The organism is Pseudomonas sp. GW821-FHT01C01 (assembly GCF_059422645.1).
Genome location: NZ_JBWKXF010000053.1, coordinates 1 through 42,606, shown reverse-complemented (window position 1 = coordinate 42,606; position 42,606 = coordinate 1). Strand labels below are relative to the sequence as shown.

At 60.3% G+C, this 42,606-nt stretch carries 37 protein-coding genes; 32 read left to right on the top strand and 5 right to left on the bottom strand.

All coding sequences use genetic code 11. The features are described from left to right. Nucleotides 1–453 precede the first annotated feature (453 nt). From pmrG to AC07XF_RS24170, 12 genes are all read left to right on the top strand, one after another. The gene (gene pmrG, locus AC07XF_RS24225) at nt 454–1,110 is read left to right on the top strand and encodes a lipopolysaccharide core heptose(II)-phosphate phosphatase PmrG (RefSeq protein WP_495028488.1); all 657 of its coding nucleotides are present in this window, start codon (nt 454–456) and stop codon (nt 1,108–1,110) included. 176 nt (nt 1,111–1,286) lie between these two features. Next, entirely contained in the window at nt 1,287–3,008 is a 1,722-nt protein-coding gene (arnT, locus tag AC07XF_RS24220; protein ID WP_495028487.1) for a lipid IV(A) 4-amino-4-deoxy-L-arabinosyltransferase, read from the top strand. A gap of 165 nt (nt 3,009–3,173) precedes the next feature. Continuing rightward, nucleotides 3,174–4,418: an MFS transporter gene (locus tag AC07XF_RS24215; protein WP_495028486.1), complete on the top strand. Its 1,245-nt coding sequence runs from the start codon at nt 3,174–3,176 to the stop codon at nt 4,416–4,418. A gap of 78 nt (nt 4,419–4,496) precedes the next feature. Beyond that, nucleotides 4,497–5,012, top strand: coding sequence for a sigma-70 family RNA polymerase sigma factor (locus AC07XF_RS24210; RefSeq protein ID WP_495028485.1), 516 nt, complete (start codon nt 4,497–4,499; stop codon nt 5,010–5,012). Then, nucleotides 5,013–5,990 carry a FecR domain-containing protein gene (locus AC07XF_RS24205; protein ID WP_495028484.1) on the top strand — a complete coding sequence of 326 codons (978 nt, stop codon included), beginning with the start codon at nt 5,013–5,015 and terminating at the stop codon, nt 5,988–5,990. A gap of 101 nt (nt 5,991–6,091) precedes the next feature. Then, nucleotides 6,092–8,524 carry a TonB-dependent siderophore receptor gene (locus AC07XF_RS24200; RefSeq protein ID WP_495028483.1) on the top strand — a complete coding sequence of 811 codons (2,433 nt, stop codon included), beginning with the start codon at nt 6,092–6,094 and terminating at the stop codon, nt 8,522–8,524. 65 nt (nt 8,525–8,589) lie between these two features. Next, the gene (locus AC07XF_RS24195) at nt 8,590–9,771 is read left to right on the top strand and encodes an ABC transporter substrate-binding protein (RefSeq protein WP_495028482.1); all 1,182 of its coding nucleotides are present in this window, start codon (nt 8,590–8,592) and stop codon (nt 9,769–9,771) included. Beyond that, nucleotides 9,768–10,829: a FecCD family ABC transporter permease gene (locus AC07XF_RS24190; RefSeq protein ID WP_495028481.1), complete on the top strand. Its 1,062-nt coding sequence runs from the start codon at nt 9,768–9,770 to the stop codon at nt 10,827–10,829. Before AC07XF_RS24195 ends, AC07XF_RS24190 begins: the two co-directional genes overlap by 4 nt. After that, nucleotides 10,823–11,578, top strand: coding sequence for an ABC transporter ATP-binding protein (locus tag AC07XF_RS24185; RefSeq protein ID WP_495028480.1), 756 nt, complete (start codon nt 10,823–10,825; stop codon nt 11,576–11,578). The genes AC07XF_RS24190 and AC07XF_RS24185 overlap by 7 nt, the downstream gene beginning before the upstream one ends. 198 nt (nt 11,579–11,776) lie before the next feature. Continuing rightward, on the top strand, nt 11,777–12,790 hold the full coding sequence (locus AC07XF_RS24180; protein WP_495028479.1) for an iron ABC transporter substrate-binding protein: 1,014 nt from the start codon (nt 11,777–11,779) through the stop codon (nt 12,788–12,790). Between the two features lie 3 nt (nt 12,791–12,793). Then, complete coding sequence (locus AC07XF_RS24175; RefSeq protein ID WP_495028490.1) at nt 12,794–14,392, top strand: ABC transporter permease; 1,599 nt, start codon at nt 12,794–12,796, stop codon at nt 14,390–14,392. Continuing rightward, complete coding sequence (locus AC07XF_RS24170) at nt 14,389–15,459, top strand: ABC transporter ATP-binding protein (RefSeq protein ID WP_495028478.1); 1,071 nt, start codon at nt 14,389–14,391, stop codon at nt 15,457–15,459. Before AC07XF_RS24175 ends, AC07XF_RS24170 begins: the two co-directional genes overlap by 4 nt. Before the next feature lie 4 nt (nt 15,460–15,463). On the opposite strand, the gene AC07XF_RS24165 is transcribed toward AC07XF_RS24170, so the two are convergent. Beyond that, the gene (locus AC07XF_RS24165; protein WP_495028477.1) at nt 15,464–16,402 is read right to left on the bottom strand and encodes a site-specific integrase; all 939 of its coding nucleotides are present in this window, start codon (nt 16,400–16,402) and stop codon (nt 15,464–15,466) included. A 390-nt stretch (nt 16,403–16,792) separates the two neighbouring features. On the opposite strand from AC07XF_RS24165, the gene arnB reads away from it, so the two are divergent. The 13 genes from arnB to AC07XF_RS24100 all read left to right on the top strand — a co-directional run bounded on the left by arnB (nt 16,793) and on the right by AC07XF_RS24100 (nt 31,414). Further along, nucleotides 16,793–17,941: a UDP-4-amino-4-deoxy-L-arabinose aminotransferase gene (gene arnB, locus AC07XF_RS24160; protein WP_495028476.1), complete on the top strand. Its 1,149-nt coding sequence runs from the start codon at nt 16,793–16,795 to the stop codon at nt 17,939–17,941. Then, nucleotides 17,938–18,957, top strand: coding sequence for an undecaprenyl-phosphate 4-deoxy-4-formamido-L-arabinose transferase (gene arnC, locus AC07XF_RS24155; protein ID WP_495028475.1), 1,020 nt, complete (start codon nt 17,938–17,940; stop codon nt 18,955–18,957). Before arnB ends, arnC begins: the two co-directional genes overlap by 4 nt. Continuing rightward, nucleotides 18,954–20,945: a bifunctional UDP-4-amino-4-deoxy-L-arabinose formyltransferase/UDP-glucuronic acid oxidase ArnA gene (gene arnA, locus AC07XF_RS24150; RefSeq protein ID WP_495028474.1), complete on the top strand. Its 1,992-nt coding sequence runs from the start codon at nt 18,954–18,956 to the stop codon at nt 20,943–20,945. Before arnC ends, arnA begins: the two co-directional genes overlap by 4 nt. Continuing rightward, nucleotides 20,945–21,829 carry a 4-deoxy-4-formamido-L-arabinose-phosphoundecaprenol deformylase gene (gene arnD, locus AC07XF_RS24145; RefSeq protein WP_495028473.1) on the top strand — a complete coding sequence of 295 codons (885 nt, stop codon included), beginning with the start codon at nt 20,945–20,947 and terminating at the stop codon, nt 21,827–21,829. The genes arnA and arnD overlap by 1 nt, the downstream gene beginning before the upstream one ends. After that, a complete protein-coding gene (arnT, locus tag AC07XF_RS24140) occupies nt 21,826–23,475 on the top strand; it encodes a lipid IV(A) 4-amino-4-deoxy-L-arabinosyltransferase (RefSeq protein ID WP_495028472.1) in 1,650 nt (549 codons plus the stop codon). The genes arnD and arnT (AC07XF_RS24140) overlap by 4 nt, the downstream gene beginning before the upstream one ends. Then, a complete protein-coding gene (arnE, locus tag AC07XF_RS24135) occupies nt 23,472–23,816 on the top strand; it encodes a 4-amino-4-deoxy-L-arabinose-phosphoundecaprenol flippase subunit ArnE (RefSeq protein ID WP_111287300.1) in 345 nt (114 codons plus the stop codon). Before arnT (AC07XF_RS24140) ends, arnE begins: the two co-directional genes overlap by 4 nt. Then, nucleotides 23,813–24,214: a 4-amino-4-deoxy-L-arabinose-phosphoundecaprenol flippase subunit ArnF gene (gene arnF / locus AC07XF_RS24130; RefSeq protein ID WP_008000370.1), complete on the top strand. Its 402-nt coding sequence runs from the start codon at nt 23,813–23,815 to the stop codon at nt 24,212–24,214. Before arnE ends, arnF begins: the two co-directional genes overlap by 4 nt. Next, nucleotides 24,211–25,590 (top strand): UDP-glucose dehydrogenase family protein, encoded by a 1,380-nt coding sequence (locus AC07XF_RS24125; protein ID WP_495028471.1) that lies wholly within the window; start codon nt 24,211–24,213, stop codon nt 25,588–25,590. The genes arnF and AC07XF_RS24125 overlap by 4 nt, the downstream gene beginning before the upstream one ends. A gap of 5 nt (nt 25,591–25,595) precedes the next feature. Beyond that, nucleotides 25,596–27,179: an ArnT family glycosyltransferase gene (locus tag AC07XF_RS24120; protein ID WP_495028470.1), complete on the top strand. Its 1,584-nt coding sequence runs from the start codon at nt 25,596–25,598 to the stop codon at nt 27,177–27,179. Between the two features lie 89 nt (nt 27,180–27,268). Next, nucleotides 27,269–28,447, top strand: a complete 1,179-nt coding sequence (locus tag AC07XF_RS24115; RefSeq protein WP_008000364.1) for an MFS transporter — start codon at nt 27,269–27,271, stop codon at nt 28,445–28,447. A gap of 160 nt (nt 28,448–28,607) precedes the next feature. After that, nucleotides 28,608–29,315 (top strand): HPP family protein, encoded by a 708-nt coding sequence (locus AC07XF_RS24110; protein WP_495028469.1) that lies wholly within the window; start codon nt 28,608–28,610, stop codon nt 29,313–29,315. A 97-nt stretch (nt 29,316–29,412) separates the two neighbouring features. Further along, on the top strand, nt 29,413–30,885 hold the full coding sequence (locus AC07XF_RS24105; protein ID WP_108229506.1) for a nucleobase:cation symporter-2 family protein: 1,473 nt from the start codon (nt 29,413–29,415) through the stop codon (nt 30,883–30,885). A gap of 58 nt (nt 30,886–30,943) precedes the next feature. Beyond that, nucleotides 30,944–31,414 (top strand): LEA/WHy family protein, encoded by a 471-nt coding sequence (locus AC07XF_RS24100; protein ID WP_442099712.1) that lies wholly within the window; start codon nt 30,944–30,946, stop codon nt 31,412–31,414. Nucleotides 31,415–31,517: 103 nt separating this feature from the next. On the opposite strand, the gene AC07XF_RS24095 is transcribed toward AC07XF_RS24100, so the two are convergent. Continuing rightward, the gene (locus AC07XF_RS24095) at nt 31,518–32,534 is read right to left on the bottom strand and encodes an AraC family transcriptional regulator (protein ID WP_495028489.1); all 1,017 of its coding nucleotides are present in this window, start codon (nt 32,532–32,534) and stop codon (nt 31,518–31,520) included. A gap of 290 nt (nt 32,535–32,824) precedes the next feature. On the opposite strand from AC07XF_RS24095, the gene efeU reads away from it, so the two are divergent. From efeU to efeO (AC07XF_RS24075), 4 genes are read left to right on the top strand one after another with little or no spacing between them, the layout of a single operon-like run. Further along, nucleotides 32,825–33,664 (top strand): iron uptake transporter permease EfeU, encoded by an 840-nt coding sequence (gene efeU / locus AC07XF_RS24090; RefSeq protein ID WP_495028468.1) that lies wholly within the window; start codon nt 32,825–32,827, stop codon nt 33,662–33,664. An 8-nt stretch (nt 33,665–33,672) separates the two neighbouring features. Continuing rightward, nucleotides 33,673–34,893, top strand: a complete 1,221-nt coding sequence (gene efeO, locus AC07XF_RS24085) for an iron uptake system protein EfeO (RefSeq protein ID WP_495028467.1) — start codon at nt 33,673–33,675, stop codon at nt 34,891–34,893. Further along, the gene (efeB, locus tag AC07XF_RS24080; RefSeq protein ID WP_495028466.1) at nt 34,890–36,188 is read left to right on the top strand and encodes an iron uptake transporter deferrochelatase/peroxidase subunit; all 1,299 of its coding nucleotides are present in this window, start codon (nt 34,890–34,892) and stop codon (nt 36,186–36,188) included. Before efeO (AC07XF_RS24085) ends, efeB begins: the two co-directional genes overlap by 4 nt. Nucleotides 36,189–36,217: 29 nt before the next feature. Next, nucleotides 36,218–37,042 (top strand): iron uptake system protein EfeO, encoded by an 825-nt coding sequence (efeO, locus tag AC07XF_RS24075; RefSeq protein WP_495028465.1) that lies wholly within the window; start codon nt 36,218–36,220, stop codon nt 37,040–37,042. Nucleotides 37,043–37,144: 102 nt separating this feature from the next. On the opposite strand, the gene pssA is transcribed toward efeO (AC07XF_RS24075), so the two are convergent. Then, nucleotides 37,145–38,488, bottom strand: a complete 1,344-nt coding sequence (gene pssA, locus AC07XF_RS24070; protein ID WP_495028464.1) for a CDP-diacylglycerol--serine O-phosphatidyltransferase — start codon at nt 38,486–38,488, stop codon at nt 37,145–37,147. Nucleotides 38,489–38,705: 217 nt separating this feature from the next. Between pssA and AC07XF_RS24065 the strand changes: the two genes are divergently transcribed. The 3 genes from AC07XF_RS24065 (at nt 38,706) to AC07XF_RS24055 (ending at nt 40,765) form a co-directional block, all read left to right on the top strand. After that, complete coding sequence (locus AC07XF_RS24065; RefSeq protein WP_495028463.1) at nt 38,706–39,269, top strand: TetR/AcrR family transcriptional regulator; 564 nt, start codon at nt 38,706–38,708, stop codon at nt 39,267–39,269. Between the two features lie 56 nt (nt 39,270–39,325). Then, the gene (locus tag AC07XF_RS24060) at nt 39,326–39,802 is read left to right on the top strand and encodes a nuclear transport factor 2 family protein (protein ID WP_007983885.1); all 477 of its coding nucleotides are present in this window, start codon (nt 39,326–39,328) and stop codon (nt 39,800–39,802) included. 183 nt (nt 39,803–39,985) lie between these two features. Continuing rightward, entirely contained in the window at nt 39,986–40,765 is a 780-nt protein-coding gene (locus AC07XF_RS24055) for a TSUP family transporter (protein ID WP_495028462.1), read from the top strand. Here the strand turns inward: AC07XF_RS24055 and nudC are convergent. Together nudC and AC07XF_RS24045 are read right to left on the bottom strand one after the other, a co-directional pair. Then, the gene (gene nudC / locus AC07XF_RS24050) at nt 40,733–41,563 is read right to left on the bottom strand and encodes an NAD(+) diphosphatase (protein ID WP_495028461.1); all 831 of its coding nucleotides are present in this window, start codon (nt 41,561–41,563) and stop codon (nt 40,733–40,735) included. The genes AC07XF_RS24055 and nudC overlap by 33 nt on opposite strands. Nucleotides 41,564–41,569: 6 nt before the next feature. Then, on the bottom strand, nt 41,570–42,382 hold the full coding sequence (locus AC07XF_RS24045; RefSeq protein WP_495028460.1) for a crotonase/enoyl-CoA hydratase family protein: 813 nt from the start codon (nt 42,380–42,382) through the stop codon (nt 41,570–41,572). Between the last annotated feature and the right edge of the window lie 224 nt (nt 42,383–42,606).

Sequence of the window (42,606 nt, the reverse complement as noted above, 5' to 3'; positions counted from 1 at the left end):
TTCAGCCGCGACACCCTTTGTAGCAGCTGCCGAGCCCGCGAGGCTGCGTTCGGCTGCGAAGCAGTCGTAAAATCAGTAATCGCGGTACATCAGGCAGGCCGCATCAGCTGGACTAACGGCTGCTATGCAGCCGAACGCAGCCTCGCAGGCTCGGCAGCTGCTACAGATCGCATTACCGCTTCTCGGTTTCTCCCCTTGAATCAACGGCGACAGCATTAGTTTGCCGCTGTCATCCCACGCAGGAGCGAAAGAAAATAATTCCCACTAACCAGCTGATTACCCGCCCGCCCCCTCACTGCAAATTTTTCACATTCCTTTCACTACTACGACACCTGCGCAGATTTACTTTGTGCGGCAGTTAATTCGCTGAACTTAGTCTCGGCGGAAATTTTTTGTGCTGTTTCAGACTTTTTTTAACAGCACTTTCCCTGGCGCTCCAAATGGTGGACAAACTTGGTCAACTCCGTCTCGCGTAAACCGTCTTCGCGCCTCTTCAAATCGGTAGTGGCGGTGGGTGCCCTGACCGTCGCCGCAGTGGTCACCGGTTTTTTCCTGTGGCCGAGATCCCCGGCCAACCTGGCCCATGAAGGGGCGCAAGCCCGGGCACAACTGCTGCAACAATGGAGTGCTGGCGAGATCGCGGTACTGGTTCGCCATGCCGAACGTTGCGACCGTTCCAGCAATCCTTGCCTGGGCCCGGCCGACGGCATCACCCGTGTCGGCAGTGAAGCGGCGGCCGGCGTCGGGCAAGGCCTGGCACGCCTGGGTCTGACGCAAACCGACATCCTCACCAGCCCGGTGACGCGCACCGTGCAGACTGCCCATTACATGTTCAACAGCGACCCACGGACCCAGGAGTGGCTGGCTACCTGTGGCACGACCTTGCGTAACGATGTCGTGGCGCACAAGGTTGCCCATCGCAACCTTGTACTGGTGACCCACAGCGGTTGCATCGCGGACTTTGAAAAGCAGAGCGGCTTGAGGCATTCAGCGAAGGACGCCGAGTACGCCAGCTCGTTGTTTGTCCACATCGATGGTAATGGGCAACTGCAAGTGCTCGGTATTGTGAATGCCGAAGACTGGAACACTCTGTTACAAGAAAAGAACTGAAATTTTTACGACTCGAAAACTTTGCTACTAAGTTATTTCAAGTCGGACTGAATGAAGCCTGAACAAAACGGCGAGAAGTGTGATTGAACTTCTCGCTGTTCAATATCATTCCGACTTTCTCTCTTACATGTTGCACATCACTCTTCAACCAGCCACCTCAGCGCCAAGGTCGAGACATGACGTCAAATCAGCCATTGCCAGATTCTGCTGGCCTTTCTTCCCGCCTGCACGCCCCAACAGCGCCTGTCAACGAGCGCTGGATGTTATTCGCCTTGGTATTGGCGTTCTTCGCGTTCTACCTGCTACCGCTGATGAGCCACGGTCTGTGGATTCCCGATGAAACCCGTTATGCCCAGATCAGCCAGGAAATGCTGCAGAGCGGGAACTGGATCTCGCCGCACTTCATGGGCCTTCGTTATTTCGAGAAGCCGATTGCCGGGTACTGGATGATTGCCATCGGCCAGGCGCTGTTTGGCGATAACTTGTTCGGGGTGCGCATCGCGTCGGCGCTGAGCACCGGGCTGAGCGTTTGGCTGACCTATCTGATTGCCCGCCGGTTCTGGGGCGATCCGCGCAAAAGTTTTGCCTGCGCGCTGCTTTACATGAGCTTCGGGCTGATTGCCGGCCAGGCCGGGTACGCCAACCTCGACCCGCAATTCACCCTCTGGGTCAACCTGAGCCTGGTTTCCCTGTGGTTTGCCATCGACAGCCGTACCACGCGTGCCCGCCTGGGTGCCTGGGTGGTCCTGGGCATCGCCTGCGGCATGGGCTTCATGACCAAGGGATTCCTGGCCTGGCTGCTGCCGGCGGTGATCGCCCTGCCCTATTTGGTCTGGCAGCGTCGCTTTGGCGAACTGTTGCGTTACGGGCCACTGGCTGTTGTGGTCGCCGCGGCTGTCTGCTTGCCCTGGGCGCTGGCCATTCATCACCAAGAACCGGATTTCTGGAATTTCTTTTTCTGGAACGAGCACGTACGCCGCTTCGCCGCCGACAACGCGCAACACGCGCGCCCGTGGTGGTTCTACCTGCCGATGCTGGTGGTTTCTGTCCTGCCCTGGACCGCGTTGTTGCCAACGACATTCATCCAGGCCTGGAACAACAAGCGTCAGCCCGTCAGCGCTTTTCTCCTGCTCTGGTTGTTGTTGCCATTGGCGATTTTCAGCATAAGCAGCGGCAAGCTGCCGACCTACATCATGCCGTGCCTTTTGCCGCTGGCACTGCTGATGGGCGATGCATTGACCAGCCTGCTGCAACAGGCACGGATACGGGCGATTCGCATCAACGGATGGCTCAATGTCGTCATTGCCACGGTGGCCCTGATTGCCTTGCTGTACCTGCAATTGCGCAAAGAGATTTTCGAGAACACCGAGATGTTCAGCCTGTCTCTGGCGTTTATCGTGCTGTTGGGCTGGATCATCGCCAACGCCCTGCAAATCCTGCGGCCATTGACGTTATGGGCGACACCGGCCCTTGGCATCTGGCTGCTGGTGGCGCTGCTACCCGCCGCCATGCCGAGCCAGATTGTCGACAGCAAGATGCCCGACCGCTTTATCGCCGAACACCTGGACAGTCTGAACCAGACCACCTCGCTACTGAGCAACGACCTGGGTGCTGCCTCGGCCTTGTCCTGGCTGACCAAGCGACCGGAGGTAGCGCTCTATAACGTCATCGGCGAATTGAAATACGGCCTCTCGGATCCCGCCGCGGCCTCGCGCAAAGTGACCCAGCAGGAGGTCGGAGACTGGATGACCGAGGCACGTAAAAAAGGCTCGGTCGGGGTAGTGATGCGGGTCAACAGTGTCGATGAAATTCAGGAAGTCGAGGCGCTGCCCACCGACGGAAAACGCTATCAGCGCGGCAACCTGCAGATCCTGATCTTCCCGCAAACCCGGCCCTGATAGCCAGGACGTAAAAAACCCGAGAAGTCGAACCGGCCTCTCGGGTTTTTTCGTTTCTGCCAAGTGCTATCAAGCCGATCTTTACTGATGGGGTGTTCAGCACAGCGGCAAGGCCGGTACTCTTCGCGCCATCCGTCGACAGCGTTTAACCACCGAGAGCCGTCAATGCCCCTTGCAGGTACGTTCCAGGGATCGAGCGTCAGAATCCTGATTTATCTTTTGTTCACGATCCAGCTTGTCTCCATGGGTGCAATGGAAATGAGTGGTCCGTTCTGGCCGATGTACCTGCGTGGGCTGACAGACTCCGAAGCGCTGTTCAGCTTCGCCAGCATTGCCGTCTACATCGGTCCCATGCTGGGCATCATGCTGACCAGCGCGTTCTGGGGTCGCATCGGTGACTGTCATGGACACAAGCTGATGATGATCCGCGCCTTGGCCGGTTTGTCCTTGACGCAGCTTGGCCTGGCCCTGTGCAGCGATATCTGGGTCATCCTGCTGCTGCGCTTTTTGCAAGGCGCCTTTGCTGGCTACATTGCCCCGGCCCAGGCCTACGGCGTGAGCATCGAAGCGCCGACGCGACGGGCGCGATTGTTCGCCATTCTGCAGATTTCGACCAATGTCGGCTCCTTGCTCGGTGCGGTTGTCGGCGGTCTGATTCTCGATTACGCGACGTTTTTCTGGATCAATATCATTGCCTCGGCGCTGTGCGCGGTGTGCACGGTGGTGGCGGCGCTGACCCTGCCGAATGTGCCACCTGCAGCAAAAACGCCCGTTGCGGGGGCAGCGCCGCCGGCCAAACGCTCAGGTAGTCTCTGGCAAAGTTCACCGTTGCTGCCGCTATTGGGCGTCATGGGGGTTCTGCTGCTGGCGCGAATGCTCCCGCAAACCTCGTTCTCGCTGTATGTCAGCTCGGTTTTCCAGGTCAGCCATTCGGTGGTGGGCCTGTGTTACGGTTTGCTGGCGCTGGGCTTCATCCTGTCGGCAAGCCCATGGGCGCAGTATTTCGAAGGCAGGAACCGGCAGCAGACACTGCACCGCCTCACTTACATCATCATCGGCTGCGCGGGCCTGAGCGCCATTGCCGCCATCACCCGCCAACCGATCGTGTTTGTCGGCGCCTATTTCATCTGGGGCGTGTTGCTGGGCGCGACGACCCCGGTGCTGATGGCGCAGATTTCAAAAGCCGCTGGCAACGCTCAGCAAGGCTATGTGATGGGTGTTGCGCAAAGCGCCTTGCAACTGGCGTCCATCGCCGGCATCTCGGTCGGCGGGCTGCTCAGCCAGGTGTACGGCTTGCAGTACACCTACCTGTTCGTTTGCGCGGCCTATCTGCTGGCCTTGATTCCCATCTTCGCCCTGCGCGTTTGCGGCACGCCCGTGCAATCGGGCGAGGCCGCAGCGGGCGACTGACCGGGCAGGATCGCGCTTGCGTCGAAGGCAGGCTGTCCATTAGGATTGGGAATACTTCTCAATTACAAAAAAAAATCCATGAGCGACGCCCTCACCGTACCCCACAACAATCACCTGGCCGTGATCGAAGCACTCTATAGTGGTCATCACGGCTGGTTGTACGCCACATTGCGCAAAAAACTGGGCAACGCCATGGATGCGGCGGATCTGACGCAGGACACCTTCACCCGCATTCTGGCTTCGCGGGTAGCGGTCATCGAACAACCTCGGGCCTACCTGAGTTGCGTGGCCAAGGGCATCCTCGTCAATTGGTATCAGCGCAAGGCACTGGAACGCGCCTACCTGGATGCCCTGGCGTTGCTGCCCGCCCCCGAAGTGCCGTCACCCGAGTTGCGCTTCATCGTGCTGGAAACCCTGCATGAAATCGACGCAATGCTCGATGCCTTGCCACCGCTGGTCAAACGGGCATTCCTGCTTTCGCAAATCAGCGGCTTGAAATACGACGATATTGCCGAGCAACTGGGTGTTTCACTGATCACCGTGAAACGCTACATGAAGCAAGCCTTCGTGCAGTGCCTGATGCTGGTGGAATGAATGTCGACTTTGCGCAGTGATATCCAACTCGATCGACAGGCCCTCGAAGAAGCCGCTGATTGGCTGATCCGCTTGGGCGAAGGCGAACTCGACGAAACCGAACGGGCGGAATGGGAATGCTGGCAGGTCAGCACGCCTGAGCGCCATCAAGCCTGGGCCCGCGCCCAGATGCTGCAAACCAAACTTGACGGGCTGCCGCCGTCGCTGGCGATGTCGGTGCTGGACCGCCCGAACAGTCCGGCGCGCCGGGTTGCCATGGGCAAGCTGGCGATGATTCTGGCGGCGTTGCCCATGGGTTGGGGCAGCTGGAAGCTGGTGGAGTCGCAACAGTGGTCCGCCGATTACCGCACAGCCGTCGGCCAGCTACGCGAGCTGACGCTGGCCGACGGGTCACGGATCACCCTGAACACAGACACCGCCATCGATGTACTGTTTGATGGCAATCAACGCTTGATCAGGTTGCGTGAAGGCGAAATCCTCGTGCAGACAGCGACCGACAGCCTGCCCCGGGCTCGGCCGTTTCTGGTCAGCACCCGTCAGGGACTGATGCAGGCCTTGGGCACCCGCTTCACCGTACGAGAACTGTCGACCCGCACCCAACTCGCAGTCCTTGAAGGCACGGTCAGTGTCCGGTTGTCGGATGCCAGTCGTGCGGCCCCCCTGATCGTCAATGCCGGAGAACGTACCGATTTTTCCTCGCGCAACTTTGGAGCGTCGAGTCCGGTAGACCGCTCCGTCAGTGCCTGGACCCAAGGCATGTTGATGGCCGACAACCTGCGCCTGGCGGATTTCGTTGTCGAACTGGCGCGTTATCGCAGCGGCATCGTGCGCTGCCACCCGGCGATTGCCGATCTGCGGATCTCCGGTGCCTTTCCTATCCGTGAAACCCAACGCACCCTGAACATGCTGGTGCAGACCTACCCGGTCATCGCGACCGGCCATTTAAGCGGTTATTGGGTGACACTCTCTCCCGCCTGACCCCCATGCAAAAAATATTGCTGCGCGGGTGATACTTTTTTTGATCTCGGCTGGCAAGGAAAGGAAGAACTTCTCAACCTCGTCGAAAGGGTCATCACTTCATGTTCGTTGCACGACCTCTGCGTTCGGATCGCTCACTCAAACTGGCGATCCGCAGCGCACTGCTAAGCCTTGCCCTGACCGCTTCCACCAGCCCCATTGCCCTGGCCGCCGTGCCGGCACAACTGGATGCCACGGCCACCCACACCTACAACATTGCCCCCGGCCCACTCGGTACGACCCTGTCGAAATTTGCCGTGGAAGCCGGCATTGCGTTGTCGTTCCAGCCTTCGCTGACCGATGGATTGACCAGCCCGGGCCTGTCCGGCACCTATTCGACCCAGGAAGCCGTCAGCAAACTGCTGGCTGGCAGCGATCTGGAAATCGTTGCACGCAACGACGGCAGCTATACCCTGGCGCGACGCCCGGCCGACAGCACGGGCACGCTGACACTGGGCGCCACCACGGTCAGCGGCACCGATGGACGCACCGACGGCTTGCCGCCGGTGTACCCGGGTGGTCAGGTCGCCCGTGGTGGCCGGCTCGGCCTGTTGGGTAACACAGATGTGATGGACGCCCCCTTCAGCGTCAGCAACTACACCTCAGCCCTGATGAAGGATCAGCAAGCCGTGACCGTGGCCGACGTACTGGAGCGCGATTCTTCCGTGCGCTCAACGGGCCAGACCGGCGGCGTGGTGGACTCGTTCTTCATCCGTGGCTTTCCGGTGGGTGAAGGTAACCTCGGCGAACTGGCCTTCGACGGTGTGTATGGTGTAGCGCCCAACTATCGGGTGTTCACTGAATACGCCGAGCGCATTGAAGTGATCAAGGGCCCTGGCGCGCTGCTTTACGGCATGTCGCCCAACAGCGGCGTCGGCGGCGTTATCAATGTGGTGCCGAAGCGTTCGCTGGATGAGGATCTGACCCGCTTTACCGCAAGCTACGCCATGAATTCGCAGGTCGGCGGGCATATCGACGTCAGCCGGCGCTTCGGTGAAGGCCGCGAATTCGGCGTGCGCATCAACGGCAGCACTGCAACCGGCGACACCGCCATCGACGACCAATCCCGGGATGTCGACATCGGCGCCATCTCCCTGGATTACCAGGGCGAACGCCTGCGCACTTCCCTGGACCTGATCAGCCAGAAAGAAGAGTTCGATGCCCCTTCGCGGCCCTTCCTGATTGCCAAGGGCGTCGACATCCCTTCCGCCGCCAACGGCCGCACCAACGTCACACAGGAATGGGGCTGGGCCGAAACCCGCGACAAGTCAGCCCTGCTCAGCGGCGAGTACGACCTTAACGACGCGCTGACCGTGTTTGCCCATGCCGGCGGCGGCAAATCCGATGTATCGCGGATGTCCGACCAGACCCCGACCATCCTCAACAGCGCCGGCGACACGTCCTCGATTCCCGGTTACTACAAGTTTGAAGTCGAGCGCTATACCGTCGATGCCGGCGCCCGGCTGCGCTTCGACACCGGCCCGATCAGTCACAGCACCACCCTGCAAGTCACCCGTTACCGTGACGAATTGTCCCGTGGCATCATTTCCGGGCCACCCGTACTGTCCAACATCTACCACCCGATCGATCGCCCAAAGCCGAACATCGCAACGCCTGCCACACCAAAAGTGTCAGAAACCGAGCTGTCCGGCGTGGCACTGGCCGACACCCTTTCGGTGCTGGACGAGCGAGTGCAGGTCACCCTGGGTCTACGCAAACAGAACATCAAGTCGGACAACTTCAACCCGGCCGGTTTCGTCACCACGTCCTACGACGAAAGCGAAACCACGCCAATGTTCGGGGTGGTGGTCAAACCCTGGGACCATGTTTCGTTCTACTACAACTACATCGAAGGCTTGAGCAAAGGCGATATCGCGCCGGCCACCGCATCGAACTCGGGCGAGATCTTCGCGCCTTACATCTCCCGGCAACAGGAGGTCGGGGTCAAAGTCGATTACGGCACCTTCACGTCAACCCTCAGCCTGTTCCAGATCAAGAAACCGAGCGGCGAACTGGCCAACGGCGTGTTCTCGGTGCAAGGCGAACAACGCAACCGCGGTGTGGAGCTGAATGTGTTTGGCGAAATCGCCCAGGGCACTCGCTTGCTCGGTGGCGTCACGCTGCTGGACGCCGAGCTGACCAAGTCCGGCACGCCCGCCAACCGCGGCAACAAACCGGTAGGTGTGCCCGACGTCCAGGCCAACCTCTGGGCTGAATGGGACACGCCCTGGGTCGATGGCCTGACGCTCACCAGTGGCGCGATCTACACCGATAGCCAGTACGTCAACCAGGCCAACACCCAGGAACTTGACGCGTGGACCCGTTTCGATGCCGGCGCCCGCTACACCACGCGTATCGCCGAGCACCCGACCACGTTCCGGGCAACGGTGCAGAACGTGTTCGACCGCGAATACTGGTCCGGCGTTGCCTCTTACGGTGCGTTCTCCCAAGGCGCGCCGCGCACGCTACTCATGTCGGCCACCGTCGATTTCTGAAACGCCCGGTGCCGGACAGCGGCCTGAGCCGTTGTCCGGGCCGGCCTTTGGCAAAGGTTTCAACCATGGCATCTGTACATCGACGCAGCCTCGCTGCGTTATTGCTTGTCGGGCTTCTCGGCATGGCGGCGCTGGCACTGGTGCCGCGACCTGCCAGCGCGGCGGAACAGGACCCGGCTGCCGCAACCGTTACTGACCTGTTGGGTCGCAAGGTCAAGGTTCACGTGCCTGTCCGGCGAGTCATACTCGGCGAAGGCCGGCAGTTGTATCTGGTTGCGGCGCTGGATACGCAAAACCCGATCCAGCGCATCGTTGGCTGGCGCAAGGACTTGATCCAGTCAGATCCGGATACGTACGGCGCTTACCTGCGAAAATTCCCGGACATCGCAAAAATTCCAACCTTCGGCGGCTTTGAAGACGGCACGTTCGACATCGAGCAGGCCATCTCCCAGCAACCCGATGTGATCATCCTCAACATCGAAGCGCAGCACGCCACCGAAGACGCCCGTTACATCGAGAAACTCGATGCGCTGGGAATCCCCGTGGTCTATGTCGACTTTCGCAATAACCCGATGAAAAACACCGAGCCGACCATGCGCCTGTTCGGCCAGCTGTTTGGCAAGGAGGATCGCGCCGAGGCGTTCATCGATTTTCGCAACCAGCAGATTCGCCGGGTCACATCGCTTATCGAGGCCCGCCAGCCAACGCGGCCGAACATCTTCATCGAGCGTATCGGCGGTTACACCGACGATTGCTGCCTGAGTTTCGGCGACGAAAACTTCGGACGTTTCGTCGAAATGGCCGGAGGCAACAACATCGCCAAAGGCATCATCCCCACGACCTTTGGCCAGTTGAACGCCGAGCAGGTGGTGGTGGCCAACCCGGATCAGGTGGTGGTCACCAGCGCCAACTGGCAGGCCTTTGCGCCGGGTGGACACTGGGTCGGTGTCGGGCCTGGCGCCGATCTGCAGCAGGCACGCAGCAAACTGGCGTGGTACACCCGGCGCCCGGCTTATGCCGGGATCAAGGCGCAGAACGATCAGGCGTTTCACGCCATCTGGCATCAGTTCTACAACAGTCCCTACCAGTTCGTGGCCATCCAACAATTGGCCAAATGGTTTCATCCGCAGCTGTTTGCCGACCTCGACCCCGATGCTTCGTTTCGCGAACTGCATGAGCGCTTCCTGCCGGTCCCTTACGAGCCGGGCTATTTCGTCAGCCTGAAAAACCCGGAGGTCGCACCATGAGTTCTTTCGGCGAAGCCCCTGTAGTGCAGCGCGACGTCTATCGGCATCTGGTGTTGCGCAAGCGCTTGATCCTCGTGGCGCTGGCCGCCTTGCTGTTGTTCAGCGTGCTGCTGGACCTGGCGCTGGGACCGGCCAGTTACAGCGTGAGTGAAGTACTGGGTGCGCTGTTTGCGCCGGACAGCGCACCGGCACAAGTGCGCGTGGTGATGTGGGACATTCGCCTGCCGGTGGCATTGATGGCGGTGGCGGTCGGTGCCGCGTTGTCCCTGGCCGGAGCGCAAATGCAGACCATCCTCAACAACCCGCTCGCCAGCCCCTTTACCCTGGGCATTTCCGCTGCGGCCAGTTTTGGCGCGGCCATGGGCCTGGCCTTCGGTGTGGCGCTGTTTCCCTTGGCGGCGCAATACATGGTGCCAGTCAATGCGTTCATCATGGCGATGCTCTCGGCGCTGCTGATCCACTTCCTGAGCATGCGCCGCGGCGTCACAGCCGAAACCATCGTATTGCTGGGGATTGCGCTGGTATTCACCTTCAACGCATTGCTGGCGCTGGTGCAGTTTTTTGCCACGGAGCAGGCCGTTGCGGCCGTGGTGTTCTGGACCATGGGCAGCCTGACCAAAGCCACCTGGCCAAAACTCGGCATCATTTGCCTGGTGATCCTGATCACCCTGCCGATCTTCGCCAGACGGGCCTGGGCGCTGACCGCCCTGCTTCTGGGCGATGACAAGGCCGCGAGTTTCGGCATCAACGTGCGCAGCCTGCGCTTTCAGACGCTGATCATGGTCAGCCTGCTGGCTTCGTTTCCGGTGGCGTTTGTCGGCACCATCGGCTTCATCGGGCTGGTTGGCCCGCACATCGCACGGATGCTGATAGGTGAAGACCAGCGCTTCTTCCTGCCCGCATCACTTTTGACCGGTGCACTGATTCTGTCCGCCAGTTCGGTGGTCAGTAAAACCCTGATACCGGGGGCGATATTTCCGATCGGGGTGGTCACCTCGCTGATCGGCGTGCCGTTCTTCATTTCTCTGATACTGGGCGGGAAGAAAAACTCATGGTGAAGATACAACTTGAGAACCTCGGCGCCCGCTACGGTCAGCGCGAGATCATTGCGGGGATCACCACGTCGACGTTTACCGGCGGCCAGGTGGTCGCCGTGGTCGGGCCGAATGCCGCCGGCAAATCCACCCTGTTCAAGCGCATGGCCGGGTTGATTGATGGTCCCGGCCGGGTCAACCTGCAAAACTCGAAAAAGGGCCAGCAAGGCATCAGTTATATGCCTCAGGGCCTGAATGCCAGCGCCCGCCTGACGGTCTACGAATCGGTGCTGCTGGCGCGCAAGCAACTGACGCCCGGCTGGACCGTTGATGACGACGAGTTGAAACGGGTGGACCAGATCCTCGGCGCACTGGCGATCACCGAGCTATCTTTTCGCAACCTCGGTGAACTCAGCGGAGGCCAGCAGCAACTGGTCTCGATTGCGCAAACCCTGGTGCGCGAACCCGAAGTGCTGCTGATGGACGAGCCCACCAGCGCCCTGGACATGCACCGTCAGGTGCAGGTGCTGAACTTCATGCGCGAATTGGCGCAACAGCGTCAAGTCATCGTGTTTATCGCCATCCATGACCTGAATCAGGCGCTACGCTTTGCCGATCAGGTATTGGTGATCGCCGAGGGCACGACAAAAGGCAGCGGCCCCAGCGAAGAAGTGATCACCGGGCAGATGTTGCGGGACGTCTACAAAGTCGACGCCAGGATCGAAAAATGCAGCCGGGGGCAGCGTCATATTCTGATCGACGACATCGTTTGATCGACGAGTCGAACCACAGTGGGCACACTGCTGCTAATCTGAATGAAAATTACATGTATTAACGGTTTTTTTGACGTTATTTTCTCATTTGGATCTCTACATTCCCTGCCATTCAAAACATGCAAATGATTCGCATTGGTTAATTGGCGCTCAATGCGTATGATTTGCATAAAAAATGCACCTGGAGCAGCCCGCAGAATGATTCCCAAAACCCCTTCGTTCTTGAAAAAAGCCCTGCTGGCCACCGCTTTGCTGAGCGCTGGTCAGGTCTATGCAGCTGACTCCGTCGGCATCGTGGTGTACAACGCGCAACACGAAGGCCTGACCAAGGCCTGGGTCGAGGGCTTTACCCAGGAGACGGGTATTCCGGTCACCTTGCGCAACGGTGATGACACCGAGATGGGCAACCAGATCGTGCAGGAAGGCACGGCCTCTCCGGCGGACGTATTCCTGACTGAAAACTCCCCGGCCATGGTCCTGGTCGACAACGCAGGGCTGTTTGCGCCTGTCGACAAAACCACGCTGGAACAGGTTGACTCCGCCTATCGCCCGGCCCACGGCAAATGGGTCGGGATTGCCGCGCGCTCCACAGTGTTTGTGTACAACCCGAGCAAGCTCTCGGAAGCCAATCTGCCGAAATCGATCATGGACCTGGCCGATCCGTCCTGGAAAGGCCGCTGGGCTGCGTCGCCAGGTGGGGCTGACTTCCAGGCCATCGTCGCGGCCATCCTGGAACAAAAGGGTGAAGCGGCCACGCTGGAATGGCTGAAAGCGATGAAAACCAACTACGCCAACTACCGTGGCAACAGCTCGGTACTCAAAGCGGTGAATGCCGGGCAGATCGACAGCGGCGTGATCTACCACTATTACAGCCTGGTGGATCAGTCCAAGACGGGCGAAAACAGCAAAAACACCGCCCTGCACTACTTCAAGCACAAAGACCCGGGCGCTTTTGTTAGCATCTCCGGCGGCGGCGTCCTCGCCTCCAGCAAACACAAAGAACAAGCTCAGGCTTTCCTCAAATACGTTACCGGCAAGGATGGCCAGGCCGTCCTGAAAAACGGCAAGTCGTTTGAGTACGCCGTGGGCAAAGGCGCTGAATCCAACCCTAAACTGGTGCCTCTGAATCAACTCGATGCGCCGACTGTCGATGCTTCGAAACTCGACAGTAAAAAAGCCGTGGAGCTGATGACACAGGCCGGACTGCTCTAATTGATACCTGAAACCCTGCCTGCGGGTGTCGCCGAGGCGACACCCGCAAATTTGCGTCGACGTTCCCGTGGGGTCTTTGCAGGGCGTGGTGGTGCGTGGGTAATCGGTTTGTCGGTGCTGGTTTCATTACTGGCACTGCTACCGATTGCTTACGTTATTGGCGTGTCCTTGCAGACCGGCTGGTCAACCGTTGTGGCCCTGGTTTTCCGCCCTCGGGTCGGGGAGCTGATGGTCAACACCGTGTTGCTGGTGCTGCTGACGATTCCGTTGTGCGTGGCCCTGGGCGTGACTCTGGCCTGGCTGACCGAACGCACGAATTTGCCCGGACGACGCTGGTGGTCGTTGCTGGCAACCGCGCCGCTGGCGGTGCCCGCTTTCGTTCACAGCTATGCCTGGGTCAGCCTGGTACCGCCGATTCACGGCTTGTTTGCCGGTGTCCTGGTCTCGGTCATCGCCTACTTTCCGTTCCTGTATTTGCCGGTAGCGGCCACCTTGCGCCGGCTCGACCCGGCCATTGAAGACGTCGCCGAATCCATGGGGCTCAAACCCTGGAAAGTGTTTTTCCGCGTGGTGTTGCCGCAATTGCGCCTGGCGATCTGCGGTGGCGCCTTGCTGGTCGGCCTGCACCTGCTGGCCGAATATGGCCTGTACGCCATGATCCGCTTCGACACCTTTACCACCGCGATCTTCGATCAGTTCAAATCGACCTTCAACGGCGCAGCGGCGCACATGCTGGCCAGTGTACTGGCACTGTGTTGCCTGGCGATGTTGACGGCCGAATCAGCCGCCCGCGGTTCCGCGCGCTACGCTCGCGTCGGTTCGGGAAGCGCCCGGGAGCAGCGGGTCGTCGCCTTGAAAACGACTTCAACGCTGCTGTCGCTGGTGCTGCAAATCGTGACCTGCGCCCTGGCTCTGGGCGTGCCCTTGATCACCTTGGGTAAATGGCTCATCGCCGGCGGTGTGGAAGTCTGGGATATGGCCGAATTGTTACCCGCACTGGAGCAAACCCTGCTGCTCGGTATCGCGGGCGCGGCGCTGACTACCTGCGCGGCGATCCCGATTGCCTGGCTGTCGATCCGCTACCCTGGCCGACTGCAACGGGTATTGGAAAGCTGCAACTACATCACCAGTTCCCTGCCCGGAATTATCGTTGCCCTGGCGCTGGTGACCGTCACGATCCATTTTGCCCGGCCGATTTACCAGACTACCTTCACCGTGCTGCTGGCGTACCTGTTGATGTTTCTGCCCCGCGCGCTGGTGAGCCTGCGCGCGGGTATCGCCCAGGCCCCGGTGGAACTGGAAAACATCGCCCGCAGCCTTGGCCGCTCGCCGGCACGGGCACTGTGGCTGATCACCCTGCGCCTGGCCGCGCCGGGGGCAGCCGCCGGTGCGGCGCTGGTGTTCCTGGCAATCACCAACGAACTGACCGCCACCCTGCTGCTGGCCCCGAACGGCACGCGTACGCTGGCGACCGGATTCTGGGCCATGACCAGCGAAATCGATTATGCCGCCGCTGCGCCCTACGCCTTATTGATGGTTGTGCTGTCGCTTCCGTTGACCGGACTTCTTTATCACCAATCGAAAAAAACGGCTGGCCGATGAACACTCTTGAATTGAATGCCCTCTACAAGTCCTATGGCGCCCACTGCGCTCTGGACAACGTCAGCCTGTCGGTTCCCAGCGGCAGTCGCACGGTCATCGTCGGCCCTTCCGGCTCGGGTAAAACCACCTTGCTGCGGATGATTGCCGGCTTCGAATTCCCCGATTCCGGGCGTCTTTCGCTCAATGGCCAGACCCTGGTCGACGGCACCCACGAAGTGCCGGCGCATCAACGCCTGATCGGCTACGTGCCACAGGACGGCGCACTGTTCCCGCACATGACCGTGGCGGCGAACATCGGTTTCGGCTTGTCCACCAAGGGCAATGAGAAACAACAGCGAGTCGCTGAACTGATGGACAGCGTGGCGCTGGACGCGAAGATGGCTGAGCGCTGGCCCCACGAATTGTCCGGTGGCCAGCAACAACGTGTAGCCCTGGCCCGAGCCCTGGCGCAACAGCCACGGCTGATGCTGCTGGACGAGCCGTTCTCGGCACTCGATACCGGGTTGCGCGCCGCGATGCGCAAGATGGTTGCGCGGCTGCTGGAAGATGCAGGCGTCACCACCATCCTGGTCACCCATGACCAGAGTGAAGCCCTGTCGTTCGCCGACCAGTTGGCGGTGATGCGCCATGGCCGGTTGGTCCAGTCAGGCCATCCGCTGGACCTTTACCGTTATCCCGAAGACGAACAGACCGCCCTGTTTCTGGGGGATGCCGTGGTCATGCCCGCACGCATCGAGGCCGGCTGGGCCCATTGCGACCTGGGGCGTATCCCGGTCAACAACCACCGCAACAACAAGTCGGCGCAGATCATGCTGCGCCCCGAACAGTTGCAACTGGCCAGCATCCTCCCCACTGATCTGGAAGCCAGCGGGTGCCGGGCCGTGGTCACCGACCGGGATTTCAGCGGCAACACCTGCACGCTGACGGTGGAACTCCAGTCAATGACCCGCAGCGAGCAACCGGGCCGATCCCTGCTGGTGCGCAGTTCAGGCATGTATGCACCACCCGCCGGCAGCTCGGTTCAGGTCTCGACCATCGGCCATGCCCATGTACTGAGCGAGATGTAATCGTTCACAGATCGAATCGATCCACCGCCCGACGTCGCTCGTTGTCATCGCGCACATCGTAGTTGGCCGTGGTCTGGATGTTGCTGTGGTGCGCCAGCTTCTGCGCAATCGACAAGTCATGCTCCTCGATCACCCGGGTAATGAATGAACGCCGGAAGTCGTGGGGCATGATTTTCACCCCGACCTGCGCACCCCGCTGCCGGGCGATGTAGTAAATCGCATGCTTGGTGATGCGCTCACGCGTGATGTGGCTGCCACGGCGGATGCGGTTGAACAGAAACGGGTCGTCCGACTCACCTTCCTTGAGCAACGAACGGCGCAGCTCAAGCCATGCCTCAAGTTTGGCGAACGCCCAGGCCGGGGCGTACTTGATCAATTGTTTGTTGCCCTTGGCGGTCACCCGAAGACTGCGCTCGGTGAAATCGACCTGGCTTAGCTCCAGGTTCACCGATTCGGACTTGCGCATCCCCGAGCCGTACAGAATCCCGATGATCGCTGCATCCCGCAGGCCTTGCGGCCTCGGATCAGCCGCGCAGACCGCCATCAGTTCCTGGATCAGCGTCCGCCTGAGATTGCGCCCCTGGGACAGCCGCGTACCGGCAATGCCCTTCACCGAACGCATCTTCAGCAGATGCTCCTGAGAGATCAGGCTCATGCGCCACGCTTCGTTCATCACCCCGCGCACGGCGTTGACATAGAGCGAGGACGTGTTGGGCGCGTAGCCGTCCGAACGCAATGTGGCCACCAGCGCGATCACGTCCTCGGGCTGCAGGTTGTGCCAGGGTATCTCCTCGATGTCGTGGTCTTCGAAGCCCAGGCGATCGGCGGCATCCTGCAGCACATAACGCATGGTCAGTTGGCTGGACGGCGCCAGTCGCGCCAGATATACGGTCAGCGGATTGGTGAGGGGTGTGCGTGTATCAGATACAGGTAAGTCAATCAAACGAAACGGCCTTGAATGAAAACAGTTCAATGAAACAACTAAGAAATGAAATAGCGATCATGTAAAAGTCATTACAGCTGTAGGAGTTTTCCTAAAAAAACGCCATAGACGCTGGAGTCTGAACAGCGGCTTAATAGCTTTCAGATAAACGATTCCCCGACCGTTTTTTCATGTTCCTTTCACAAAATCGGGCATAACCTTCCATAAAGTCGGCGCAGCCCGGATGGAAGCCCAAGCTGCCGGCCATGGCGAAAAAAGTCAACCGATGCAGTTTTCACCTCCATCCAGTAACTAGTTGATTTGATGCAAATTCTGATTTAGCGTCTACGCTGATTTTTGGATCCCTTTTAGCCTCAAAGGCTATTTACGTTTTCAGCCCCTGAGGTACCCATGAGTCAGGCGTTTCTCCCTTTTTCCCGCCCCAGTATCGGCGACGAAGAAATCGCTGCCGTAGAGCAAGTATTGCGCTCCGGGTGGATCACTACCGGGCCGAAGAACCAGGCACTGGAAGAACACTTCGCCAACTACGTCGGTTGCCGGCATGCCGTGGCACTGTCCTCGGCCACCGGCGGTATGCATATCGCCCTGCTGGCATTGGGTGTCGGTCCCGGCGATGAAGTCATTACACCGTCGCAGACCTGGGTTTCCACCGCCAACATGATCACCCTGCTGGGTGCCACGCCGGTATTCGTCGACGTCGACCGTGACACGCTAATGACCAACGTGGCCAGTATCGAAGCAGCGATCACGCCGCGCACCAAAGCCATCATCCCGGTGCATTACGCCGGTGCGGCATTCGATCTTGACCCGCTCTATGCGCTGGCCGACAAACACGGTATTACCGTGATCGAAGACGCCGCCCACGCGGCTGGCACTCTCTACAAAGGTCGTCACGTCGGCTCCAGGGGCACAGCGATCTTTTCGTTCCACGCGATCAAGAACATGACCTGCGCCGAGGGCGCCATGTTCGTCAGCGACGATGAAGCCCTGGCGTCCCGGGTACGCATGCTCAAGTTTCACGGGCTGGGGGTTGATGCCTACGACCGCCTGACCCACGGCCGCAAGCCCCAGGCCCAAGTGGTCGAGCCCGGCTTCAAGTACAACCTGGCCGACATCAACGCGGCCATTGCGCTGGTGCAACTGGAACGCCTGGACGAGATCAACGCCAAGCGCACTCAACTGGCCCAGGCCTACTTGCAGCGCCTGGAAGGTTTGCCGGTGCAACCGCTGGCCGTTCCAACCTATTCGCAAAAGCACGCCTGGCACCTGTTCATCCTGCGCATCGACGCCGAGCGTTGCGGGCTGGATCGCGAGGCGTTCATGAAAGCCCTCCAGGAACAGAATGTCGGCACCGGCATTCACTTCATCGCAACACACCTGCATACTTTCTACCGACAACGCTTCCCTAACTTGTACCTGCCCAACACCGAATGGAATTCGGCGCGGCTGTGTTCGATCCCGTTGTTCCCCGATATGACCATCGACGATGTCGAGCGCGTCGTCGGTGCCATTGAAAACTGCATGGACAGAAGCCTTTGAGACCTTATCCAATCAACTTCGTGTCGATCGTCATTCCGGTCTACAACGAACAGGACAGCCTGCCGGAGTTGCTTCGTCGCACCGAAGCAGCCTGCCAGCAACTGAACCAAGCCTACGAAATCGTGCTGGTCGACGACGGCAGCCGCGATGACTCCGCGCAGATTCTGGAAGACGCCGCCTCCCGCGAAGGCAGCCCGGTGGTGGCGGTCATCCTCAACCGCAACTACGGCCAGCATGCGGCGATCATGGCCGGTTTCGAACAGTGCAAGGGCGATGTCGTCATCACCCTCGATGCCGACCTGCAAAACCCGCCCGAAGAAATCCCGCGGCTGGTGGCACAGGCCGAGCTCGGCTATGACGTCGTCGCGACGGTACGCAACAACCGCCAGGACTCGGCCTTGCGCCGCTGGCCATCGAAGCTGATCAACCTCGCCGTGCAACGCTCCACCGGCGTGGCCATGAGCGACTACGGCTGCATGCTGCGCGCCTACCGACGCACCATCGTCGACGCCATGCTCGCCTGCCGTGAGCGCAGCACCTTCATTCCGATCCTGGCCAACAGCTTTGCCCGCCATACCACGGAAATCCTCGTGACCCACGCCGAGCGTGAACACGGCGATTCCAAGTACAGCCCCATGCGCCTGATCAACCTGATGTTCGACCTGGTCACCTGCATGACCACCACGCCACTGCGGCTGCTGAGCATCGTCGGCGTCGGCATGGCGGCCCTGGGCATGCTGTTCGCCCTGGCACTGATCCTGTTGCGCCTGGTGTTCGGCGCCGGCTGGGCCGGTGGCGGTACCTTCGTACTGTTCGCCGTGCTGTTCGTCTTCACCGGTGGCCAATTCATCGGCATGGGCCTGTTGGGTGAATACCTGGGCCGCATGTACAGCGACGTGCGCGCACGTCCGCGCTTCTTCATTGAAAAGGTGCTGCGTAGCCAGCCCGCCTCCCCCGCTTCCGTTGTCACCGTCGACGGCCTTACTTCCACTTCTTCAGATCAGGTTCCTTCATGAGTGCAAAAGCTGTTGTCTTCGCCTATCACGATATTGGCTGTGCCGGCATCGAATCCCTGCTCTCCTCCGGTTTTGAGATCGCTGCGGTGTTCACCCACGCCGACGATCCGAAGGAGAACGCGTTCTATGGTTCCGTTGCACAGCTGTGCGCCCGCCACGGCATTGCCGTGCATGCACCGGAAGATGCCAACCATCCGCTGTGGATCGAGCGTATCGCCAAGCTCGATCCCGACTACATTTTCTCCTTCTACTACCGCAACCTGCTGAGCGAACCGCTGCTGGCCACGGCGCGCAAAGGCGCGTTCAACCTGCACGGTTCCCTGCTGCCACGCTACCGTGGTCGCGCACCGGCCAATTGGGTGCTGGTCAACGGCGAAACGGAAACCGGCGTGACCCTGCACCGCATGGTCAAGCGTGCCGATGCAGGCGCCATCGTTGCCCAGCAAAAAGTCGCGATCGAGCGCAGCGACACGGCGCTGAGCCTGCACGGCAAACTGCGCGCGGCAGCCTCTGACCTGCTGCGCGACACCCTGCCGTCGTTGCTGCAAGGCAAAGTCAGCGAAACACCGCAAGACGAATCCAAAGCCACGGTGTTCGGCCGTCGCACCCCGGCCGACGGCAAACTGGTCTGGGCCAAACCGGCCGAAGAACTGTTCAACCTGGTCCGCGCCGTGACCCAACCGTACCCGGGCGCATTCTGCGCGGTGGGCGAGCACAAGCTGATTGTCTGGAGCGCCGAAGTCGCCAAGGGCAACGAAGGCCAGGCTCCGGGTCGCGTCATCAGCGTCGACCCGCTGCGCATCGCCTGCGGTGAAGACTCGCTGATCATCAACGCCGGCCAGCGCAACGACAACGGTCTGTACCTGAGTGGTCCACAACTGGCCAACGAACTGGGCCTGGTGGACGGTTCCGTGCTGCGCGGCGCCGAATCCGGTCGTGCCCCACGGCGCACCCGCGTGCTGATCCTCGGCGTCAACGGTTTCATCGGTAACCACTTGTCCGAGCGCCTGTTGCGCGACGACCGCTACGAAGTCTACGGCCTGGATATCGGTTCGGACGCCATCGAGCGCCTGCGCAGCCATCCAAATTTCCACTTCGTCGAAGGCGACATCAGCATTCACTCCGAGTGGATCGAGTATCACATCAAGAAGTGCGACGTGGTTCTGCCGCTGGTGGCCATCGCGACGCCAATCGAATACACCCGTAACCCGTTGCGCGTATTCGAACTGGACTTCGAAGAGAACCTGAAACTGGTTCGCTACTGCGTCAAGTACAACAAGCGTGTGATCTTCCCGTCGACGTCGGAAGTCTATGGCATGTGCCAGGACCCTAACTTCGACGAAGACAGCTCCAACCTGGTGGTCGGCCCGATCAACAAGCAGCGCTGGATCTACTCGGTCTCCAAGCAATTGCTCGACCGCGTGATCTGGGCTTACGGCCAGAAGGGCCTGAACTTCACCCTGTTCCGTCCGTTCAACTGGATGGGCCCACGCCTGGACCGCCTGGACTCGGCCCGTATCGGCAGCTCCCGCGCCATTACCCAGCTGATCCTGAACCTGGTGGAAGGCACGCCGATTCGCCTGTTCGACGGTGGCGAGCAAAAACGCTGCTTCACCGACATCGCTGACGGTGTGGAAGCTCTGGCACGGATCATCGACAACGACAACGATGTCTGCAACGGCCAGATCATCAACATCGGCAACCCGGAGAACGAAGCCAGCATCCGTCAGTTGGGCGAAGAGCTGCTGCGTCAGTTCGAAGCTCACCCGCTGCGCGCCAACTTCCCTCCGTTCGCCGGTTTCCGCGATATCGAGAGCAAGGCGTTCTACGGCACCGGTTACCAGGATGTGTCCCACCGCAAGCCGAGCATCGCCAACGCCAAGCGCCTGCTGGACTGGACGCCAACCGTGGAGATGAGCGAAACCATCGGCAACACCCTGGACTTCTTCCTGCGTGAAGCCATGCTCGAAATCGCGGACAAGCGCTGATGCAGGCGGGACTGCGGATCGATGTCGATACCTACCGGGGCACCCGTGAGGGGGTGCCCCGGCTGCTGGAAATCCTTGATGAAGCGCAGGTCAAGGCGACGTTCTTCTTCAGTGTCGGGCCGGACAACATGGGGCGCCACTTGTGGCGCCTCATCCGTCCACAGTTTCTCTGGAAAATGCTCCGTTCCAACGCAGCCGGCCTGTATGGCTGGGACATTCTGCTGGCCGGTACCGCATGGCCCGGAAAACCGATTGGCCGCGACCTCGGGCACTTGATGCGTCAGGCCCGGGATGCCGGGCATGAAGTCGGCCTGCACGCCTGGGATCACCACGGCTGGCAAGCCAATGCCGGGCGCTGGAGCGACGCACAACTGGTGGAGCAGATACGCCGCGGCGTAGACACGCTCAGCGACATCCTCGGGGAAAAGATCACCTGCTCGGCGTCTGCCGGCTGGCGTGCCGACGAGCGTGTGATCGAAGCCAAGCAGGGTTTCGGCTTTCGCTATAACAGCGATTGTCGCGGCCAGAACCTGTTCCAGCCGCTATTGACCGATGGTCGCCTGGGCGCACCGCAAATCCCGGTGGACCTGCCGACGTTCGACGAAGTGGTCGGCCCGAGCGTCGCCGCCAAGGACTTCAACACGTTCATCCTGGACCGGTTCACTCCGGAAAAACTCAACGTCTACACGATCCATGCCGAGGTAGAAGGGATTCTGATGGCTAATGATTTCCGTCAACTGCTGAGCGATGCGCATCAGCGTGACATCCGTTTTCAACCCTTGGGCGACTTGCTGCCCGAGGCCCCTGGCAGTTTGCCGATCGGCCGTGTAGTACGCGGTGCGCTCGAAGGTCGCGAAGGCTGGCTCGGAGTGCAAGGCGCATGAGCAAACGCTGGGCTTTGCCGTTATTGCTGGCCATGGTGGCGCTGGCGTACCTGCTGCCACTGGGCAGTCATGGCTTATGGATTCCTGACGAAACCCGCTACGCCCAGATCAGCCAGGGCATGCTCCTGAGCGGCAACTGGGTGTCGCCGCATTTCATGGACGTACGCTACTTCGAAAAACCGGCGGCCGGCTACTGGATGATTGCCATCGGTCAGGCGCTGTTCGGCCAGAACCTCTTCGGGGTGCGCTTCGCCTCGGCACTGAGCACCGGCTTGAGCGTGCTGCTGTGCTACCTGATCGCCCGCCGGATATGGAGCGATGCGCGCAAGAGCTTTGCCTGCGCCCTCCTGTACATGAGCTTCACGGTCATCGCCGGTCAGGCGGGTTACGCCAACCTCGATCCGCAATTCACGTTCTGGGTCAACCTGAGCCTGGTGGCCTTGTGGTTTGCGCTGGACAGCGTCGGTCGTGGCCAACGCCTGGTGGCGTGGGCGGTGCTGGGCCTGGCCTGCGGCATGGGTTTCATGACCAAGGGCTTTCTGGCCTGGCTGTTGCCGGTGCTGATCGCCCTGCCCTGGATGATCTGGCAAAAACGCTGGGGTGAACTGTTGGCCTACGGACCGGTGGCGGTGGTCGTGGCCATCGCCGTCAGCCTGCCGTGGGTCCTCGCGGTGCATGCCCAGGAGCCCGATTACTGGCGGTTCTTCTTCTGGCACGAGCACATCCGTCGCTTCGCCGGCGAGGACGCGCAGCATAGTGCGCCGTGGTGGTACTACTTGCCGTTGCTGGTAGCGTTCAGCCTGCCGTGGGTGGCGTTGCTGCCGCCAGCGCTGAAGCAGGCATGGCAGAGCCGACGCCAGGCCAATATCGCATTCCTGCTGCTGTGGCTGTGGATGCCGCTGATCTTCTTCAGCCTGAGCAAAGGCAAACTGCCGTCCTACATTCTGCCGTGCCTGCTGCCCCTGGCCCTGTTGCTCGGCCATGCACTGGCTGACCGCTTGAAACTGGAACAAGGCCGCGTCCTGGGCATCAATGGCCTGCTGAACCTGGCCCTGGGTGTCGTTACCCTGCTGGCCCTGGTTTATCTGCAACTGAAAAAACCGATTTACGATCATGAACTGCACAACCTGGTGTTGGTGTTCATCGGGTTGATCGGCTGGATCATGGCCAACCTGCTGCAAGCCTTCCGCCCGCTGCAATGCTGGGCTGCCCCGGCTTTCGGCAGCCTGCTGTTCATCGGCGTGCTGCCGGCGGGACTGCCCAACTCGGTGGTCGCCAACAAAACACCCGACCAGTTCATCCTCGATCACGCCCAGGAGCTCGGCCAGAGTGCCAAGCTGTTGAGCAACGATCTGGGTGCCGCGTCGGCGTTGTCCTGGCGGTTGAAACGTCCCGAAGTGGCTTTTTTCAACACGATAGGCGAATTGAAATACGGCCTTGCCTATCCTGATTCGCTTAAGCAGCGCGTCGACCCCGATCAGGTGCAACAGTGGATGCACGACGCTCGCCAGCAAGGCTCGGTCGGCGTAGTCATGCGGGTCAAGGGCGAAGAAGAGCTGCGCGAACTTGAACAGTTGCCCAAAGAGGGCAAGCGGTACGAACAAGGCAATCTGGTGATTTTGATTATCCCTCAGGCGACACTATGAGCCTGCTATTGCTACTGGTCGCCTGTCTGCTGACCTGCCTGGGCCAGATCGCCCAGAAATATGCGGTAGAAAGCTGGCGTGGCAAACCTTCCGGGTGGATGGACAAACTGCGTTCACCCTGGCTTTGGCTGGCCCTGGCCTCTTTGGGGCTGGGTCTGCTGGTGTGGCTGTTGGTGCTGCAACGCCTGGAAGTCGGGATTGCCTATCCGATGCTGAGCCTGAACTTCGTGCTGATCACCCTGGTTGCGCGTTTCGTGTTCCACGAAACCATCGACCGCCGCCACTGGCTGGGCGTGGCGCTGGTGATCGGCGGCGTGGCTCTGCTGGGGCAGCACACATGAACCCGAGTCGCGGTATCACCTTCGCACTCGGCAGTGTGCTGCTGGTCAGCGCGGCCCAATTGGGTATGCGCTGGAGCATGAGTCACCTGCCACAACCCGAACAATGGCTCATCGCTCCTGTCGACCTGACAGCCGTTGCCGTGGTGCTCGTTGCCATCTTCGCCTACGCGTTGTCGATGCTCTGCTGGCTCGCCGCCCTGCGGGACCTGCCCCTGGGCCGTGCCTACGCATTGCTGAGCATCAGCTACGCGCTGGTGTACCTGCTGGCCGCCAGCCTGCCACTGTTCAACGAAGCATTCAGCCTTACAAAAAGCCTTGGCGTGGCATTGGTCATCCTCGGCGTCATTACCATCAATTCTCGACCTGCTCGTGCGCCCGAATTAAGGAGTGCTCCATGAAAATCAGTGTATTTGGTAGCGGTTATGTTGGCCTGGTGCAGGCAGCGGTGTTGGCGGAAGTCGGCCACGACGTGGTCTGCATGGACGTTGACGAGAAAAAAGTCGAACTGCTCAAACAGGGCCACGTGAGTATTTTCGAACCGGGGCTGGCCAGCCTCGTGCGCGAGGGTCTTGACGCCAAGCGGTTGCAGTTCACCAGCGACGAAAAGTTCGCGGTCCAGCACGGACAGGTGCTGTTCATCGCGGTCGGTACTCCGTCGCGGGACGACGGCTCGGCGGACTTGCGCTACGTAATGTCGGTGGGCGAAGCGGTGGCACGACATCGCGAACAACCGGCGATCCTGGTGGAAAAGTCCACCGTACCGGTCGGCACCGGCGACGCCTTGCGTGCACACATCGACAAATGCCTGCTTAACGCCGGGCGTGTATTGCAGTTCGATATCGTCTCCAACCCGGAGTTCTTGAAAGAAGGTTCGGCCGTGGCCGACTGCCGACGTCCGGACCGTATCGTCGTCGGCTGTGAACGCGACGAAGTGCGTGACGTGATGCGCGACCTGTACTCGCCATTCAACCGCAACCATGAACGCATCATGTTCATGGATCTGCGCAGCGCCGAGCTGACCAAGTACGCCGCCAACTGCATGCTGGCGACCAAGATCAGCTTCATCAACCAGATCGCCGAGCTGGCCGAACACCTGGGAGCCGACATCGAATCGGTGCGCCTGGGCATCGGCGCCGACTCGCGTATCGGCTACCACTTCATCTACCCCGGCTGCGGCTACGGTGGTTCATGCTTCCCCAAGGACATGCGCGCCCTGATCCACAGTGCCGAGGAGGCCCATTGCTCCAGCGACCTGCTGCAAGCGGTGGAAGCCATCAACGAGCGGCAGAAACACAAGCTGTTCGAGCGCATCAATGCGTTCTACAAGGGCGAATTGCGTGGCAGGACCTTTGCCGTGTGGGGCCTGGCGTTCAAGCCAAACACCGACGACATGCGCGATGCACCGAGCCGGGTGTTGCTGGAGTCGTTGTGGGCCGCCGGGGCGAATGTCCGTGCGTTCGATCCGGAAGCCATGCAGGAAACCCAGAAGCTGTATCCCGATGAAGCGAAACTGATGCTCATGGGTACGCCTGAGTCGGTCTTGTCCGGTGCCGACGCACTGATCATCTGTACCGAATGGCAACAGTTCAAGGCCCCGGACTTCGAGCTGATCCAGCAGCGGCTCAATGCACCGGTGATCTTCGACGGCCGCAACCTGTATGACGCAGACCGTCTGGCACGCATCGGTTTCACCTACTTCCCGATCGGCCGTGGCGAATCGCGCAAATTGCCGATTCCTTACCAGCAATGGCCAACCGAATCAGTGGTCGACTGAACCTCATGATCCCTCACATCCGCCAACAGTCCCTCGCGCTGGGTCTGTTGGCGCTGTTGTTGTTCTGCGCCGGGATGTACCAGCAGGCGGCCATCGGTTTCGATTCGCGCTTCGTGCTGTTCGCCCAGGAGATGCTGCGCAATGGGCCGTCGTTTTTTCCGACGACCTATGGCCAGCCCTACGCAGACTATTCGGGACTTTCAACGATATTCATCTGGCTGCTTTCGCTGCCATTCGGCCAGGTCACCAGCCTGACCGCATGGCTGCCGAGCGCCATCGCCGCAGCGGTCATCGTCACCTTGATGTACCGCTTGCTGGCGCCCTATTCCACGCGTTGGGCGCTGCTGAGCATCGCCCTGATGCTTTTGACCAACACCTTCATCACTGAAACCCGCGCCGTTTCCCTCGACCTGATGCTTGCGGCCGTCGCGTTCAGCGTGTTCTACCTGGGTTACGCCGCCGATCACTTCTCGGCGCCGCGCCGCTGGGGCCTGGTCTTTGCCTTGCTGATGCTGGGCTTCTGGATTCGTGGGCCAATCGGCCTGGTCATTCCTGCGGGGATGCTCTGCAGCTATTTTCTGGTTGGTCGCCAATGGCGGCGGCTGATCGCCTTCGGGTTGCTGGCAGCATTGTTGCTGGCGGTGTGCATCGGTCTGTTGTTGTGGCTGGCAGATGTCAGTGGCGGCCCGGCGTTTTTGCAAGATGTGATTCGCATGCAGTTCATGGGTCGCATGGACGGCACCGAGGGTTCCAACGATTTGCTGTATTACTTCACCAGTTCGGTGGGCAATTATGCACTGGCGTGGCCCTTGGCAGTGCTGGCACTGATGGCGGTCGGAATCTGCGACCGCCGGGAAACCGGCCCGGCATTGCGCCTGTTGCAATACTGCGTCGCCGCCGGACTGATCGTGATGATTGGCCTCTCGATCCCCCAGGCGAAAAAAGCCCGCTACCTGCTGCCGATGCTGCCCATGGCGGCCATTGTGGCGGCGTATCCGTTCTACGCCACACAGGGTCGATTGTTTGGTTGGCTGCGGGGGTTGATGCAGGGCCTCTGGCTGCTGATCCCGGGCCTGCTGATCGTGGCATTGCTGGTCGTACGGCGAAAATTCCCCGAGGAAGTGGCTCACCTCACTTCGTTGTTCATCATTCTCGGCGTGCTGCAAGTGATCGCCCTGGCAGTGCTCAAGCGCGCCCGCTGGCGAGCACAAACACTGGCTCTTTGCGCGGTCCTGGCAATTTGGTCGTTCTACATCCTGCAATTCGAGCCGGTCCAACGACAACTCTACGACACCCGGACCTTCAGCCGCGCCACTGTCGACCTGATGCAAAAAGACCCCGCGCCGCTGGTGATGCACGCGATGGGCAAGGATGCCAAGGCCATCAAGTTCATGGTCAACATCAAACAGGACCTGCAACCGGTTTTCACCGATTCGCCCCTGGAACTGGAAAACCTCAAAGGGCCTGCGTGGTTGATGATGGACCTGAACGCCTATAAAGCATTGCAAGGCACTGCATTTGGCGCCTTGCCACCCGTGCTGAGCGGGCGGTTCGACAAGAATGATTTTGTGTTGCTGCACCGCCAGTAAATCCTGTAGCAACGACCCAGTGTCCGACTGCTAGAGTAGCGTCCACGATTGGGCTGATGCCGGCCCAATCGAATAAGGACATTCACCCCGTGACCACCTACTCCCCCCTTATCCGCCGCCTGCTGATCTGCTCGCTGACCATCGTCGTCAGCCGTGCCATCACCAGTCCGCTGCTCACACTGTTCGTCAGCGACAAGCTTGGCCTCAACCAACAGGACGTTGGTCTGCTGCTCGGCATCGCCGTATTCGTCGCCACCCTGCTCTCCCTCTACGGTGGCTACATCATCGATCGCTTCGAAAAACGCCGATTGCTTGTTCTGTCGATGGCGTCCAGCGCTATCGGCCTGGTGTTGCTGACCTTTGCTGAAAACCTCTACCTGACCACGATCACCCTGATCGTCACCGAAACCGCCTCATCGCTGTTCCTGATCGGTTCGAAAGCGATTCTCAGCGACAACCTTGCGGTGGGCCAGCGCGCCAAGGCGTTTTCCCTGAGCTATACGCTGACCAACATTGGCTACGCTGTCGGGCCGATGCTCGGCGTGCTGATTGCCGGTGCCTTCGCCAGCGCACCATTCCTGGTTGCAGCGGCCATCGCCTTTTTCAGTATTTTCCTGATGACCGGGATCGCGAAGGACCCGGCGCGCTCGTCTGTCACCGGTCAGACTCAGAGTTTTCTCAAAACCCTGATCACCCTGAAAAACGACCGCACCCTGATCCTGTTCACCGCTGGCTGCCTGCTCAGCACCGTGGTGCACGGGCGCTTCACGTTTTACCTGTCGCAGTACCTGCTGGTGACCAGTAACCCCCAACACACCATGGAAATCATGGCCGCCCTGCTCGCGTGCAACGCCATCAGTGTGATCCTGTTGCAGTACCAGATCGGGCGCTTCCTCAAACGCGAGCAACTGCGCCAGTGGATTGTTGCCGGTACCGGCCTGTTCATCCTCGGCCTGATCGGCTTCAGCCTGGCAGACAGTCTGGTGAGCTGGTGCGTGGCAATGTTTATCTTCACCCTCGGTGAAATCATTATTTATCCGGCCGAATTTCTCTTCGTCGACACCCTGGCTCCGGAAGAGCTGCGCGGCAGCTACTACGGCGCGCAAAATCTTGCTGCGCTTGGCGGTGCGTTGAGCCCGGTGATTTGCGGCTTCATGTTGATGCACACCCCGGCACCGACGATGTTTTATGCCTTGAGTGCACTGGCTGCGCTGGGCGGTTTGCTGTGCTACATAAGCGGCCGACGGGGCAACTTAAAGCAAAATTAATGCACTGAAAGCTCATTAATATGAATTTGTCAGTGCCTTGATTGAACGTCAAACTGTGCCTGTTCCTCCCCCAATAGTTGGAACACCTTCAAGGGCTTTCTGGGTTTCCCAGCTAAGCCCTTTTTTTGCCTCGATTTTTTTTGCCGGAGTTTTTGTCAAAATGCTTGCTCGCTGGTTGCCCGCCGCCATCAATACCCGTCCCACCGAATGGAGCCGCGCCGCCATCGGCATGGCCCTGGGGACGCTGTTCAGCGTGTGGTGCTGTGGTCAGGTATTCGGCATCGAAGTGGCCCAGCACCTGATCGGCCCACTGGGGGCGTCGGCGGTGCTGTTGTTTGCCGTGTCTTCCGGCGCGCTCGCCCAACCCTGGTCGATTATCGGCGGTTACTTGAGCGCCGGGGTGATTGCGCTGCTGGTGGCCCATGTGTTGGGCCGAACCCTCGGTAGCGCTTGTCTGGCGGCGGGCATGGCGTTGATCCTGATGTGCTGGTTGCGGTGCCTGCATCCACCGGCCGGTGCATTGGCCCTGACCCTGGTATTGGCCGATCCGGCGACCATTGCCATGGACTGGAAAGCCATTGCGCCGGTGATGCTCGGCGCTGCGACGCTGCTGCTCAGCGCCCTGGCCTACAACAACCTGACCCGCATTCGCTACCCCAAGGGTGCCAGCGAACCAGTGGTCACGATTCCTGCCGATCACCCGCCGGTGGACCGTCAGGCCATCACCGTCGAAGACCTGAAACTGGCGCTGGCTGACATGGAAGCGTTCTATGACGTCACGCCCGAGGACCTGGAACAGTTGATCCAGGCCAGCCAATTGCACGCTAAACGCCGCAGCGTCGGCGAGGTGTTCGCGCCACGACTGTAAGCCACTGATTTGGAGGTTCTTTTGCCGTGGCCCGGCGGTTCTGGCATCCTGCGCCTCCATTTTCTGACCCGGCCCGCCTTCTGGCACGCAAACCACCATGACCGCCTCCGAAAAAGCCCCTGCTCCACGCCACAGCGACCTGATTTACGGCCTCGATGACCGCCCGCATCTGACTGCCACCGTCTTCGCCGCCCTGCAACATGTGCTGGCGAGTTTCGTCGGCATCATCACCCCGACGCTGATCATGGGCAGCGCCCTGGGCCTGCAAAGCGAAATTCCTTATCTGATCAGCATGGCGCTGTTCGTCTCCGGCCTGGGCACCTTCGTCCAGGCGCGGCGCTTCGGCCCGGTGGGTTCGGGCCTGTTGTGCCTGCAAGGCACCAGTTTCTCGTTCATCAGTGTGATTCTCAGTGCCGGCTTCATGGTCAAGGCCAGGGGCGGCGGCACCGATGAGATTCTCTCGACCATCTTCGGTGTGTGCTTTTTTGCCGCGTTCATTGAAGTGGTATTGAGCCAGTTCATCGGCAAGCTGCGCATGCTGATCACCCCGGTGGTGACCGGGACCATCATCACGCTGATGGGCTTGTCGCTGATCAAGGTCGCCATGACCGACATCGCCGGAGGCTTCGGTGCAACGGACCTGGGTGCTGCCAGTCACCTGGCCCTGGCGGCGCTGGTGCTGGGAACCATCGTGGTGTTGAACCGGGTGGACGTGCCGTTTCTGCGCCTGGGGGCGATTGTCATCGGCCTGACCCTGGGCTACGTGGTGGCATGGCTCATGGGCCAGGTGAATTTCAACAGCCTGCCCGAAGTCCCGCTGATGAGCGTACCGGTGCCGTTCAAGTACGGGTTCTCTTTCGATTGGGTGGCATTCATTCCGGTGGCGGTGATTTTCCTGGTGTCGCCGCTGGAGGCCGCCGGCGACCTCACGGCCAACTCGATGATCTCCCGGCAACCGGTCAAAGGCCCGGTGTACATTCGCCGGATCAAGTCCGGCCTGCTCGCCGATGGCCTCAACTCGGCCATGGCCGCGGTGTTCAACAGCATGCCAATGGTGACCTTCGCCCAGAACAACGGGGTGATCCAGCTCACGGGCGTGGCCAGTCGCTACGTAGCGTTTTTCATTGCCGGCCTGCTGGTGGTGCTGGGTTTGTTCCCGATGATCGGCGCGGTACTGCAACTGATGCCAAAACCGGTACTGGGCGGCGCGGAACTGGTGATGTTCGGCACCGTCGCCGTGGCCGGGATCAAGATTCTCGCCGAGGCCGGCCTGCATCGGCGCAACATGCTGATCGTGGCGATTTCCGTCGGCATGGGCCTGGGTGTGGCCGCCGTGCCGGAAGTCTTGCGTGAACTGCCCAAGGCTCTGCACAACATTTTCGAATCGCCCATCACCGTCGGCGCGCTGTGCGCTATCGTTCTTAATATCTTCCTGCCCGAGGAATTCATCGAACTGGAAGAGGACGAATTCGATCCGGAGGCCTCCGTGCTTCAGGTGATGCAGAACCCCGATGTGACCGCCAGGGATGAACCCGCAACGGCTGCGAGGGTCCCACAATCAAACCGCTAGACGGGCTCCAGGGCTGAGCCGCTGGCGGTTCAGCCTTTTTTCAGATGAGAGCACGTCCATGCGCAGCGTCCACGCAGTCCTGATTTCCCTCCTGCTCTGCCTGAGCGCCTGTTCCTCTCTGCCCAATCGAGACCCGTTGAAAATCAACGTCGTGGGCATCGAGCCCCTGCAAGGCCAGGGCATGGAAGTGCGCTTTGCCGTGAAAATCCGCGTGCAGAACCCCAATGACACCACCATCACCTACAACGGCGTCGCGCTGGACCTGGACATCAACGGCCAGCCATTCGCCTCCGGCGTCAGCGATGAGAGTGGCTCGATCGGGCGTTTTTCCGACACCGTCGTGAGCGTGCCGGTCAGCGTTTCGGCGTTTTCGGTGGTCCGCCAGACCTATGGCATCAGCCAAATGAAACGGCTCAACAACATGCCTTATGTCCTGCGTGGCAAGCTCTCGGGTGGGGTGTTCAACACGATGCGCTTCGTGGACAGTGGCACGCTCAATCTGCCTGGATCGAGCACTGGCAACCGTTAAGATTTGCGTTTGATCCGCACCGATGCAGGTCAATTTGTCGGTGTTGCTTTCCCCAAGGAAACCTGGAAATCACCCGCGCAGCATGGCTGCTGCGCCGCTGAACCTACTCGGTGTCATTGAGAATCAGGCTGCGGTAGTGCCCCGGATTTGACCCCGACCATTTGCGAAACGCCTTGTAGAACGAACTGACGTCAGCGAACCCAAGCCGCGTGGCGATATCGCTGAAGCTGATCGCTGGCTCCGCCAGCCAGACAATCGCCAGTTCCTTGCGCACGCTGTCCTTGAGGCCTTGATAGGTTTGCCCTTCTTCGGCCAGTCGGCGGCGCAAGGTTGAGGCCGACATGCACAGGCGTTGCGCCAGGGCTTCGGTTTCCGGCCAGTGTTCTGCCGGCAGGTGGCGTAGATCGTGTTTGATACGACTGGCCAGGCTCTGCGGGTCGCGGTATTTGACCAGGATGTTCGCCGGCGCATGAGCCAGGAATCGCTTGAGTTCTTCAGGGCTGCGCTTGATGGGCAGGTCCAGGCAATCGGCGGAGAAAATCATCCGCGTACGCGGACGGTCAAAGCGCAGGTTCTCGGAAAACATCACCTGATAGTCATCGCAGAAATCCGGTTTCGAACAGCGCAGTTCGATGGCCAGGATCGGAATCCGTCGTCCTGCCAGCCAGCAGGCAACACCGTGCACGATCATCCAGTAGGTGAAATAGGTGAAGGCCCGGCGCGGGTCTTTGTCGTCCTCCAGCAGGACAATTTCCGCCAGGCTTTGCTGGCGCACCAACTGCGCCGGCAAGTGATCGAGGATCAACGACAGAAACGCCAGGCCGCTGACCAGTCCCGCCGCCACGTTGGGCTGGACCATGGCGCTGCGGCACAGAAACGCAAAGCTGCCGGATTTCAGTTTGCGTGGGTCCATGCCAAAAAACTCATCATCCCCGCGCCGTGCCAACAATCGCCACAGACGTGCATAAGCAGTGGCCGGAACGCGGGCATCGGTGCTATCCAACAACTGCGGATCGATGCCAACCTTGATCAACACCTCTTGCGTGGCAATTCCTGGCGCGCAGCTTTGCAACAGTGCTTCACGCACCAGTTGAATGGAGATGGTGTCTTTTTCCGACATGGATCGCGGCAAGCCCTGTTCTTGTTCGAGTGGGGGGCATATTAGCTGAAACCGCCCACCTGGCGAGTGTCCCTTGTAGGAGCGGGCTTGCCAGCGAAGTGGCCGGCACATTCAACAGCGATGTCGCCTGCACAGCCGCCTTCGCTGGCAAGCCAGCTCCTACAGGGTGCCGTATGTGGATCTTCTGGATCGTTCAGCTTAGGTTCAGGTAATTGGTAATCAATGCCATATGTGAATACGTTTCATTATGTTACAACTTAGCTCCCTATCTAAGTTCGAGACGCCGCTGAATGCTTGTTCCTTTTCTGATCATGCTGCGCGAAGGTGTCGAGGCCGCGTTGATCGTTGGCATCATCGCCAGCTACCTCAAACAGACCGGTCGCGGCCAATGGCTGCCGGCGATGTGGATCGGGGTGTTTCTCGCCGTCACACTCGCCCTGCTGGTGGGCGGCGGCCTGGAACTGGTCAGTGCCGAGTTTCCGCAGAAACAACAGGAACTGTTTGAGGGCATCGTGGGACTGGTCGCCGTTGGCATTCTCAGCTCCATGGTGTTCTGGATGCGCAAGGTGGCGCGCTCGATCAAACATTCGTTGCATGAGTCCCTCGACCACGCGTTGACCGGTTCCGGACACCAGGTGCTTGCACTGATCGCCATGGTGTTTTTCGCCGTGGCCCGCGAAGGCCTGGAAACGGTGTTCTTCCTGCTCGCGGTATTCCAGCAAAGCGAAGGTCCGGGGGCACCGATCGGCGCCCTGCTCGGCCTGGTCCTGGCCATCGTCATCGGTTTCCTGATCTACAGCGGCAGCATGCGCCTGAACCTCGCGGCGTTTTTCCGCTGGACCGGCCTGTTCATCCTCGTCGTAGCGGCCGGCATCCTCGCCAACTCGATGCAGGCGCTGCATGAAGCCGGGCTCTGGAACCACCTGCAAACCGTGCTTTTCGACGTCAGCGCAACGCTGCCGATGGACGGCCCGCTGGGCTCGGTGCTGGCCGGCATGTTCGGTTACCAGGATGCCCCGACCGTCAGCACCCTGGGTGCGTATCTGATCTATCTGCTGGTGACGCTGGCGATGTTCTTCTCCCCGGCCGGCGCACCCGCCAGGCAATCTTCTTCCGTTTCCAGCCAGTAAGGGCTCCCATGCCAAATCAAGCCCCACCTCAGGCTTCCCCTCCCCGCGCTTTGCGCTGGGCGGTGGCCGGCTCGGTGATCGTCATGATCGCCGCCGGCGGCCTGTTCTACTACGCCGCAAAAATGGCGGCGGCCAAACGCCAGGCCAACCATGACGAAGTGGTGGTGACCATCAGCCCGCACAGCTGCGAACCCAACGCGCTCACTGTCCCGGCCGGTCGTGCGAGCTTTCGCATCATCAACCGCTCCGACCGCGCCGTTGAATGGGAAATCCTCGACGGTGTGCTGGTGATCGAAGAACGGGAAAACATCGCACCCGGTTTGAACCAGGTCATCAACGCCAACCTGCTGCCCGGCGACTACACCATCACATGCGGCCTGTTGAGCAACCCCCGGGGCACCTTGCACGTCACGCCGACAGCCGCCTCCGAGGCCGCCGCCAAAGCCAGGCCGTCGATGGTGGCGTTTGTCGGGCCGCTGTCGGAGTTCCGCGTGTACCTGAACAGCCAGAGCAACGCACTGATCAAGGCGGTGACTGCCCTGCAGCAAGCCATCGAGTCAGGTGACCTGAGCCAGGCGCAAGCTCTGTATGTGCCGGCGCGCGTCGCGTATCAGCAGGTGGCGCCTGCCGCGCAACGCCTGGCGGAACTGGATAACGCCATCAATGCCCGTGCCGACTATTTCGAAAAACGCGAGCAGGACCCGGGCTTCACCGGTTTCCACCGCATCGAGTACGGGCTGTTTGAACAACGCGACCTCGCGGGCCTGACGCCGATTGCCCAGCGTCTGTTGTCGGACGTCACCACCCTCAAACAACAGTTGCTGGCCCAGCCACTGCCGCCGGAGCAACTGGTGAACATCATGGTGCGCAATCTCAACGGCATTGCCGATGTACGCGCCAGCAGCGGTGAAGAAGAACGCTACAGCCATAGCGACCTGAACGGCTTCGCCGCCAACCTCGATGCCACCCGCAAAGTCGTCGACCTGTTGCGTCCGTTGCTGAGTAAATCCGCGGCCGGGCTGCTGCCGGAAATCGACGCTGCCCTCAATGCTTTTGACACCGAACTCAATGGATTCAAGGTCGGCGACGGTTATGCCAGCTACGACAGCGTCAATGCCGAGCAGCGCAAACAGATCGCCGACAAGGCCAAGGCACTGGCCACCGCACTCGATGGAATCGATCCCGCCCTTGGCCTTTCCGGCCTGTCAGCAGAAGACGCAAACCGATGAACGATCCAGAACAATTCAACCTCCAGCGCCGCCGCGTACTGATGGGCATGGGCGCCGCCGGCGTCGCCCTCGCCGGCTCAGCGCTCAGTTGCCCGGCCATGGCCGCCAGCCCCGCGCAAGTCACCGCAGCGCCGAGCAGTGACAAAACCGCAGACCGACACGAGTTCCATGGCCAGCACCAGACCGGCATCGTCACGCCACGCCCGGCGTCCGGCATGCTGGTGTCATTCGATGTGTTGGCCAGCGACCGTGAAGACCTCGAGCGGTTGTTTCGCACCCTGAATCAGCGCATTGCGTTCCTGATGAAGGGCGGCGCGGTGACCCAGGTCGACCCGAAGCTGCCGCCCGTGGACTCAGGCATCCTCGGTCCGGTCGTCACCCCGGATAACCTGACCATCACCGTGTCGGTAGGCGAATCATTGTTCGACGAACGTTTCGGCCTGGCCGACGCCAAGCCCAAGCGGCTGACACGCATGGTCGGTTTCCCCAACGACGCGCTGGAATCCGATTGCTGCCATGGCGACTTGAGCATCCAGTTCTGCGCCAACACCACCGACACCAACATCCACGCCCTGCGTGACATCGTGAAAAACCTGCCGGACTTGCTGCTGGTGCGCTGGAAACAGGAAGGCAGCGTACCGCCCCAAGCCCCGGCAAAACCCGGTGTGCCGGCACAGAGTGCACGCAATTTCCTCGGCTTTCGCGACGGGTCGGCCAACCCCGATTCCAACGACGCCAAGGCCATGGACAACATCGTCTGGGTGCAGCCCGGCAGCGATGAGCCGGCGTGGGCAACCAACGGCAGCTATCAGGCCGTGCGGATCATCCGCAACTTCGTCGAGCGCTGGGACCGCACGCCGCTGCAGGAACAGGAAAGCATTCTCGGCCGGGTCAAAAGCACCGGTGCGCCCATGGGCGGTGCCCATGAATTCGAAGTGCCGGACTACAGCAAAGACCCGCAAGGCAAGCTGACCCGACTCGACGCGCACATTCGCCTGGCCAACCCGCGCACCGCCGCGACCCAGGCCAACCTGATCCTGCGCCGGCCGTTCAACTACTCCAACGGCGTGAACAAGAACGGACAACTCGACATGGGCCTGCTGTTCATCTGCTACCAGGCCGACCTGGAGAAAGGCTTCATCACCGTGCAAACCCGGCTCAACGGCGAACCGCTGGAGGAATACCTCAAGCCTGTCGGCGGTGGCTACTTCTTCACGCTGCCCGGTGTCACCGGCGGCCAGGATTTCATCGGTCGCTCGCTACTTGATGCCACACAACCAAAAACAAACGCCTGACCACCACAACACTCTCACGGAACCGTCCCATGAAGAAGTCACCCCTCGCGTTAATGCTGACCCTTGGCTTGCTCAACACTTCGCTTTCGGCATTCGCGGCAACAGCGCCGATGGACCTGGTGGGGCCGGTCTCGGACTACAAGATTTACGTGACCGAGCAACTGGACGAACTGGCCAGCCACACCCGGCAATTCACCGATGCAGTGAAAAAAGGCGACTTGGCCACCGCGCAAAAACTCTACGCGCCGACCCGCGTCTACTACGAGTCGATCGAGCCGATCGCCGAGCTGTTCAGTGACCTGGACGCCGCCATCGACTCCCGCGTCGACGACCACGAAAAAGGCGTGAAGGCTGAAGACTTCACCGGTTTCCACCGCCTCGAATACTCGCTGTTCTCGGAAAAGAGCACCAAAGACCTGGGCGAACTGGCCGACGGCTTGAACAAAGACGTAAAGGACCTGCAAACCCGCGTCGCCGGTCTGACCTTCCCGCCGGAGAAAGTCGTGGGCGGCGCCGCTACGCTGCTCGAAGAAGTCGCGGCAACCAAGATCTCCGGCGAAGAAGACCGCTACAGCCACACCGACCTCTATGACTTCCAGGGCAACATCGACGGCGCGAAGAAAATCGTCGACCTGTTCCGTCCGCAGATCGAGAAGCAGGACGCGGCGTTCGTGGCCAAGGTCGACAAGAACTTCGCCACCGTGGACAAGGTCCTGGCCAAGTACAAGACCAGAGACGGCGGATTCGAGACCTACGACAAAGTGAAGGATGCCGACCGCAAGGCACTGGTTGGCCCGGTCAACACCCTGACTGAAGATTTGTCGACACTGCGTGGGAAACTGGGGCTGAACTAGTTTTTTAGCGTCTGAGCGGCCCCTTCGCTGGCAAGCCAGCTCCTACAGGTGAATCGCATCTATCCTGTAGGAGCTGGCTTGCCAGCGAAGCTTTTTCAGCCCTTAGAGGATGCGGTAGAGCAACCGCTCGATCCGCACACGGCTCACGCGCTTGAGGAACTTGGCGACGCCTATCGGGTATTCGGCGAGGGTTTCCAGGTTCTGGAATTGCTCGATACGCCGGGTGTGCTGGAAAATCTCTGCCAGTTCTTTGCGACGCGGCTCCAGCAATTCGCCATGGGGATCATCGATCAACAAGGCGTTTTCCAGATCGAGTCGAAACGCCCGCGGGTTGAGGTTGTTGCCGGTCAGCAAGGTATAGCGCTGATCGATCCACATGCCCTTGAGGTGATAGGTGTTGTCGCCATCACGCCACAGGTGCAGGTTCAACTGGCCGCTGTCGATGTTGCGCTGATGGCGCTTGGCAAACCGGCGCAGGCTGATTTCGTACAGGTACGGCAGCGCCGAAATGACCCGGAACGGTTCGCTCGGCGGAATGTAGAAGTCGTTGGCGGTCTTGTCGCCGACCACGATGTCGATCTTCACCCCACGGGCCAGCGCGCGGTTGATCTCGCGGATGATCGCCAGCGGCAGGTTGAAGTACGGTGTGCAAATGGTCAGTTGCTGCTGGGCGCTGGCGATCAGTTCGCAGATCACCCGGTTCAGCGGATTGTTCTTGCCGACGCCGAGCAACGGGCTGACGGACAAACCGGTCCTGTCGGTGGTGCCCCGCGTGGTGTCGTACGCCGCGTGCTTGAGGCGGCTGCGCAGGTCACCGATGTCATTGCGCAGGCTGCGGGTAGTCGGCAGGTTCGGCAGGTCGAGGCGGTGCACCGCTTTGGAAGCCACGAGGCCGTGCTGCACCAGATGCTGCATCGAATCGGCCAGATCACGATTGTGCAGCAGGTGATAGCGGTCGTAGCGGTACTTGTCGAACTTGTGCAGATAGACGTTGTTCAGGCTCGCGCCGCTGTAGATCACGCAGTCATCGATCACGAAGCCTTTAAGGTGCAACACACCGAACAGTTCGCGGGTTTGTACCGGGACGCCGTAGACCGGCACGACACTTTCGTGGGTGCGGGTCATTTCCTGATACCAGGCCGAGTTGCCCGGTTGCTTGCCGGCACCGATCAGCCCGCGCTGGGCGCGCAACCAGTCGACGACCACCACCACATCCAATTCCGGACGCGCCAGTTTGGCCGCGTGCAAGGCATCGAGAATTTCCTGGCCGGCTTCATCCTGTTGCAGGTACAGCGCAACGATGTAAATGCGCCGGGTCGCGCTGGCGATTTTCTCCAGCAAGCAACGACGGAATTCGGCAGCGCCGGAGAGGATGCTGACGGCATCGGCCGTCAGCGGAAAACTGCGCAGCTTGGGCAGCAGGGAGCGTTTGAAAAGCGACGGCATAGGGCTCGCAATGGGTCGAATCCGAAGAACCCGAGAGCTTACACCATCGATAGCTTTGGGTCTTGTTACTGTCTGTAATGCCCTCTTCGCGAGCAAGCCCGCTCCCACAGGGGAACGCATTTCAAATGTGGGAGCGGGCTTGCTCGCGAAGACCATTTATCAGGCACTACAAAAATATCGATTGACCAAGGAGAACGATCATTCTACTGTTAGCCACATGAACGAAATCACTAGCAATGACACACGCGACATTATTCTGGATGTCACCGAAAAATTGATCTACAAAAGTGGCATTGCCGCCACTGGCATGGATCTTCTGGTGAAAACCGCCGGCGTCTCCAGAAAAAGCATTTACCGCTACTTCGCCAACAAGGACGATCTGGTGGTGGCCGCCCTGCAACGCCGCGATCAGCGCTGGATGCACTGGTATCGCAGCGAAGTCGGCCAGGCACAAACCCCGGCCGGGCGACTGCTCAACCTGTTTACCGTACTTGAAACGTGGTTCACCTCCGAAGGCTTCCGCGGCTGCGCCTTCATCAACACCAGTGGCGAAACCGGCGACCCGCAAGACCCGGTGCGTCTGGTCGCCAAAGAACATAAACAGAAGCTGCTCGACTACGTGTGCGAGCTGTGTACCGAACATGGTGCCGAGGATCCGCAGATGCTGGCCAAACAGCTGCTGATCCTGATCGATGGTGCCATTACCGTGGCGCTTGTAACGGGTGATCACAGTGCCGCCGATAATGCGCAATGCATGGCGCGAAAGTTATTGGACCTGTAACAACCTGATCAAGCTCGACAATAAGTTTGAACATCAACTTGATACGGAGACTTTAAATGTCTAATGCCGAAATTCGTCCGCCATTGCCCCCTTTCACCCGTGAATCGGCCATTGAAAAAGTTCGCCTGGCTGAAGACGGCTGGAACTCCCGCGACCCGGAGCGCGTGTCCCTGGCCTACACCCTGGACACCCAATGGCGCAATCGTGCCGAGTTCGCCCACAACCGCGAAGAAGCCAAAGGTTTCCTGACCCGCAAATGGGCCAAGGAGCTGGATTATCGGCTGATCAAGGAACTCTGGGCATTCACCGACAACCGCATCGCCGTGCGTTATGCCTATGAATGGCACGACGACTCGGGCAATTGGTTCCGCTCCTACGGCAACGAAAACTGGGAGTTCAACGAGGACGGCCTGATGGCCCGCCGCTTCGCTTGCATCAACGACATGCCGATCAAGGAAAGCGAGCGCAAGTTCCACTGGCCGTTGGGGCGTCGTCCTGACGATCATCCGAGCCTGTCGGATCTGGGTCTGTAAACACGTCCTTTTTTGTAGGAGCTGGCTTGCCAGCGAAAGCATTCCGGCAGGCAACAATCATGTTGAATGTCAGGACGCCTTCGCTGGCAAGCCAGCTCCTACAATGGTGTTGTGTTGTACGGGTGGGTAATATGTCGCTCCTTCCCTGCAGCCCTTTCTGCACCCGCCGAATAAGCCGATCCCATGCCCTTCGAACTCAGCGTTGACCTCTCCACCCTGGCCATTCTGGCCCTTGTCGCTTTTGTTGCCGGTTTCATCGACGCCATTGCCGGTGGCGGTGGTCTGTTGACCACCCCCGCCTTGCTCACGGCCGGCCTGCCGCCGCATCTGGTGCTGGGCACCAATAAACTCAGTTCGACCTTCGGCTCGGCCATTGCCAGTTTCACCTTCTACCGACGCAAGCTGTTCCATCCCGCGCAATGGGTGCACGCCATCGTCGGCACCCTGGTCGGCGCGCTGACCGGCGCCGTGGTCGCGCATTACCTGCCGGCGGAATGGCTGAACAAAATGCTGCCGGTGATCGTCTTCGCTTGCGGCGTTTATCTATTGTTTGGCGGCACGCCGAACGCACCGTCAGACAGCGACGCACCGATCAAGAAAAAGTGGCAGTCGACCCAAGGCTTCAGCCTCGGCTTCTATGACGGCGTGGCCGGTCCCGGTACGGGCGCGTTCTGGACCGTGAGCAGCCTGCTGCTCTACCCCATCGACCTGGTGAAAGCCAGCGGTGTGGCGCGCAGCATGAACTTCGTCAGCAACGCAGCGGCGCTGTCGATCTTCATCTTTTCCGGTCAGGTGGACTGGATCATCGGCCTGTGCATGGGCTCGTCGTTGATGGTCGGCGCCTTCTTCGGCGCCCGCACCGCCATCAGCGGCGGCGCGAAATTCATTCGTCCGGTGTTCATCACCGTGGTGTTGGGCCTGACCGTGCGCCTAGCCTGGCAGCACTGGTTCAGCGTGGCCTAAACGCCGCGCCACATAGACGTCGATCAGGTAACGGGCAATCGAGCGTGACGCCGGCAACGGCGGCAAGTCGCGAACGTTGAACCACTGGGCGTCCTCGATCTCGTCTTCCTGGCAGACAATCTCGCCACCGGCGTATTCGGCATGAAAACCGAGCATCATCGAATGCGGGAACGGCCAGCACTGGCTGCCAAGGTACTGGATGTTCCTGACCTCGATGCTCACCTCTTCACGGACCTCGCGAATCAGGCAGTCCTCGGCCGATTCACCCGGCTCGGCAAACCCGGCCAGGGTGCTGTAGACACCTGGAACGAAGCGCGGCGAACGCCCCAGCAGAATCTCGTCGCCGCGAGTCACCAGCACGATCATGCTCGGTGAGATTCGCGGGTAATAGCGCAAGTCACACGGCTCGCAGTACATCGCCCGTTCACGCACCACCTGATGGGTCGCCTGCCCGCAATTGCCGCAAAAGCGGTGTTCACGGGCCCAGGTGCCGATCTGCGCGGCGTAACCGAGAACCTTGTAGACCGTGTGATCGCCTTCCAGCATGAACGCCCGCAGGCCTTTCCAGTTGCAACCCGGCACTTCGCTGTGACTGCGCAGCTCCAGCAGGTAGACCGGCTCGCCATCCAGATGACCGATGCCATGTTCGGCGAGGATCGACAGGTCCTGACGCTTTAACCATTCGCGCGGAAAAAGAGCGCCATTGTCATCGAACAGAAAGCCTTCGGGGCTGCGCGCGACGGCCCAGCCGCCGGGTTGGTCGGTGTCCAGTACTGCGGTGGTCCAGCGAGGAATCATGGTTAATCAATCCAGAAATTCGGGTTTCTGTTTGCTCATATGGGCGGCCATGGCCACGCGCAGATCGGTGGATTGCAGCATGGCGGCGTTCCAGGTAGCGATGTATTCGAGGCCGTCATCGATGCGATGGTCACGCATGTAGCTGATCATCTCTTTGGTGCCGGTGACAGCGATCGGCGACTTGCTGGCGATTTCGCGGGCAATGCCCATGACGCCGTCGAGCAGGCTGGCATTGTCGCTGTAGACGCGATTGACCAGGCCCATGCCCCGCGCTTCGTCGGCGCCGAACGTGCGACCAGTGTAAGCCAGTTCGCGCAGCATGCCGTCACCGATGATCCGCGGCAAGCGTTGCAACGTACCAACGTCGGCGGCCATGCCGATGTCGATTTCCTTGATCGAAAATTGTGCGTCCCCGGCGGCATAACGCATGTCGCACGCGGCAATCAGGTCGATGGCGCCACCCAGGCAATAACCCTGAATGGCCGCAAGCACCGGTTTGCGGCAGTTATCGACCGCGTTGAACGACGCTTGCAGAGTAAGGATCTTGCGCCGCAACAGGCGCGCATTGCGCCCCACATCCTTGCCCAATTCATTGGCCACACCGGCCAGCATCATCAGGTCGATACCCGAGGAGAAATGCTTGCCTGCACCGCTGAGGACCACCACGCGCACTTCATCGGTGTCGTCGATCCACTGGAAGATCTCGACGATCTCGCTCCAGAACGCAGCGTTCATCGAGTTGATCTTCTCCGGACGGTTAATCTGCACATGGGCGATTTTATCGACCAGTTCGACGTTGAACGCGCTGTACTGAGACATGCCAGTGATCCTTTTGCGGGCAAAAATGAGGCCCGAACTATAACAAGGCATCAAGGTTAATGCCGATCAGTTAAGCCACAACGCAATCTGTAGCAGCTGGCGTAGCCTGCGTCCGGCTGCGTAGCAGTCGTAAAATCAGAGTTCGCAGTACGTCAGAGAGATCGTGCAAGCCGGATTTACGACTGCTGCGCAGCCGGACGCAGCCTTCGGCAGCTGCTACAAGG

What these genes read in the sequence shown, in the direction of transcription:
- arnT (WP_495028487.1), top strand. Translation starts at nt 1,287, where the DNA reads ATGACGTCAAATCAGCCATTGCCAGATTCTGCTGGCCTTTCTTCCCGC.
- AC07XF_RS24215 (WP_495028486.1), top strand. Translation starts at nt 3,174, where the DNA reads ATGCCCCTTGCAGGTACGTTCCAGGGATCGAGCGTCAGAATCCTGATT.
- AC07XF_RS24210 (WP_495028485.1), top strand. Translation starts at nt 4,497, where the DNA reads ATGAGCGACGCCCTCACCGTACCCCACAACAATCACCTGGCCGTGATC.
- AC07XF_RS24205 (WP_495028484.1), top strand. Translation starts at nt 5,013, where the DNA reads ATGTCGACTTTGCGCAGTGATATCCAACTCGATCGACAGGCCCTCGAA.
- AC07XF_RS24200 (WP_495028483.1), top strand. Translation starts at nt 6,092, where the DNA reads ATGTTCGTTGCACGACCTCTGCGTTCGGATCGCTCACTCAAACTGGCG.
- AC07XF_RS24195 (WP_495028482.1), top strand. Translation starts at nt 8,590, where the DNA reads ATGGCATCTGTACATCGACGCAGCCTCGCTGCGTTATTGCTTGTCGGG.
- AC07XF_RS24190 (WP_495028481.1), top strand. Translation starts at nt 9,768, where the DNA reads ATGAGTTCTTTCGGCGAAGCCCCTGTAGTGCAGCGCGACGTCTATCGG.
- AC07XF_RS24185 (WP_495028480.1), top strand. Translation starts at nt 10,823, where the DNA reads ATGGTGAAGATACAACTTGAGAACCTCGGCGCCCGCTACGGTCAGCGC.
- AC07XF_RS24180 (WP_495028479.1), top strand. Translation starts at nt 11,777, where the DNA reads ATGATTCCCAAAACCCCTTCGTTCTTGAAAAAAGCCCTGCTGGCCACC.
- AC07XF_RS24170 (WP_495028478.1), top strand. Translation starts at nt 14,389, where the DNA reads ATGAACACTCTTGAATTGAATGCCCTCTACAAGTCCTATGGCGCCCAC.
- arnB (WP_495028476.1), top strand. Translation starts at nt 16,793, where the DNA reads ATGAGTCAGGCGTTTCTCCCTTTTTCCCGCCCCAGTATCGGCGACGAA.
- arnA (WP_495028474.1), top strand. Translation starts at nt 18,954, where the DNA reads ATGAGTGCAAAAGCTGTTGTCTTCGCCTATCACGATATTGGCTGTGCC.
- arnD (WP_495028473.1), top strand. Translation starts at nt 20,945, where the DNA reads ATGCAGGCGGGACTGCGGATCGATGTCGATACCTACCGGGGCACCCGT.
- arnT (WP_495028472.1), top strand. Translation starts at nt 21,826, where the DNA reads ATGAGCAAACGCTGGGCTTTGCCGTTATTGCTGGCCATGGTGGCGCTG.
- arnE (WP_111287300.1), top strand. Translation starts at nt 23,472, where the DNA reads ATGAGCCTGCTATTGCTACTGGTCGCCTGTCTGCTGACCTGCCTGGGC.
- arnF (WP_008000370.1), top strand. Translation starts at nt 23,813, where the DNA reads ATGAACCCGAGTCGCGGTATCACCTTCGCACTCGGCAGTGTGCTGCTG.
- AC07XF_RS24125 (WP_495028471.1), top strand. Translation starts at nt 24,211, where the DNA reads ATGAAAATCAGTGTATTTGGTAGCGGTTATGTTGGCCTGGTGCAGGCA.
- AC07XF_RS24120 (WP_495028470.1), top strand. Translation starts at nt 25,596, where the DNA reads ATGATCCCTCACATCCGCCAACAGTCCCTCGCGCTGGGTCTGTTGGCG.
- AC07XF_RS24110 (WP_495028469.1), top strand. Translation starts at nt 28,608, where the DNA reads ATGCTTGCTCGCTGGTTGCCCGCCGCCATCAATACCCGTCCCACCGAA.
- AC07XF_RS24105 (WP_108229506.1), top strand. Translation starts at nt 29,413, where the DNA reads ATGACCGCCTCCGAAAAAGCCCCTGCTCCACGCCACAGCGACCTGATT.
- AC07XF_RS24100 (WP_442099712.1), top strand. Translation starts at nt 30,944, where the DNA reads ATGCGCAGCGTCCACGCAGTCCTGATTTCCCTCCTGCTCTGCCTGAGC.
- AC07XF_RS24095 (WP_495028489.1), bottom strand. Translation starts at nt 32,534, where the DNA reads ATGTCGGAAAAAGACACCATCTCCATTCAACTGGTGCGTGAAGCACTG.
- efeU (WP_495028468.1), top strand. Translation starts at nt 32,825, where the DNA reads ATGCTTGTTCCTTTTCTGATCATGCTGCGCGAAGGTGTCGAGGCCGCG.
- efeO (WP_495028467.1), top strand. Translation starts at nt 33,673, where the DNA reads ATGCCAAATCAAGCCCCACCTCAGGCTTCCCCTCCCCGCGCTTTGCGC.
- efeB (WP_495028466.1), top strand. Translation starts at nt 34,890, where the DNA reads ATGAACGATCCAGAACAATTCAACCTCCAGCGCCGCCGCGTACTGATG.
- efeO (WP_495028465.1), top strand. Translation starts at nt 36,218, where the DNA reads ATGAAGAAGTCACCCCTCGCGTTAATGCTGACCCTTGGCTTGCTCAAC.
- pssA (WP_495028464.1), bottom strand. Translation starts at nt 38,488, where the DNA reads ATGCCGTCGCTTTTCAAACGCTCCCTGCTGCCCAAGCTGCGCAGTTTT.
- AC07XF_RS24065 (WP_495028463.1), top strand. Translation starts at nt 38,706, where the DNA reads ATGAACGAAATCACTAGCAATGACACACGCGACATTATTCTGGATGTC.
- AC07XF_RS24060 (WP_007983885.1), top strand. Translation starts at nt 39,326, where the DNA reads ATGTCTAATGCCGAAATTCGTCCGCCATTGCCCCCTTTCACCCGTGAA.
- AC07XF_RS24055 (WP_495028462.1), top strand. Translation starts at nt 39,986, where the DNA reads ATGCCCTTCGAACTCAGCGTTGACCTCTCCACCCTGGCCATTCTGGCC.
- nudC (WP_495028461.1), bottom strand. Translation starts at nt 41,563, where the DNA reads ATGATTCCTCGCTGGACCACCGCAGTACTGGACACCGACCAACCCGGC.
- AC07XF_RS24045 (WP_495028460.1), bottom strand. Translation starts at nt 42,382, where the DNA reads ATGTCTCAGTACAGCGCGTTCAACGTCGAACTGGTCGATAAAATCGCC.